The organism is Syntrophales bacterium (assembly GCA_030018935.1).
Lineage (GTDB): Bacteria > Desulfobacterota > Syntrophia > Syntrophales > CG2-30-49-12 > CG2-30-49-12.
Genome location: JASEGZ010000010.1, coordinates 1 through 44,932, shown reverse-complemented (window position 1 = coordinate 44,932; position 44,932 = coordinate 1). Strand labels below are relative to the sequence as shown.

General features: G+C 47.8%; 42 protein-coding genes. 7 read left to right on the top strand and 35 right to left on the bottom strand.

Annotation, left to right across the window (positions count from 1 at the left end):
• The 9 genes from QMD03_03605 to QMD03_03565 all read right to left on the bottom strand — a co-directional run.
• Positions 1–729: TonB-dependent receptor plug domain-containing protein (locus QMD03_03605; GenBank protein ID MDI6776317.1), on the bottom strand; the 729-nt coding region annotated here is incomplete at its 3' end.
• A gap of 248 nt (positions 730–977) precedes the next feature.
• Positions 978–2,012 carry a class I SAM-dependent methyltransferase gene (locus QMD03_03600; GenBank protein ID MDI6776316.1) on the bottom strand — a complete coding sequence of 345 codons (1,035 nt, stop codon included), beginning with the start codon at positions 2,010–2,012 and terminating at the stop codon, positions 978–980.
• A 72-nt stretch (positions 2,013–2,084) separates the two neighbouring features.
• Positions 2,085–3,056, bottom strand: coding sequence for an FmdE family protein (locus QMD03_03595; protein ID MDI6776315.1), 972 nt, complete (start codon positions 3,054–3,056; stop codon positions 2,085–2,087).
• Positions 3,057–3,092: 36 nt separating this feature from the next.
• A complete protein-coding gene (locus tag QMD03_03590) occupies positions 3,093–3,866 on the bottom strand; it encodes an ABC transporter ATP-binding protein (protein MDI6776314.1) in 774 nt (257 codons plus the stop codon).
• A complete protein-coding gene (locus QMD03_03585; GenBank protein MDI6776313.1) occupies positions 3,857–4,864 on the bottom strand; it encodes an iron ABC transporter permease in 1,008 nt (335 codons plus the stop codon). The genes QMD03_03590 and QMD03_03585 overlap by 10 nt, the downstream gene beginning before the upstream one ends.
• Positions 4,848–5,831, bottom strand: a complete 984-nt coding sequence (locus QMD03_03580) for an ABC transporter substrate-binding protein (protein ID MDI6776312.1) — start codon at positions 5,829–5,831, stop codon at positions 4,848–4,850. Before QMD03_03580 ends, QMD03_03585 begins: the two co-directional genes overlap by 17 nt.
• A 127-nt stretch (positions 5,832–5,958) precedes the next feature.
• The gene (locus tag QMD03_03575; GenBank protein ID MDI6776311.1) at positions 5,959–8,160 is read right to left on the bottom strand and encodes a TonB-dependent receptor; all 2,202 of its coding nucleotides are present in this window, start codon (positions 8,158–8,160) and stop codon (positions 5,959–5,961) included.
• 91 nt (positions 8,161–8,251) lie between these two features.
• Positions 8,252–8,746, bottom strand: a complete 495-nt coding sequence (locus tag QMD03_03570) for a hypothetical protein (GenBank protein ID MDI6776310.1) — start codon at positions 8,744–8,746, stop codon at positions 8,252–8,254.
• A 72-nt stretch (positions 8,747–8,818) separates the two neighbouring features.
• A complete protein-coding gene (locus tag QMD03_03565) occupies positions 8,819–9,217 on the bottom strand; it encodes a biopolymer transporter ExbD (GenBank protein ID MDI6776309.1) in 399 nt (132 codons plus the stop codon).
• A gap of 73 nt (positions 9,218–9,290) precedes the next feature.
• On the opposite strand from QMD03_03565, the gene QMD03_03560 reads away from it, so the two are divergent.
• Positions 9,291–9,542, top strand: coding sequence for a hypothetical protein (locus QMD03_03560; GenBank protein MDI6776308.1), 252 nt, complete (start codon positions 9,291–9,293; stop codon positions 9,540–9,542).
• Positions 9,543–9,803: 261 nt separating this feature from the next.
• Here QMD03_03560 and QMD03_03555 read toward each other — a convergent pair whose 3' ends face one another.
• From QMD03_03555 to QMD03_03470, 18 genes are all read right to left on the bottom strand, one after another.
• Entirely contained in the window at positions 9,804–10,340 is a 537-nt protein-coding gene (locus QMD03_03555) for a MotA/TolQ/ExbB proton channel family protein (GenBank protein ID MDI6776307.1), read from the bottom strand.
• Positions 10,340–11,026: a TonB family protein gene (locus QMD03_03550; GenBank protein ID MDI6776306.1), complete on the bottom strand. Its 687-nt coding sequence runs from the start codon at positions 11,024–11,026 to the stop codon at positions 10,340–10,342. The genes QMD03_03555 and QMD03_03550 overlap by 1 nt, the downstream gene beginning before the upstream one ends.
• A 109-nt stretch (positions 11,027–11,135) precedes the next feature.
• Positions 11,136–11,555 carry a nickel-responsive transcriptional regulator NikR gene (gene nikR / locus QMD03_03545; GenBank protein ID MDI6776305.1) on the bottom strand — a complete coding sequence of 140 codons (420 nt, stop codon included), beginning with the start codon at positions 11,553–11,555 and terminating at the stop codon, positions 11,136–11,138.
• A 180-nt stretch (positions 11,556–11,735) separates the two neighbouring features.
• Entirely contained in the window at positions 11,736–12,830 is a 1,095-nt protein-coding gene (locus QMD03_03540) for an SPFH domain-containing protein (protein ID MDI6776304.1), read from the bottom strand.
• Positions 12,831–13,004: 174 nt separating this feature from the next.
• Positions 13,005–14,078: a selenium-binding protein SBP56-related protein gene (locus QMD03_03535; protein MDI6776303.1), complete on the bottom strand. Its 1,074-nt coding sequence runs from the start codon at positions 14,076–14,078 to the stop codon at positions 13,005–13,007.
• 236 nt (positions 14,079–14,314) lie between these two features.
• The gene (locus tag QMD03_03530) at positions 14,315–16,051 is read right to left on the bottom strand and encodes a methylmalonyl-CoA mutase family protein (GenBank protein MDI6776302.1); all 1,737 of its coding nucleotides are present in this window, start codon (positions 16,049–16,051) and stop codon (positions 14,315–14,317) included.
• Positions 16,052–16,301: 250 nt separating this feature from the next.
• Positions 16,302–17,873 (bottom strand): acyl-CoA carboxylase subunit beta, encoded by a 1,572-nt coding sequence (locus QMD03_03525; protein ID MDI6776301.1) that lies wholly within the window; start codon positions 17,871–17,873, stop codon positions 16,302–16,304.
• A gap of 59 nt (positions 17,874–17,932) precedes the next feature.
• Positions 17,933–19,057: an amidohydrolase family protein gene (locus QMD03_03520; protein ID MDI6776300.1), complete on the bottom strand. Its 1,125-nt coding sequence runs from the start codon at positions 19,055–19,057 to the stop codon at positions 17,933–17,935.
• A 69-nt stretch (positions 19,058–19,126) separates the two neighbouring features.
• Positions 19,127–19,660, bottom strand: a complete 534-nt coding sequence (locus QMD03_03515) for a PHP domain-containing protein (GenBank protein ID MDI6776299.1) — start codon at positions 19,658–19,660, stop codon at positions 19,127–19,129.
• Positions 19,661–19,700: 40 nt separating this feature from the next.
• Positions 19,701–20,831: an acyl-CoA dehydrogenase family protein gene (locus tag QMD03_03510; GenBank protein ID MDI6776298.1), complete on the bottom strand. Its 1,131-nt coding sequence runs from the start codon at positions 20,829–20,831 to the stop codon at positions 19,701–19,703.
• A gap of 240 nt (positions 20,832–21,071) precedes the next feature.
• Positions 21,072–22,250 carry an acyl-CoA dehydrogenase family protein gene (locus tag QMD03_03505; protein ID MDI6776297.1) on the bottom strand — a complete coding sequence of 393 codons (1,179 nt, stop codon included), beginning with the start codon at positions 22,248–22,250 and terminating at the stop codon, positions 21,072–21,074.
• 477 nt (positions 22,251–22,727) lie between these two features.
• Complete coding sequence (locus tag QMD03_03500) at positions 22,728–23,492, bottom strand: enoyl-CoA hydratase/isomerase family protein (protein MDI6776296.1); 765 nt, start codon at positions 23,490–23,492, stop codon at positions 22,728–22,730.
• A 64-nt stretch (positions 23,493–23,556) separates the two neighbouring features.
• Positions 23,557–24,348 carry an SDR family oxidoreductase gene (locus tag QMD03_03495; protein MDI6776295.1) on the bottom strand — a complete coding sequence of 264 codons (792 nt, stop codon included), beginning with the start codon at positions 24,346–24,348 and terminating at the stop codon, positions 23,557–23,559.
• 232 nt (positions 24,349–24,580) lie between these two features.
• Entirely contained in the window at positions 24,581–25,765 is a 1,185-nt protein-coding gene (locus QMD03_03490; GenBank protein ID MDI6776294.1) for an acyl-CoA dehydrogenase family protein, read from the bottom strand.
• An 18-nt stretch (positions 25,766–25,783) separates the two neighbouring features.
• A complete protein-coding gene (locus tag QMD03_03485; GenBank protein ID MDI6776293.1) occupies positions 25,784–26,920 on the bottom strand; it encodes an acyl-CoA dehydrogenase family protein in 1,137 nt (378 codons plus the stop codon).
• Between the two features lie 88 nt (positions 26,921–27,008).
• On the bottom strand, positions 27,009–27,938 hold the full coding sequence (locus tag QMD03_03480) for an amidohydrolase family protein (GenBank protein ID MDI6776292.1): 930 nt from the start codon (positions 27,936–27,938) through the stop codon (positions 27,009–27,011).
• Positions 27,939–27,958: 20 nt separating this feature from the next.
• Positions 27,959–28,837: an enoyl-CoA hydratase-related protein gene (locus QMD03_03475; protein ID MDI6776291.1), complete on the bottom strand. Its 879-nt coding sequence runs from the start codon at positions 28,835–28,837 to the stop codon at positions 27,959–27,961.
• Positions 28,838–28,950: 113 nt separating this feature from the next.
• Entirely contained in the window at positions 28,951–29,661 is a 711-nt protein-coding gene (locus QMD03_03470) for a TetR/AcrR family transcriptional regulator (protein ID MDI6776290.1), read from the bottom strand.
• Between the two features lie 240 nt (positions 29,662–29,901).
• Between QMD03_03470 and gltX the strand changes: the two genes are divergently transcribed.
• The 3 genes from gltX (at position 29,902) to QMD03_03455 (ending at position 32,829) form a co-directional block, all read left to right on the top strand.
• Positions 29,902–31,311: a glutamate--tRNA ligase gene (gene gltX / locus QMD03_03465; GenBank protein MDI6776289.1), complete on the top strand. Its 1,410-nt coding sequence runs from the start codon at positions 29,902–29,904 to the stop codon at positions 31,309–31,311.
• Positions 31,312–31,456: 145 nt separating this feature from the next.
• Positions 31,457–32,578 carry a cyclic dehypoxanthinyl futalosine synthase gene (gene mqnC, locus QMD03_03460; GenBank protein MDI6776288.1) on the top strand — a complete coding sequence of 374 codons (1,122 nt, stop codon included), beginning with the start codon at positions 31,457–31,459 and terminating at the stop codon, positions 32,576–32,578.
• A gap of 38 nt (positions 32,579–32,616) precedes the next feature.
• Entirely contained in the window at positions 32,617–32,829 is a 213-nt protein-coding gene (locus QMD03_03455) for a hypothetical protein (GenBank protein MDI6776287.1), read from the top strand.
• Between the two features lie 231 nt (positions 32,830–33,060).
• Here the strand turns inward: QMD03_03455 and nrfD are convergent, their stop codons facing one another.
• The 4 genes from nrfD to QMD03_03435 form a co-directional block, all read right to left on the bottom strand.
• Complete coding sequence (nrfD, locus tag QMD03_03450) at positions 33,061–34,287, bottom strand: polysulfide reductase NrfD (GenBank protein ID MDI6776286.1); 1,227 nt, start codon at positions 34,285–34,287, stop codon at positions 33,061–33,063.
• Between the two features lie 23 nt (positions 34,288–34,310).
• Positions 34,311–35,165 (bottom strand): 4Fe-4S dicluster domain-containing protein, encoded by an 855-nt coding sequence (locus QMD03_03445; protein MDI6776285.1) that lies wholly within the window; start codon positions 35,163–35,165, stop codon positions 34,311–34,313.
• A 32-nt stretch (positions 35,166–35,197) separates the two neighbouring features.
• Positions 35,198–36,580 (bottom strand): sigma 54-interacting transcriptional regulator, encoded by a 1,383-nt coding sequence (locus QMD03_03440; GenBank protein MDI6776284.1) that lies wholly within the window; start codon positions 36,578–36,580, stop codon positions 35,198–35,200.
• A gap of 150 nt (positions 36,581–36,730) precedes the next feature.
• The gene (locus QMD03_03435) at positions 36,731–37,186 is read right to left on the bottom strand and encodes an NAD(P)H-dependent oxidoreductase (protein MDI6776283.1); all 456 of its coding nucleotides are present in this window, start codon (positions 37,184–37,186) and stop codon (positions 36,731–36,733) included.
• A gap of 298 nt (positions 37,187–37,484) precedes the next feature.
• Here QMD03_03435 and tsaA point away from each other — a divergent pair, with 298 nt between their 5' ends.
• Together tsaA and QMD03_03425 are read left to right on the top strand one after the other, a co-directional pair.
• Entirely contained in the window at positions 37,485–37,970 is a 486-nt protein-coding gene (gene tsaA / locus QMD03_03430; GenBank protein MDI6776282.1) for a tRNA (N6-threonylcarbamoyladenosine(37)-N6)-methyltransferase TrmO, read from the top strand.
• Positions 37,967–38,287 carry a hypothetical protein gene (locus QMD03_03425; protein MDI6776281.1) on the top strand — a complete coding sequence of 107 codons (321 nt, stop codon included), beginning with the start codon at positions 37,967–37,969 and terminating at the stop codon, positions 38,285–38,287. Before tsaA ends, QMD03_03425 begins: the two co-directional genes overlap by 4 nt.
• Positions 38,288–38,401: 114 nt before the next feature.
• Here QMD03_03425 and QMD03_03420 read toward each other — a convergent pair whose 3' ends face one another.
• The 4 genes from QMD03_03420 to QMD03_03405 are packed head-to-tail and all read right to left on the bottom strand — an operon-like array spanning position 38,402 to position 42,865.
• A complete protein-coding gene (locus QMD03_03420; GenBank protein MDI6776280.1) occupies positions 38,402–39,421 on the bottom strand; it encodes a deoxyhypusine synthase in 1,020 nt (339 codons plus the stop codon).
• Between the two features lie 27 nt (positions 39,422–39,448).
• Positions 39,449–41,341: a menaquinone biosynthesis decarboxylase gene (locus tag QMD03_03415; protein ID MDI6776279.1), complete on the bottom strand. Its 1,893-nt coding sequence runs from the start codon at positions 41,339–41,341 to the stop codon at positions 39,449–39,451.
• Complete coding sequence (locus tag QMD03_03410; GenBank protein ID MDI6776278.1) at positions 41,334–41,939, bottom strand: flavin prenyltransferase UbiX; 606 nt, start codon at positions 41,937–41,939, stop codon at positions 41,334–41,336. Before QMD03_03410 ends, QMD03_03415 begins: the two co-directional genes overlap by 8 nt.
• A complete protein-coding gene (locus QMD03_03405; protein MDI6776277.1) occupies positions 41,936–42,865 on the bottom strand; it encodes a UbiA-like polyprenyltransferase in 930 nt (309 codons plus the stop codon). Before QMD03_03405 ends, QMD03_03410 begins: the two co-directional genes overlap by 4 nt.
• Positions 42,866–42,962: 97 nt before the next feature.
• Here QMD03_03405 and mqnE point away from each other — a divergent pair, with 97 nt between their 5' ends.
• A complete protein-coding gene (gene mqnE / locus QMD03_03400; protein ID MDI6776276.1) occupies positions 42,963–44,837 on the top strand; it encodes an aminofutalosine synthase MqnE in 1,875 nt (624 codons plus the stop codon).
• Positions 44,838–44,932: the final 95 nt, after the last annotated feature.

Genomic DNA, 44,932 nt, shown 5'->3' with positions numbered 1-44,932 from the left:
TACTGGATTACCTACAGGGGCGGCGCCATCCTTTTTTAATTTCGCAAAGAACGAGATCGGCTGTGACTCATTTTCCAATCTATCGAATAGGCCAAAGATTCGGAATTTGCCAAACTTGTCACCGTAAGAGAGGTGTGTCGTATAACCGTCAAGATCATAGTCGCTCTTATACGCTTTGAAATTATGATACATGTATGATGTGTTGGCTGAAATTTCCCTTTTTTCAGGAAGCCTGGTTGTGATGAATACTACACCTCCGAAGGCATTGCCGCTATATAATGCGGAATAAGGTCCATAAATCACATCAACCCGTTCGATCTCCTCGAGCGCCACCAGGCTCCATTTGGGCCCGGCCGCCACGCTTAAATAATTGCTCAGCCTCATCTCATCTGCCAAAACTAAAGTTCTTCCTGACGTCTGGTTGTGAGTTCCTCTGATGGAAAGATTGCTGCTACTGCCGGGTATGAGTTTTCTCACATGCAATCCTGGCTGGTATCTAAGAATGTCGTCGGTACCCACTACATTTCTCTTTTCAAAATCCTCCTTAGTGATCGATTCCACTACTGCCGGGACCCTGGCGGCAGGCGGCACTGCTTCTGTCGGTGGGGCCGTCACCACAATCTCCTCCAGCTTTGTGACTTCTTTCTCTTTCTCCTCTGCCCAGCCCACCTGCGAGAAGACAAGACTCATGATACTCACTAAAACAACAACTGACTTTACCCTCTTCATTCCAAAACCTCCTCTTCTTCATTCTCGAATAACTTTAAGCACTTAACCTGAAGACAGAGGAAACTACCATTGACAATACCCCCTTTTTCTGCTATAAAAGGAAAGGGCTCGGTAGAATCCTCTGCCGTTCTCCGGGGAAGGCAGCCTGTTCCATTACCCGTGGCGGCTGCCTTCCCTTTCTCTTTTCGCTCTGTTCTCTCCTACTTACCCCCTGTCACCCCCTTCCATCGCTACTGTAATGATTTAGTTCACTCCTTCTCTCCTCCATCCTTCCTCGCTACAATAATTTCTGCTGGACTCGATGAAGTGGTGGGATGAAGAATATCTTTTTCCACAAATCCACATCTTCTCAGCAAATCAAGATATTCTTCTTTTGAATAGAGGTAATGGGGACTGCCGAGAAGGGTCAACCGAAGATCCCAGAGAGAAGAAATAAGAGAATTCCTGTCCTTCTGGCGAACCCAATGATTGATAACAAGCGCTCCTTTCTCCTTTAATGCACGGTATATCTTCCTCAGAGGAGTTTCAAGGATCTCTCGAGGTTGGTAGAAGAGTGAATGGGATATGAAAATGAGATCGTATCCACTTCCCAGATCATCATTAAGATAATCTCCTGCCATTACACTGACCCGTCCCTCCATTTCATAATCTTTAATGAACCTCCGGCTTATTTCCAGTACTGGAGGCAGATCAAAGACAACAGCCTGAAGCGAGAGATTTCTCTGAGCAAATGCAATGGAATAAAGTCCATGCCCACCTCCCAAATCCAGAAGCCGTTTAGCATCTTTGAATTCGGAAAGCCCTGCTATCACTTCAACAATATCCTGCAACGCCCCCCTTATACTCGCTTCGGCTGAGGCCATGATAAACCTTCTATCGAAGGTATCTTTCATTTTACCTTTCACCGAATTGCGTAAATGTCCATCCCTCAGGGCCTGGTCAAGTTGAGACCACAACGGGTAGCTATCTACCACGAAATCTATCAGATCTCCCTGATAGAAGATGCTGTCTTTCACAAAGAAGGATCGAACTAAGTCAGTATTAACATATCCCCCATCTGCCTTTGAAATCAGATCGAGAGAGACCAGGACTTCAAGGAGTTTCTCCGTTATTGCCGGCTCTGTAGATATCTCCTCTGCCAGTATAGATGCACTCTTTGGCTTATCAAGCCTGGAGAATATCCCATATCTCATCGCAGTGGACAATACCTGTGTGAGGATGTATCCTCTGATTATCTGATTTATTGGCTCAAAGCCAGTCTGAGGATTTGGGATCTTCTTCAACTCGGTCCTCCTGTATCAGATGATGTTATGCCTTTAGTCCGATCCCCCAGGCTTTTGCTCTCCTCTCTTACCTCAATGATGGGTACCATCAGTAGAAGACCGAATCAAACAAGAAGAACATTGCCTGCAAAGAAAAAGCCCATCAATGTTTACAAGTTTTGACTTCAGCACCAGATCCCCGCAGTGGTGACATTGGGCAAAGTCAGTAAATGTCTCGGTCCGGGGTGGTTTCCTCGTTGTCATCACAGCCTCAAAGAGTTCGTCGTATTTGAGAGAAAACAGCCTCTTTACCCTATCATCGAGCAGGCTCTGAAGGTAGGTAACATCCTCCACCGTTGCCTCCCCCTTCTTAGCCTTCTCCTCCAACTCAATATGCTGTGGTTCATCCCTGAAACTCTGCTCTCTTAAGGATAGCCTTACCCCTAGCCCTGTTCGGCTATTGAGGAATGTGTACTTGTGTTTGCCGAAGTCATGGATTTTCAGCCTCTGATTTCCAAGAGTACATCCTGAAAGGCACTGGATGGCATCAATGGCGCTCGTTGTGTTCTCGGCGATAACGATGAGCCCGCCATCTAAGTTCTCCTTCCGAGATAGTATCTCAAAAGCCACTTCATAGGCCTTGCACCCGATCACAAGATCAGGGCAGAGATGCCCGTGGAAATCAGCTACCCTTTTTAATTCCATATTAACCAGCATCTTCCTCTCCTCCCTAAAAAAGAACATCAGTTCCTCATCCCTCAACACCCGAAAGCCCAATATCCAATGGCATGGAGACAGAAGACTCTGGGGCGAAGAATCATGGAAATGGAGATAAAGCAGGTATACATTCTTATCCTGGGTCTTCACAAGATAGGTAATATCCCTGGATGACAAATCACCTTTAAAGGTGCCCAAGAGACCTGTCACCTTGTGCTCCCTGTTCTGGTAAGTAAAGCTCAAAGGGATCTGGAGTCTATTGTCATAATCCACCCTTACCCTCCGTTGAATAAACTCCACCTCCTTTTTATTGATAGACCGTAGTATCTCTTCGTTTTTTATAGGCATTTTGCTGCACTCCTTTTTATAGCCCCTGAGTTAACCTTATGTTTCCGGGTATATAAACACCATATCCTGATATGCAAAGGTCAGGACTTCGCAATCATATATCCTCTTTATGTTATCACGTGTGATGATCTCTTTCGGGTTTCCTTCATTCAATAGTTCCCCGTCCCTTAACAGCATCACTCTGTTTGCAATGAGTGTGGCAAGATTCGGGTCATGAAGGGTCATAAGCACTGTCGTTCCTCTGTCACGGACCATGGTCTTGATTACCCTTAAGACCTCTGCCTGATGTTTTATGTCGAGGTGAGCGGTTGGCTCATCGAGAAGGAGAATTTCGGGAGATGCAGACAATGCCCTTGCTATCATGACTAATTTTCTTTCCCCGCCGCTTATTTCAGTATACAGGCTATCAGACAAGTTGTGTATTTCTAGAGAATCCAATACCTCATTACACCTCTCAATATCTTTTCTGCCCGGTACTGAAAATATCCCGATATAAGGCGCCCTCCCCAAAAGGATAAACTCAAGTACGGTATAGGGGAAAGACGTCTTGTGGTCCTGAGGCACATAGGATATCCGTTGTGCAATTTCATGTCTCTTCATGCAACTCATGTCTGTGCCGTTTACATAGATATGTCCGGAAGTCGGTTTCACGATTGCGTTGATGCATTTCAGGAGGGTTGTTTTACCGCTCCCGTTCGGCCCCAAAAGCACAATAATCCTTCCCTTCCCGATAGAAAGGTTTATATGTTTCAGTACGTCTTTACTATGGTCATAGGAAAAACAGAGGTCTTTGATCCGAATCATTCCCATACACCACCCCTGCTCTTTCTGATAAGATAGGCAAAGAAGGGCGCACCGATTATAGTCGTGAGCACGCCAACCGGCAGTTCAACGCCCTTAGCCATCCTTACTGCATCGTCCGCAATAAGCATCAGCGCCGCACCGAACGTTGCTGAAGCAGGCAAGACCCTGCGGTTATCGCTGCCTATGAGCAACCTCACAATATGGGGCACCATCAGGCCGATCCAGCCGATTATGCCCACCACGCTGATTGCCGCCGCTGTCACAAGGGTTGCAGTACCGAGCAGCACCAGCTTCATCTTTTCCGTGTTCACGCCGAATGCCTTTGCCTCCTCATCGCCCATTGACAGGAGATTCAATCGCCATCGCAATAAGTATAAAAGGAATGTTCCGACTATAACAAACGGCCCTGAATACGATACGTCTTTCCATGAGGCAGCCGAAAAACTGCCCATAAGCCAGACGATAAGTACGTGCAACTGTTCCGGTTCGGCAAAGTACCTGATGATGTAGTTTCCTCCGGTAAAAACGGCATTTGTTATAATCCCTGCCAGGACGAGAGAAAGAACCTGAGTCTCTCCTCTGATCCTCGCCATACCGTAGGTCAATAGAACAGCGGCGATGCCCCCTGCAAAGGCCATCAATTGAACCGGGAGTTTGTCACCCAGGGTAGCAATGGAGAGGCTTGCGCCAAATGCTGCTCCGGCGGATATCCCCAGGATATACTCGCTTACCAGGGGATTTCTGAAGGTCGCCTGAAAGCATGCACTCGATGCTGAGAGCGCACACCCTGTGAGAAGGGCAAGAATAATCCTCGGCAATCTGATGTCAAACAGGATAGCCTGCTCTGCAACAGATTGGCCGGAGCAGATGATCCTCTTCCCTATCAGACCTACTATTTCTGAAGGGGTGAGAGAATACGGACCGAAAAAGACAGAGGGGATACAGAAAAATAGAGGAGACGCATAGAGCAAAAACAACACGATACTTTTAGTCTTTCGGGTCATGATACGAGACTCCGTAAAATTTCTTAAAAAATTTATCTGTAATATCGGCCCAGTCGATCATGAGTTCGGGATAAAACTTCGCCGTATGCCATGCAAGCAGAAGAGGAACACGTGGGGTGAAAAGTCCGGCTATCTCACGGGGATGTTTGTATACCCTCTTTTGTCCGACTGCATTTATATGCCTAAGATGTGGGTTATTCATCACATCCGCTGCCGTGTATTTTGCAGAGGCGGATATGGTAATCACATCAGGATTCCATATACTGATCTGCTCGAAGGATACTGTTGTCATGAATAGTTTTATATCCTCCGCAACGTTGTGAGCGCCTGCAAGAACCCTTATGTCCTGTTTACCCCAGTAGCCGCCTGCAATATAATTCGGTCCGGCTCCGGAGATGTACAATGCCTTGATCCTGCGAGTATCGTCTATCTTTTTCAATTTACATTGAATACCCCCTATGATGCCTTTCATATGGTTTATCAGCTCTGCCGCACGCCTTTCGTTTCCAAAGATCTTTCCCATGAGTTCAATCGAATAATAGTTTTCATCCAGACTCTCCAGATTCAGCAGGACGACGGGTATGCCGAATTCCTCCAACCTCTTTATCGTCTTTCTGTCCATACCTAGCGGATGTTCCGGCCCTATGGTGACAAGGATATCCGGCTTCAGCGCAAGAACCCTTTCTATATTTATATTGCGTACCGATTGGGCTATTACGGGGATTCTTTTCAGAGCCGGTATGAACTTACACAAAGCGCTGTCGACTATGCTTTTGCTGATGCCCGCCACCCTGTCCAGAGCCCCCAAAATATATATCGTTTCGATACAGGTCCCGCTCAAAATTACCGCTTTATTAATCTTCTCCGGTATAACCACCCTTCTCCCCTCGGTATCAACAATCTCTCTGCACTTAGCATATGAACTTCCTGCAGACGAGACAACAGCAAGAAAGATTAAAGGTATCACTTTACAGAACTGTAGCGAGATTTTGAATTTCGGGAACCTGATCATAGTATTGCGCTGACATTATCTTCTGTCCTGGAAACCGCCTGATTGAACGTAACAGGGTACGACTTTTCAACTACGGAAGATATTAGAAAGTAAACTTCACCTCTCCGAAGAATACCCTGCCCGGGTCCTCGTACACATAGAAGGTTCTATATTTCTCATCGAATACGTTATCCACGCTCAATGAAAGATCGATATTTCTCAGACAACCCCATCTAACAGGCAAATGCTTTACGGCTTTTAAATCTACTACAAATGAACTGTCCATAAACATCTCTTCTCCTGCAGCGGTATATTTTTTATTATCATCATTGGTATGCTGAAGGCTCAGATAACGTGCAAACCCGCTGACGGTAAAATTATTTTCCATAGCATAAGTTACACCCAGATTAGCCTTATGCTTCGGGCTAAAGGGCAGCCAGTTGCCTTCCTGTGCCGGTTTGGAAGGGTTTTCATCGATCTTGGCCTTATTCCAGGTATAGTTTGCCGTCACCAGCAAGTGCTCAAGAGGATGTAATGCAATCTCAAATTCAGTTCCATAAGACTGCGTACGCCCAATATTCTTATTCATCCAGACGTTATCCGCACTAAACCATGAGAGTATCTTGTCATCGGTGTAATTGTAAAAACCAACGAGCCTGGCCTGTACGGATTCGCCAAACCATTTCTCCATACCAAGCTCCCAGGAATGGGTCTTCTCAGGCTTGAGATCCGGGTTAGGCTGCCTCGGATTCCCCCCGGACGTTCGATCATCATACAGTTGTTCAGGAGTGGGAGGCATGTAGCCCATACCGTAGTTTGTCCAGATAGAAGTCTGCGCTGTAAAGTTATACCTTAACCCGACCTTGGGGCTCCAATTATCATGGGAACTGTCCTCAGGGTTTCTAGTCTTAAAGGTGGTAAAGGTATTGTCATAGTTCTTCCATTTGTCATATCGAACTCCTGCTGTGACGATCGATGACTCTGTCGGTTTCCACACATCCTGCAGATAGCCCGCAATAGTCCTTATCTTGTACCTATTTTGCTGTGTGGAAGCGCCGGTAGTAGAACTGATAAAATCCTGGTCGGTCGTCTGTTTATTATAAAAGAAACCGGCAGTCAGGGTATTTCTCAAACCAATGTCACCGGTGAGCTGTAATTCTAAGGGGGTTTCATCATAATCGGTATAGCGTCTTTGCCTTTCGGCATACTTGGTTCCTCCGTAATCATAGCGGTGCAAGAGGTCATCATAACGGTATCCCAATGAACCTTTGAAGGCAAAGCTCTCGCCCAGCTTCTGGTCATAGATGAGACTGGCAAAGTGCCGGTCCCAGTCACCTCCCACATTGGGACGGCCTCTGGTATAGTCATCATTGAAGAAGTTATAGAGAAACGACAACCTGGAACTGCCATTGAATCTATAGTTTGTATTGAGGGAAACACTCTTTTTATCATATCTGCATTTTTCGACCATCGTTATGCCGGGAACGACATTATTGGTTACTATGTTCTCTCCGTCCGATTCTTCTTGTGCAACTGCAAGGGAGTAATATAACTTGTCTAAACCTCCACTTGCAGTAGCGCTAAGACGATAGGTATCGAAGGTGCCGTATCCCCCGCTGAAGGTGCTCTTAAACTCCTTCTTGCCCTCTTTGGTTATTATATTTATTACCCCGCCGCTGGCATTGGCCCCGTAAAGGGCAGAGGCGGGTCCGCGAACAATTTCGATTCGTTCAATATTCTCCGGCGGTATAGCCTGAGTGATTTCCCAGTTAGTGGGGATACCGTTGACCAGAATGACCGTCAGGTCGCTACCCACCCCGCGGATATTGGGATAGGCGGGAAAAGGAGCATATGCGCGGCGGAGGGTAATACCTGGAATCGAACGTAAAACATCCCCTATATCACCGTTGGGCAGATGCTGGTTTTTTATCTCTTCTGAGGTAATGACTGTAACCGAACCAGGTATATCCTTTATCGGAGTCTCGTATTTTGTGGCTGTCACCACAATCTCCTCCAGTTTGTTGACCCCTTTCTCCTCCGCCCAACTCACCTGGGAGAAAAAAAGACCCATAATCGCTACTAAAACAAAAACCAACTTCAAAGACCTCATCTTAAACCTCCTCTTTTTCATTCTCAAATCGTAAGCGCTCATTGTAGAATTGATGTGAGCCTTCACTAACTTCTGCTCCCCAAAGATACTCTGTAGATAGACTCCATCCTTGTCGGGCCGAAGTATATTTACCCCCTCCATAAGAAGCTCTTCCTTTCCTTCTTCCGTGTTCAGATAAGCATTTGCTTCACACACAATACCTCCTCCTTTCCTCTTTGATAAGGATTAATAAAAACCTCTTCTTAAGTCAATTCAAAGACAATGGTGATCTCCAGGGAAAGAAGTATCAATCCTCAAGCTCAACTATCAATTCACAGTACTCATCTTCTGGTCTGATCTTACCCAACTTCACCCGGAGTTTTGGGTTTAAAACCTGAACTATTGGGGTAAGACCTTCCTCGTGCGGGATGGGGCAGAAGTCCTTTGGGGATATCCCCAGCATCTGGCAGGCAGCCAAGGTAGCACACCATCCCTTGTGCCTGGATACAACCCTTTTGGGAGTACTTTCAGTCCGCTCCCGTTCCATCAACTCACTAAATCCAGGGTAGTGCTCTTCCATTATGGCATCTATAACAGCCATACCCGCCCTGGCATCATCCCCGGTTATACCCAATTTTGAGAGGTTCTGTTTTACCATTTCGGCCATCCCTGCGTGGAGCCTGGCATTAATCCTTATGGCCTCTTCTCTACCGATCTTCTCTGCCACAGCCATAATATAGCCTATATGCCCTGCAAAGCTTGTAGTATAGATCTTCTTCAATGTGTCTTTGGAAACTTCCATCTCTCTACCTCCTTTTTGTCGTTGTCAAAGCCTTCTTTTCCTGTGTTTTTCACCACTATAAAATAAAATTCTTCACCTCCTTTCAGTCGCAATACTGAAATTCTTGATCCCTGAATGCCTTACCTCATCAATCACACTTACTAAAATGCCAACACTTACATCCCTGTCCGCCTTTATCCGCAAAAAGTCTCTTTCCCTATCGGTTAATCCTTCTTTAATCGCCATTTGAAGGTTCCTTAGTTCCACCCTTTTATCCATAAAATAGATCTTGCCATCCTTCGTAATAAATACTGTTTTAATCGCTTTATTCTTTGCCTCTGCTGTCTTTGATTCGGGAAGCTTGATCCTGATTGCCGGTTCCTGTATCAGATGAGATGTAAGCATGAAGAATAAAAGCAGGAGAAATACCACATCCACCAATGGAGCAATATCCATATGAGCATGATTATGTCGTCTGCGTTCAAATTCCATCTTTATATTCCCCTATGGTTGACATAAAGCATATCCCGTGTTAATATTTACCGAACAAAAGAGGAGGTAAAAAATGGGTAAAAAAGTCGTTTTAGAATTACCAAATAGCATGTTTGATAAAGTGATGAAGTTTAAAGAGGAATCGCACCTTCCAAATGAAGAGTCTGCAATATATGAACTTATCAGGTATGCATTAACACTTCCCCTGTATTTCAGGGATTTTGACTGGAAAATGGCAGAAACAGAAGCAGACTCGGATATAGCATCAGGAAGGGTTAAGGAATTTTTATCGGTAGATGAACTCATCACTGATCTAAATGCATGAAAATAGTCAGAACAGACTCTTTTAAGAAGGACTACAAGAAACTCCCACATCATGTCCAGAAAGCCTTTGATAAAAAGATCAGGCTTTTTATGGAAAACATTCAGCATCCATCTTTGAGGGTTAAAAAACTGGGAGGGTACGAAAACAAATGGGAAGCAAGTATTACGATGTTTTATCGTTTTACCTTTGAAATTCACAAAGGATATTATCTCCTCAGAAGGATTGGTCCCCACGATACACTCAAAAAACCTTAAAGGTCTTTTAGCCCGCATTTTGTTTCCTCATATAGAGACTCATGGTTATCTCCTTCATCATAAAGGCGATATCGTCGGCCTGCTTTTCAAGGTAGTGATGCCCAATATGTACCGGTATCGCTACGAGTAATCCTGCTGCCGTCGTAATGAGGGCTTCCCAGATGCCTCCGGCGAGCATCGAAGGACTCACACTCGAACTGTTTGAGATCACCATAAATGCCTTAATCATGCCTGTAACAGTACCTGTAAGACCAAGGAGCGGTGCTATCGTCGCAATGAGTCCAAGCCAGCTCAGTCCTTTTTCCATCTCCCTTACCTGCCGGGTGCCGATGACCGATAATTCTTTTTCGTTCCCACCATTCTCCAGCGCCGTTAATAGAGGAACTAATATGGCCGGTTTCACTTTCAGGATATCTGGTCTGCCTATCTCTTTCAAGATTCTTCTGTACTGCAAAAATTTATTGATTAAGAGTGCAACTCCTGCAAGAGAACAGAGCATGATTGGATACATCAGGAATCCGCCCTTCAGGAAAAACTCAATCATCAATCCCTCCTGAGCATAAATCTTATGGGCAATAGGGCATGTGAAATAATGGGTTGCCCGTCTCTCTTTGCCGGGAGAAATGTTGATCTTTTCACAGCCTCAATCGCCGCCTCTGTAAAGCCGTAACCGGCTCTTTCTGTAACTTCAACATTTAAAAGATTACCCCTGTGGTCAATGGCAAGTCGCAAAACAACCACTCCCTCTTTGCCGAGTTTTCTTGCCATCAAAGGGTAAACAGGTATTCTCCTGTGCAGAAATTTAGGCCCTGTTGCCGTCCCGAATTCCACATCACGAGGCCCTGAAGTTCCGGTTGAGGCAAAAGACTGAGGTGCGGGAGAAGCCTTCTCCAGAGGGTCAGCAATCGCCAGGGGTAAAGCAATATCTTTTCTCTTATCCGTAATTAATATAGGTTCTATTACTTTTTCTTCTGTAATTTCAGGATGTTCCTCAATTTTCAGGGGTTCTTCCATGTTCTTCGTCTTCTGTGACAATACTCTGCTAACTTTTAGTGTCTTTTCCGGTATCTCTTGCTTTCGAACAGAAGACATCTCTTCGGTTATTACAAAAAGCTCTATCTCACCAAATTTCTGGACAACGGCAAAAGAGACAGGAATAGCCATAATAAGGATATGAATAATTCCTGAAATAAAAAGCCCGGGGTTATGCCGTATGTTCAATATGTTCAATACCTTTCCTCCACCAGAAGACACCAGCTTGAACAACAGGGGGGTAATTTCCATAATACGATAATTAAATTCGTGTTACTCAGGGATAAAAAAATTTTGGGGGTAATTTTTATGTCAGTTCTTTTCCCGTAGTCGTGAGAGATAGTTTTCCATGTTTCACTCCCCTGGCGCCGATAAGTCGATCACTGATCTCTTTAATTTCTTCACCCTTCCCCCTAACAATCAAGACCTCCAGACAGTTATGCTCATCCAGGTGTATATGCGTGGTAGAGACGATAGACCTGTAATAACGATGCTGCAGATGAGCAAGGGTATCGGAAATCTCTCTCGTATGATGGTTATAAACAATGGTAATTGTCCCTATCGTCTCGCCTGTACCGACCTCCCACTCCGCCTGCACCAGGCTGTCACGGATCAGGTCTCGAATGGCTTCCGAGCGGTTGGTGTAACCCTTGCGGGCAATGAGCTGATCAAATTTTCCCAGCAGACTCTCATCTAACGAAACGCCGAAACGTACAACCTCTCCCATCTTTTTCCTCCCCTTGTGTGGCACATTTTAAAAAATAATAATACCCATGTCAAGTATTTTTTGGGGGGCTGTCACCGAAAATTTTTCGCTTCACTGGTGGGAAGAAGGGATGTTGCAAATACCTCACGTCTGATAGGAAGGATGTAAATCTCCGGCATGTTGAGCCGTGGGAAACCGCTGCTACAAACCTATCCCGTAAGTGAGGGCCTTTTTATCAATGCTCAAATGCATCTGTGTATGGATAAGTTCATGGTGGCTTACGGTAAACGGGTGGTAAACGAGATGAGACTCCTCTAATCTGAGCTGGATTTTAGAGAGAAGGGGGAAAATTGCCCTTTTATCCGCGGTGATGCTTGCGATGATAATCTTTGCACTTTCTAACGCTTCTTGAACGGGAAGGGTAACCGGATAAAGCCCGTTGGGAAGTGTATCATCTGTCTTGCCTTCCGGTTGAAAGACAGTCATCTGTCTTGCCCATCTTAAGAAGAGGGCAGGATTAACTTTGAAGGCAGGGAACCAGAAATAGAGTGTTTTTTCCTCGCAGACGTCCGTAATGGCTCTGGGTAAGTTTCCCACCCTGATCAGGTCTGCGTAGGAGGCGAGTTTGATACCCTCGATGGTGACTTTCAACCTCCAGAAAGGAAGATAGTATAATGGGCCATCGGCACCTGGCGCCATCACGATAAATGAGACGGGGTCAAATACCGTTCCGGGACAGCTCCACAGAATTGCAGTTCTTGCAGATGAGTACCAGGGAAGCTTTCTCCCCCTCCAGGTCCCAACCACACCGGGGGCAAAGGGTAGGAATAAATTGTATTTGACCGTCCTGTCCAGGAGGTAAGATGGGAGGAGCTTTTTCAATTCCTCCGAGAGTTCATTGTAGCGGGCGGGAAGATTGAAAATGGTGTCAATGCTTTCTCCCACGAAATCGTTAAAACGTGAGACGATAACACGGTTCAGGTATTCCTCAATCTCCTCGGTGGTAAACATTCCCTGGGTTCCTACGAGGCTGTTGATGAAGAAAACCGGCTGTATGACACGAAGATTAAAAACACCAAAAGCCCGGAGACGGATCAGGCCCAGTTCCGCATCCCTGAAGGCGACGGGATCTCGTGTCCCCCATTTCAGATTGGGGAAAACCTTCATGTTGGTAAAATAAACTTCTGCACGGAGAGGGCTGGTCGTCCCCCACGGCAGACTGAGTATCTTCGTCAGTATAGGGATATTGGCGGTTTTCAGGGTATGCCTGCCCAGGCCGATATTATTCGTTCCCATCTCATCCTTCCTCGCAGAATGCCCTCTTATTGTGGAGTGTTATCCTCCTTACCAGTTTGTGAAATTTTACTCTGTAAGCACTTAATACATTATTGACCATTGACCATCGGGCTGGTGGATGAGCAAAGTGCCCCGCAGGGGCATTTGGACTTCAGCCGATTATCTGTTTGACAATTACTCAGCAAATTTATAGATACAAACAGTATTACTATAATAGTTTGTAACCCATAGCTCCTTTCTGTCTTTAGAGAAGCATAAACCGCAAGGGCGCAATTGATCAGAAAAAGTCTTTATCACTGACATCGCTTCAGTATTCACGATTGTAATGCTGTTGTCGCCATAGTTGGCAACAAAAAGATACCGACCATCATTTGAAAGATCAATAGTTCTATGCATTTTCCCCACTGCTGTAGTCGCAATTAACATTCCCCTCTGTACATCAAATTTCTTTATAAGTCCTGGCATATTCAGTGAGATATAAAGATACTTTCCATCACCGCTGATAACGAGATGGCGGGGATTAAACCCTACCACTTTATTTTCAATTACATTGTGAGTGACAACATCAATCTTTGACAGGTAATTTGAACCCATATTTGCAACAAAGGCATATTCCCCATCAGGGGTAAATATAATACCACGGGGGATTCGGATGACCTTCATATTTTTCAGTTTTTCGAATGTGCGGGCATTGATTACCGAAACATCATTAGAATGCCAGTTGGTAACATATACCCAATTATCGTCTGGAGAAACAGCTATCACCTTAGGTGTTACGCCAGTTTTTATAAATGGGAGTTTCATTATTTTTGTAGTGTCATTTGACGTATCATATATCCATGCCTTTTTATAAGATGACTTCCCCTCCAGCTTCTCTTTTCTATCATAGATTACCACCCCCCCTGCATTATGAAGCGATATCCAGATGTATCTGTCTCCATTTGAAAAGGCGCTTTCTATAGGTTTTTCTTGAAACGAAGGAATTTTTATCCTCTTTTGATAGTTAAAACCAGTACCGGGAGTTTTTTTAAATTTTATTTTTTTCAATACCTTTTTTGTAACTGTATCTATAAGCCATACACTTCCACCTTCAAGATTACTCACTACAGCAATATCGCCCCGAGGACTAATAGCTATTGATTTTGGTGCCCCGTCAGCCTTAAAGCATTTTATCTTTTCAAGATTGACAGGATAGGCATTATTGCCGAGAAATAGTATGTAGAATAATATTAATACCAGAAGTTTCATTAACTACTAACAGTAGCGGATAATGGGTCGAATCTTTTCTTCAACTTTGCTTAGCGTTTCAACCTCATCCACAACCTCTTCCTGGCTTGACTAACTGCACTGTAATCTATAACCTCCTACCGATTTCCCAATTTCAGGTTGGGTGATCTAACACCACCTCTCCTTAGGACGTTTGTCAAGAGGAAAGATTCGATGATCCCACCTCCTTATCTTCTCATTGTCCTTCAATTCCTGATCTATATGCCCGCCTCCTGATACTCCCCAAAAACGTTCCTCAATACTCCGCATATCTCACCGAGTGTGACCTGTGCCTTGACCGCACCAACGAAATAGGGTATCAGATTTTCGTCTTCCTTTTTGGCCGCATCCTCTATCTTTTTGAGTTCGGAATGCACCAGGTTATTGTCTCTCTCGGCCTTGATTTTCTTCAGTTTGGCAATCTGCAATTCTTCCGCCTCTGCCCTCTTCTTGGCATCGTAAGGATGGGCTACAATCATCTGGGGAAGCACGTCGAGTTCGTTTTCGCCCGTGAATTTATTAACTCCCACGATTATCGTCTCACCTCGTTCTATCTGAGATTGATGCTCCCAAGCCTGACGTGCCATCAGACGTTGAGACCAACCACTCTTTATGGCCTCCACAGCCCCACCCAATGAATCAATTTCGTGGATGAATTTCCATGCCTCTTCCTCGATCTGGTCGGTCAAAGATTCTACATAGTAGGAACCCGCCAGTGGATCAATAACTTCCTCCAGACGAGATTCATACCTCATTATCCTGGTGGCGTCATCTCTAAGCTGTCGCGCCTCGTAACTCCAGCCGAGCCCCAGGGGCTCATCAAAAGGTATACCTCCTGAGGCTTGACCACCGGCAAAGCATCCAGCAATGCCCCCGATAACGCCACGAATCAAATTGTTTAAGGGCCGCTGTTTTGTGCACCAGTCGGCGTCATGTCTTGCAAAATATGCAGACCGCAACGTCATTATTCTCTGGCTGGTAGCGCCAAAGCGTTCTTTCATGATCTTCGCCCACATCCTTCTGGCTGCCCGCCACATAGCTATCTCACGAAAAAACTCGGGGCCGCCTCCTAAACCGAGAAAGGTGAAACGCGGCACAAACTCATCTATACTTAGCCCCGTGGACAGCCCTAATCTAATGTAGGCGATGGCATTGGAAAATGTGAAGGCTATTATCTGTGGTTGTGTCAGCGCCCCGGCCTGTCGCATGTGGTCCCCGGAAATGCTGATGGTGTTGAAGAGAGGCAGATATTTTGTGCAGAACGTTATAGTATCGCGTATCATCCTCATGGAAGGATCCACAGGAAATATGTGGGTACCCCTCCCCAGTATTTCCTTTAGAATATCATTCTGGGGGGTTCCCCTGAGTTTGGCTATGGGAACGCCTTGCTTTTCTGCCAAAGCAATGTACATAGCCAGGATTATGTTCACCGGTGCATTTATGGTCCAGTTGGATGCCATCTGGTCGAGGGTTACCACCCCTTCAAACGCGTCGTACAGCGTGGCGAAGTCCTCTAAAGTATCTATTGCCACGCCGGTGCCCCCCACTTCTCCCTCAACAAGAGGATTATCGGAATCGTAGCCGCACTGCGTCGGCAGGTCAAAGGCGATGTTGGCTCCTCTTCGGCCTTCACTGCGCCAGAGGTCGCGAGTATCCTCGGCCCTGCCGAACCCACTGTACTCTCCCGCTCTTGACCTGACACCACTGGATACCATGGCGCCGGAGTCTATGCCTCTGTCCAAAGGGGGGTTGAAAGTCGCGAAACCCGACCGGGTAAAGGGGTATTCACCGGGGAAACCTAGGTCATCCAAGAAATTCCAGTCCTCCCTAAGATCAAGAGGGGTATGAATCCGAGTATACGGTTTGTCCCTTTTTAGTTTCTCAAGGTTTGTCTTGAGCGTGGTTTCCTTCCATCGCTTTTCTCTCTCCTCTATTGCCTTCCGATCATCTTTCATAATATCATCTCCTGTTTTTGATGATGATTGATTAACGATAAGCCGTTTTGGGTGGGCGAGCGATAAAAAATATAGATGAGTGTGAAGTTTGGAGTGAGCTAAAATGCCTGAAGTTGAGACCTTAGATTTTTGAGCGCGGATGAATCCAAATTTCAAAGCTCTCAAAGTTACAGAAAAATCAGAAAATTTAGGCGCTTCACACTTTAATTCACTTTAGTCACTTTTCCGCTTTATGCGGGTTAGGTATGTATTAGAGATTGATGTTTGAGTATTTCCTGAAGGGTCGAGTGTCCGTTTTATTTTTCAGTATATCCAGAGAACGGACGATAAACTTTCTCGTATCGTGGGGCATAATGATGTCATCTATATACCCACGCTCTGCCCCTTTGTAGGGGTTTTCATAGATACTTCGATACCCTTCGATCCTTTCGCTCCTTACCCTGGCCGGATCATCGGCCTCTTTTATCTCTCTGGCAAAGATGACGCTGGCCGCTGTCTCCGCCCCTACGATAGATATGCGGGCATTGGGCCAGGCATAAACTAAATCAGCTCCCGTATCCTTGCAGCACATGGCAAGATAGGCCCCGGCAAAGGACTTTCTCAGGATAACGCTAATCTTTGGCACGGTAGCATCAATATAGCAATAGAGCATCTTTGCCCCATGCCTTAAAATCCCCTTGTGTTCTTCCCTGGAACCGATCATAAAAGCAGGGGTATCGTGGAGGTTTACGAGGGGAATATTAAAGAGGTCACAGAATCTAACGAATCTGGCAACTTTATCAGCGGCGTCACAATTGATAACCCCCCCTAACCAGTTGGGCTGACTGGCCACAATACCCGTTGGACGGCCATGAAAACGGGCAAAACCTATGATTACATTCCGGGCAAAGTCCGGGAAAAGTTCAAAGAAATCCCCATTATCTACGATCCTTTCGATAACCTTATGCATATCAAAAGGGGTGGATGGTTGGACGGGGAGCATCTCATCAAGTTCATAGGCGACCCTTTCCGGGTCGTCATCCGCATCTGTTACCGGAGGCGTCTCTCTATTGTTGGAGGGAAGAAAGCTCAGGATTTTTTTAGCCTTATCCAGGGCGTCCCTATCATCTTCTGCCACTACGTGTGTCTGACCACTGATGATGGCATGGGCAGGCACCCCGCAGAGTTTCTCCAAGCTGATCTCCTCGCCTAACTGGGTTTTGACAAAGGCCGGTCCTGCTATTCCCATAAAACCTGTCTTTTTACACTGAATGAGGAAATCCTGCATGATGGGGTGATATGCCTGCCCCCCCAGGCATGGTCCCATGATGATAGCAATCTGGGGGATAATGCCCGAGGCAAGTATCTGCTCCCTGAACAGCCAGCCATAGGACTCCAGGGTATCCATCCCCTCCTGAAGCCGGGCGCCCCCTGAATCGTTCAATCCCACGAAGGGGACCCCCTTTTCCTTTGCCATCCTGATAGCTTCCGAAAATTTTTTCCCATGGTATTCGCCAAAAGTGCCGGCCATGGTGGTATAATCCTCGGCGGCAGCCATGACATACCTTCCGTTGACCTTTCCAAAACCAACGACAACTCCCTCCGCGGGGATCTCTTTTTCCCCTAGCCCGAAGGCGGTGGTACGATGTTCCACAAAGAGACCGATTTCTGTAAAGGTCCCCTGATCAAAGAAATAGTCCAATCTTTCCCGGGCGGTTAACTTCGATCCCTCATGCTGTTTCTGGACAGCCTTGTCTCCGCCCATTTTTTCTATCTTTTCTCTTCTCCCTCGGTATTCTTGATAGATCTCTTCATAACTTCTCTCTGTTTTTCTTGCGCTCATTATCTCTATCTACCTCCTGCGATATTTCTCGTAAATCGGATATTCAACGGCTGTTATTACTATCTCTTGGCGCCGGGAGGAACATCAACACCCTCCTTTCTTAAGATATCGAGGGGCGAAACGGGTTCCGATTCATGTAAATGTATACAATTCTCCCTCAATACCTTTCTCTGGGTCTCCTCACTCCAGCCGAACCCTTTAAGTTGTTTGAAGGCCTTAAACCATGATTGCATGCCCACAAAGGGATAATCTGTTCCGAAAAGAATCTTTCCCTGATAGAAGGGGGTATTGGCAGACACAATAAGACTTTGCGGATATATCCTGGGAGAAGAGCCTGATATATCAAGATAGACATTGGGATGCCTGAAGGCCAGAGACATGGCCTGGTCATGCCATCCTCCAACGCCGTAGTGGAGGAGCACCAGTTTTAAAGTGGGAAAATCCACGGCCACATCGTCATAAAGGAGAGGCATCATATACTTGATTTTTGTAAAATACATCCCTGTTGTCCCACAGTGGCTCTGCACGGGGACGTTAAATTCCACACACTTTTCATAAATGGGATAGAAGAGCTTTTCGTCATTGGGATAGGTACTCACAGCGGCGGGATGGAATTTCATCCCCTTGAGCTTCAATTCCTTGATACATCTCTCCGTCTCCTCCACCGCATCTTTTCTCCGTGGATCTACCGAGCCATAACCGATGAATCTGTCCGGATAACGGGAGACCAGTTTTGCCACTTCATCGTTACTCAACATGGATTTTTTCAATGCCCAGTGCTCAGAGGCGGAGCTATCCAGGCTCATTATTACCGCCTTTTCCACGTTGGCCTTATCCATGTCCTCCAACATATCATCGAGACCCTTCGGGATAAGCTCATCCTTCAGCCTGAAGTGTTTGGCAGCCATGAAAAGTCCCGGATTCTTCCTCAGGTCATCCCGGAACATGGGGTGGGCATGATAATCTATGGCCGGAACAGGTGAGCAGGCGGCGCTTTCCTTCTGGACATCTTCAATCTCTTTTTCACATGCGGAGGCCTTGCTCTCATCTTTAGCCTCTTTCAGCAATTCCAAAGCCTGCTTAAAAAACATTTCCGCATCCATGTAGTATCTTGCAGACAATGCAGACCTTGCCTCCTCATACAGCTTTTCGACCTTCTCTTGATCTTTTAACTCTTCTCCCATAATGAAACTCCTTTCAGTACCAGTTCACAGAGATCTGTTATTGATGTCCTTTGACTTACGACTTACGACTTATGACTTGCCTTTACCACAACGGTAGAGATCTTCGAGATCTATCTCGTTGTAATGAAAACTTATATCTTTTAGTGAATGGGCATCGCTATTCTCCAGAAGGAGGAGATTGTACCTTCCGGCCACTTCCCTTACTCTATCCTCTTGAAGCTGCCAGGAGGCGTTCTTTAATTCGATCCCATGGATATTTCCTCCCTCTTTAGCGAGGAAATCATCAAAACCGTTCCCGAAGAAAGGGTGCGCACAGAACCTGAAGACCCTATCCCGCAGGAATAATTCCACCACGTGTTCGCTATGGAGGCGAATCTCCTGGCCCGGAATGATTATAATTCCCTCATGGGGGAAATATCGGTCGGCTATCTCTTTTACCCTGAATCCATAATCCTTATTGCAATGTTCGGTAACCGCAATCCCGGACAGACCCTGTTTCTTTATCTGTTCGATAATCTTTTTTACCGTTTCCATCCGGGGAATGGAATCGCCCGTCGCTTCCAGAGGGTGCGTATGCAGATCAATCTTTACCTTCACACCCATTAACCCTTCTTACAACCTTCTATTTTGTTTTCCGTGGCAACTACAGTCCAACACTGCCTGCCACTACATTCCTATGAAAGGCCCCATCCCCGAACAACAATTCCAGTTTTTTTGCGTTCCTGGTGTAGAGATGGAGGTCAAATTCTTCGGTGAAACCAATACCGCCGGTAAGCTGATGGGCAATTTTTGTCAAATCCTTGAAGGCCTCGCCACACCATGACTTGGCAATAGCGGCTTCTTTCTCACACTCAAGCCCTTCGCTGATGAGCCAGGCCGCATGGTACGCGGCATGTCTCGATGTTTCCGACTTTATGAACATTTCCGCACACATATGCTGGACAATTTGGAGTGCAGCCAGGGGCTTTCCAAATTGCACCCTCCCATTGACATGGGCGATGGTCAGCTCCATCACCTTCTTCATCCCTCCCACACACTCACAACTGAGTGCGACAGCGATTTTGGGCCATAACCTTTCGATACATTCCCATCCCTTCCCCGGTTCTCCAACAATCTGTTCTATGGTTACTTTTACGTCTCTCATGTTCACCACACAGTCAACACCTTCTCCTGAAATGGTCTTTAAGGGAATTATCTCGAGACCTTCGGCTTTACCATCTACCACGAAAAGTGTTACCCCTTCGCCGCTTGCCAATGGTGTCCTTGCCGCACAGATGATGTTGTCTGCCACATGGGCATAGGGCACGAAAGATGCCGTTCCGTTGATGTGATAATGATCTCCCACCGGCTTGGCTTCCAGACCTACCTCGCCCTTGCTATAGATTCCTGCCTTCCCGACCAGTGCGAGGGTAGAGATACAATCCCCTTTCGCTATCTTCGTTAGATACTTTCGCTTAAGTTCCGCTGAGCCGGAATCTTGAAGTAAAAGACCACTGAGAACTACCGTGGAGAAAAGGGGAGTTGGAACTCCTGCCCTTCCCGTCTCTTCAAAGATGATGGCAACCTCCAGGAAGCTACCCCCGTAACCGCCATATTCCTCATCAAAGGCAAGTCCCATCCATCCAAGTTCGCCCATCTTCTGCCACAACTCAGGAGAATAACCTTTGCTATCATGTAGCAACTCCCTCACCAGAGATTTGGGGGCTTCTTTCTCAAAAAACTTTCTTGCCATATCTGTTAAGATCCTCTGGTCCTCATTAAAATTAAAGTCCATGGAACTCCTCCTGTTGTTAATCTTTCCCCAATGTAACTATTCAGGCACAAAGAGACAAAGGCACATAGGCACAAAGTTGTAGGAATACGATCGGAATGCAGGACACAACCTGTCCAAATACCGCTTTGTAAACATCTTATAGGAACTTAAGCAACTCATTCTCTTCAGATCTCTCGACTTTGTGCCTTTGGTGCTCTGTGCCTTTGTGCCTACCTGAGTAGTTACTAATTTATACCGGAACTATTTACCACCTATTTTCAGCCCCCGTTGGGCAATGATATTCTTCAGCACCTCCACTGTACCTCCCTGCAAGGTATACGAAGGGCTCCAGAGATACGACTCGCATACCACACCGCCGAAAAGCGCCTCCGGTGAACCCGGCATAAGCAGACCGGGCAGGCCCATTAGCGTTGTTGCCACGTCGGCCAATTTGGCCTCAAAGAGGGTGCATATCGTTTTACCCATTGCCGCCTCGAAAGACGGTATCTTCCCCTGATCCAGGAGAGAGGCCACATAATAGACAAATAATCTTGACACCTCATACTCGACCTCGAGCTTTGCCACCGTATCCCTGATCAGGGTATCCCGGGAAAGAGGCTGACCGTTTCTTTTGTTGGTCTTTACATACTCCAACAGGGCCTCCTTGACCTGGTAGTTTTGCATGAGCCGGTCAATGCCTGCCCTTTCATAATCCAGGTTAGTCATGATCTGGCGGAATCCATTATCCTTTTTACCTACCAGGTACTCCTCCCCGATCTTGACGTTATCAAAAAAGACCTCGTTAAAAGAGTGGGCACCTACCATGTTTATAATAGGACGGATAGTGATCCCGGGCATCTTCATGTCCACGATAATTTCACTGAAGGAATTATATCTCGAGACGCTGGGATCGAAGTTGGTTCTTGCAAGCACCCAGCCGTATTCGGCGTAATGTCCACCTGATGTCCATATCTTTTGCCCGTTGATGATAAAATGATCCCCCTCCTCTACGGCCGTTGTCTTGCAATTGGCCAGATCTGATCCCGCTTCAGGTTCGCTGAAGAGAAGGGCAAAACAAGCATCGGCGTTGAGGATCTTTGGTAAAAACTCCCTCTTCAAATAATCGGACCCAAAGTGTATGAGTCCGGGACCGACCTGACGATCTCCCATATAGTGATACGCCATCGGGGCAGCCACCCGGAACATCTCTTCCAGCATGATTATCCGGTCGGTGTATCCCAATCCCTGCCCCCCGTGCTCTTTAGGCCAGGCAAGTCCTATCCAACCTTTCCTGGCTACCTCCTTTGAGAATTCCCTCGAAAGACCCCCCGCCAGGTGTATGCTTCCAAAGGGGTAAACTCCCCTGGCCATTTCTACTTTCAGGAAATCCCGTACCTCTTCTCGAAATTGCTGCTGCTTTTCTGTTAACTTAAAATCCATGGGAAAATTCCTCCTGAATCAGAATTTAACTCGAGAGCTTTGCAAAACTGAAAATTGGCTTCGTGAAGGGCGAAGCAAAGATTTTTTCGGGGAGGGGGGCTCTGCCATCGCAGCGAAGCGCCCGCCAGGGCAACTGTTTGAAGGCGAAGCCTGAGTTTTGCCCTGGCAGCGAAACTAAATGATGCATGGTCGAAAAAAGATTTTGAAGCCCTGATGAAGGCAATTTTCAAAGCTCTCAACGCAATAATCTTTGCAAGCGTTCAGCTGTCAGCGATCAGTAAGACAGGTCAAAACAAAAACTTCAGTATGAGAACTTTTCTTGGGGGTAGGGGCTTATTGCAACACGCCCCTACCCCTTGTATCTTCCTGTTTTCGCTGAAAGCTGAGGGCTGATAGCTCTGAACGCTTACTGTTACGATTGTGTCCCGTGACCCCGCCTGCAGGGCGAGACCGATGGGAAAAGCACTCCGGTCAAAGTTACAACCCCTTGTAGACCGGTTTCCTCTTATTCAGGAATGCATCCATACCCTCTCTTGCGTCTTCCGACTTAAACAGGAAACCCAGGGCCTCTTGCGCGTAAGCCAGTTCTTCTCCATGGAGTTCCCTGTTGACGGCTAACTTTATCAGCTCTATGGCCAGAGGACCCTTAGACAGTATTTTCTGGGCCATTTCCATCGAGGCATCCATAAGGCTTTCATGAGGTACCACCTTGTTTATCAACCCTATCCTCAATGCCTCTTCGGCGGAGATCTGGTCGCAGGTCATGGCTAACTCCTTTGACTTTGCCCTTCCCACGATCTGATGTAACCGGAGAATGGCAAAGCCGGGAACCAGACCTATGGCCGCCTCCGGTACCCCAAACTTTGCCTTGTCAGAGGCGACGATCATATCACAGGAAATGGCAAGTTCTAACCCGCCGCCCAAGGCGAGACCGTTTACCGCAGCAATAACCGGCTTGGGGAATTTCTCCAGCATCGCTAAGAAAAGTATAACATCCCGCATAAACCTGCGAACACTCGATATATCGAATTTGAAACCACTTATATCTGCTCCGGCACAGAAAGCCCTTCCCGCTCCTGTGAGGATAACAACTCCTACCTCCCGATCATTCAGCGCCTCCTCATACGCCGTTCTCAGGTCGGCACGGATTTGATCACTGAGTGCATTCAACCTCTCCTGATAGTTCATGGTGATGATGGCGACACGATCTTTCTTCTCATACAGAACAACTTTTAAGTCCATAAAACAAACCCTCCTTCTTAAGAAGTAATCAGCCTGCTGACTCGCTTTCCTGTTTTTTGCAACGCTACATCATGGTATACCCGCCGCTGACACTGAGTGTCTGGCCGGTTATATGGCCTGCCCGGTCGGATGCCATAAAGACAACGGCGTTGGCAACATCCTCCGCCTTTCCAAGTTTGCGCAGCGGGTATGCCTTTGCCGCCTTCTCCTGTGCCTCGGGGGTAAAGACATTCATCATTTCGCCAGACCACAAACTTTTCTCGCCAACCGCATCTTTACTCTCGGGAACAGTCAAGCCAGGGCAGACAACGTTTAATCTTATGCCGAATCTACCCACTTCTCTCGCCAATGCCTTGGTGAGGGCAATAACGCCCCCCTTGCATCCGGCATAGACAGCTTCTCGGTATTCGCCCATCCTTCCTGCATCCGACCCGAGACTGACGATGGCCCCTTTCTTTCGCTCTACCATCTGATCAAGGACTGCTCGGGTGCAGTTTATCACCCCCCAGAAATCTATGGCGATCATCTTTTCCCACTTCTCTCTCGTCTCTTCCATGAAGAGCTGATCAACGGCCCATCCTACGTTATTGACCAGAATATCAACCTGTCCGAACTTGGCCGTTGCCTTCTTGACCATCTCTACCACTTCGTTGTTATTGGTCACATCGGTCTTTATAAAGAGAGATGCGGCGCCCAAATTTTTGACCTCCTCGGCAACCTTATTGCCCTGTGATTCATCCCACTCCGCGATCACCACATTGGCCTTTTCTTCGGCAAAGCGATGACAGATCGCACGACCGATATTTGATCCTCCACCTGTAACAATAACCGTCTTTCCTGCTAAATTTAAATCCATTTTTTCCTCCCTTTTGTCAAATTTTATCGGAACTTTCCTATGTTCACCGTCCTTTTTCACCGCCCGCTTCGCTCCAGACGCAGAGGTCGCACCTGAGTTTGTTGTTTTCCGTCCCTCTCAACAGAAAACAACAAATAATCTCTGCGCTCTCAGCGGCTCTGCGGTGAATACAGTCTTCTTTAAACATATATGGCCCTTGTCTAACCTCACAGCTCTAAAGATCTTACCCCTCTCATTTACGGGGGAGATTCAGGATACGTGTGGCGATGATCGTCCGTTGGATCTCCGAAGAACCACCCCAGGTAGTCAGGCTTCTCGAGTTGATCCAGCCCATAGTCGCCTGGTGTACAGAATTCCCCAATCCCTCTATATTATACCAGGATTGAGCATAGGGACCTATTGCCTCAAGATTAAGATCCAGCACACGCTGATAAAGTTCACCGCCATAAACCTTGAGAAAGGAGGAGCCCGGTCCAGGCGCCGCGCCGATTTTTAATTGTGATAATATCCTGAAAAAGGCGTAAAGAAGGGAATCACAGTCTACCTCCAGGGCCGCCAACTTCTTTCGGAAAACCTCGTCCTGGAGGAGGGGCTTTCCCCTGAAGATGGTTTTTGCGGCATTTTTGCGGACCGTTTCTATGGCATAGACCAGTTCCCCCATGGCGGAGGCGTCCAATCGCTCGTGTTCCAGGAGGGTCCCGGTAATCTTCCATCCTTCGTTGATTTTCCCCACCAGATTTTCCCTGGGAACCCGGACATTATCGAAAAATACCTCACAGAACGGTGCATGATCCGTCAAGGCCTCGATCGGACGGATGGTAATACCTGGAGATTTCATATCTACCAGTAAAAAGCTGATGCCTTCCTGCTTTTTCCCTGATGAATCTGTACGCACCAGCATAAACATCCAGTCCGCATGATCGGCCATGCTGGTCCATGTCTTCTGGCCATTGACAATAAACTCATTCCCCTCCAGAGAGGCTTTCGTCTTCAAACTGGCCAGATCCGATCCCGCCTCAGTTTCAGAAAACCCCTGGCACCATACAGTCTTACCGGAAATCATGTCCGGGATAAAACGTTCCTGCTGTTCCTTTGTACCAAACTGGAGCAGTATAGGCGCCAGCATGCCAAGAGATATAAATTTGGTCTTCGGCCTGGGGGCGCCGGAGAGACTGTATTCGTAATGGAAGATAAACTGCTCCGTCTCGCTGAAACCAGCGCCACCCATCTCCCTGGGAAATTCAGGGGCGGCCCACCCCTTCTCAAAGAGGGTCTTATGCCACTTTATCTGTAAATCAGGATCAAGGGTGCTCCCCCCGAGGGTCTGGTCTATGATCTCGGCAGGAGCATTTTCCCGGAACCATTTCCTGACTTCCTCCTGAAATCTCTGTTCGTCTTGAGAATATGAAACATTCATTTTTCAAACTCCTTAAAATCAATAACCCTTCATGGTCGCCACGCGCGCGAGATGATAATCGGCATCTCCAAAGAGGACTTCTGTCACCTTTGCCCGCTTCAGGAAAAAACCGATATCCGCTTCATTGGTGAAACCCATGGCCCCGAACAACTGCATGGCCGTTTTTGTCACCTCCAGATAGGCAGAGGAGCATTTGGTCTTGGCCGTGGATACGGCAAGGGACCTCTCCTCGGTCTTCTCATCTATGGAGGCAACGGCATAGTACGTGGCAGAGGCGGCCAGTTCCTTCTGGATGAACATATCGGCAGCCTTGTGCTGTAAGGTCTGAAAGGAACCGATGGGTCTGCCGAACTGTACCCTTTCGGAGAGATGGCGAACCGTCATTTCGAGAGAGGCATCCATCCCGCCAACCATTTCCGCACAGACACCCGCCGTGGCCTGATCAATAATATCCGCGAGTAGAGGATAACCGTCATCCTGCTTACCGATAATATCGCTTTCAGACACGGACGCATCCTTAAGGTCGAGGATACAGGCATTTCGCCCATCCATCGTTTTCAGAGGAGTTATCTCCACCCCGCTGGCCCCGCGGGAAATGATAAAGAGGGTGAGGCCATCAGCATCAGAGATGTCCCCCGATGTGCGGGCGGTAACGATAAATCTGTCCGCAGAGCAGCCATCGAGGACAAATATCTTTCTGCCGGAAAGGGAAAATCCGCCATTTTTTTGCCGGGCAGAGGTAGCACAGAAGTTAAGGTCATATCGGCCGCCATCCTCCAGGTATGCTACGGTGACAAATAGGTCACCGGCAACGATGGCAGGAATTATCTCCTCTTTTTGTGCTTCCGTACCGCCTGCGAGGACAAGATTCCCTCCTAACAAGACTGTAGAAATCCAGGGCTCAGGCAACAACCCCCTGCCAAATTCCTCCAGCAATACCATCACAAAGGTAAAATCCAATCCGAGGCCGCCGTACTCCTCGGGGTAGATGAGCCCCATCCACCCCAGTTCGGCCATCTTCTTCCAAACGTCTCTCGAGTAACCCCAGGGATCACCCTTTAATGCTCTCAAGCGGTTGAAAGAGTGTTCTTTTTTGACAAAGGAGGCAACACTCTCCCTGAAAAGAAGATGTTCACTTGTAAGTTCAAAATCCATCGCATATCCCCTTACATACCATTTATACTGAAAAAGGTTTTTTCCCTAAAAAGCACCAATCGTTAAAAACGGGATTTGGTCCAGCCACCTAACCTAACTTAAACAACTTTATCGCGTTATCTCTGAGGACCTTTATCTTAGTATCTTCACGAATGGGCAACCCCAAAAACTCTTGCTTCCAGCGCGTGATCCCAAATGCATGAGAACCCCAAAGCACTTTATCTCGACCCCTCGGGCTGTCCACAAATCTAATTGTGGCGGGCTCAAGGCCCGATGGCATATAGGCGTTTAGCATCCCATAGACATTGGGATGCCTCCAGATCATGGAGCACCACTCCTCAATCCACGGATAGCCAGTGTGGGTAAGGATTATGGCGAGATCGGGGAAATCTATGGCGACAACATCTGCATACATGGGGTGCCCTGGCTCGCTGGTAAGTGGTTCTGCCGAGTGACCAACCTGCATGCCTACCGGTATTCCCAGTTCTAGGCATTTGGCATAAAGGGGATAGTTCCTCCTGTCATCCGGCCTCAACCCAAAGCTGATGGGGTGGAACCATACATATTTAAAACCATACTCTTTGACTGCTCTCTCTATCTCCTCAAGGCTTTCCTTAATCCGGAAAGGATTGTAGGCGGCACCTCCGATTATCCTCCCATTAGACTTTTTACATATCTCGGCTACTTCTTCAAGGCTATAACCCATCATCATCGCATGGTCACGCTGGGACCACACAGGGACCATTGGGCATATCGCATAGTCTATCCCTACCTCATCCATTTCAGCCACCGCTTCTTCTACGGAGGACTTACAGGCAGCGCCTAAAACCTTCCATTCCTCCCCCGGCTTCGGTTGCACTTTCCTGAATACCCCGGCAAAGGTGGTAATAGCCATGATCTGGAACTCCCAATATTTGAAGGTATCTTGTAACCTTTGGGGCATACCACAATAATGTGGTAACAGACTGCAATCAACTGCCTTAATCTCCTTGAGGTCAATCTTCTTCTCCTCTGCCATCTTCTTCCCTCCTTTTACCCTTACTTAATATGTACTACTCTCCTCTTCTTTAAATATTCTTCGTACTCTTTTTCCCCGAATTTTAAGAACTCAGGTTGCCTCTTCTCAAAGAAGGCATTCTGCGCCTCTTTTTGTTCCTCGCTGTTCTGAAAGTCCGGGAACATCAGTTTTTGCATGTCAAAAGTATCCTCATGTCTCAGATGGCTGGATTCTGCATCAAAGGTAGCCTTTAGTATCTGAATACAAGTTGGGCTTTTTTCGAGGATCTCATTGCACCACTTATCCACCTCCTCATCAATCTTGTCGAGAGGGACAACGGAATTAACCAACCCCATCTCTAGCGCCTCCTGCGCGCTGTATCTACGGCAAAGCATCCACATTTCCCTTGCCTTTTTTGCACCAACTACTCTTACCGCGTATTGAATGGGCCAGCCACAGGCAGGGCTTCCCACACGGGGGCCATTTTGGGCAAATCTGGCGTTGTCGGCGGCAATGGTAAAATCACAGCAGTAAGCCATGTGGTTCCCCCCCCCAACGCTCCACCCTTTCACGACAGCGATGATCGGCTTTCTGCAGGCCACGATCATTTTATTGCAATTCAGGAAGACCGTATCTTCGAATTCGCCTTCCGCTTCCGCTTCCACATCCCCGCCGGTGCAAAACGCCTTATCCCCAGCGCCGGTCATAATTGCCACCCCGATGGAAGGATCGCTGTTGATATCAAAAACGCATTCCCACATATGACGGATGGTCGCCCCGGTAAATGAGTTCAACTTTGCAGGACGATTGATCGTCATTCTGGCAACTCCCCCTGTCTTCAGATATTTCTTCTCATAAATCAAATCATCAAAATCATATCCTTCTACTTTTCTCCATTCTTCATGAGCTGGTATCGCCATTTCCTTTCCTCCTCATTTATGTATTTAAATTATTTGGAGGCATTCAGCTATCAGCCGTCAGCTTTCAGTTTTCAGTAAAAACAAAAGCTTATCCTCCTTAAGATATTTACTATCTATAAGCGGCCATCCTTCACTGTCCGGTTTTTTCCTGACCGCTGATTGCTGACTGCTGACTGCTGAACGCTTAAAATCTTTCCCGCCATGGAATCCGCAAAGGCAGGAATCAGGATAAATTTTAACGTTTCCTTGACAAGAGCGATGTACTCGTCCCTCTTTATCCCGAGACTTGCCCGGAAGAATTCTTCTCCCGAAACAAAGGCATAAATGGCGTTCATGATAGTCAACACTTGCATTTTATGCCTTATAGAAACCTTTTTTTTGTCTCTACTGAGACCCATGGAAAAAGCGATGTTAGAGATGTACTCCGGCACACGGATATTCTGGCTTGACTCGTGACGGATCTTCACGAAACAACGGGAGAGGATTACCTTTGTTATCTCAGGGTGTTCAAAAAGATAATCGGTGATCGCTTCGATGGCAATTTTCATATGTTGGGCGAGGGGAAGACCGTGGATTACCCCTTCGAGATCAATAAGTTTTTTCCTCAGATCGTCGTTTATGTCAAGGACGACAGCTTCATACAGATTTCCCTTTTCCCCCCAGTGATAATACAGGGTAGAAACATCAATTCCCACCTCCCGGGCAATCATACGGGTGGTAGTGCCATGAAAGCCGTACTTCCCGAAAAGCCGTCGGGCAGCAATCAGGATTTTTACCCTCACAGTTTCGAGGTTCCGGGGTTTTTTCGCTGGAGAGTTTACCACCGTCTTTTCCCCATCATTTGTTTGATTTTCCCCATCATTTGTAGGATTCATTTTTAAGGAACAAAAATATAAAAGTCAAGTATTTTTTTACAATATAATTCCTTGAGAGGGTGGTCGTTTGGGCATTGAAAAGCAGAGTCATTGTGGTGGGACGAAAACTATCAGGAATCGGTCTTGACAAAAGGAGGGCGGGAACCCTATAAGAGAGTTCATCATAAAGAAGAAGCAGGGTTTAAAAAAATGTCAGAAAAAATCAGGACACGATTTGCCCCCTCTCCTACAGGTTTCCTGCATATCGGCGGGGCAAGAACGGCCCTCTTTAACTGGCTCTATGCCAGGCACAACAACGGGCAGTTTATTCTGAGGATCGAGGATACCGATCAGGTCCGCTCTACCGCTGAATCAACGGCGGCGATCCTGGATGCCCTGTTATGGCTCGGACTTAACTGGGATGAAGGTCCGTTCTTCCAGACAGAACGAGTGGAAATTTACAGAGAAATGGTAAAAAGGCTTGTTGATGAAGGAACGGCCTATTGCTGCATCTGTACCCCCGAGGAGCTGGAAGAAAAGAGGAAACGAGCGCTGGCCGAGGAGAGAAAACCAAGGTATGATGGCACATGCCGTGACAGAGGACTTGTTAGAACGGCAAGCTCAGCCGTGAGATTCCGCTGCCCCCGGGCTGGTATCACAATCGTGAACGACCTCATCAGGGGGTCCATCTCTTTTAATAATGAAGAACTGGATGATCTTGTCATCGAGCGGAGTGACGGCTGGCCAACCTATAATTTTGCCGTTGTGGTTGATGACGTGGAGATGAGCATCACTCATGTGATCCGGGGTGATGACCATCTGAACAACACGCCGCGTCAGATTCTCCTCTATGAAGCGATGGGAGCGGCAGTTCCCAAATTCGGTCATGTCCCGATGATCCTCGGCTCTGATAAAGCGAGATTGAGCAAGCGTCACGGCGCCACCTCCGTCATGGCTTACAGGGAAATGGGTTATCTGCCGGAGGCCCTGGTCAATTATCTTGTCAGGCTCGGCTGGTCTCATGGAGACCAGGAGATATTCTCCATGGAGGAACTGATCCGTCTGTTTACCCTCGAGGCAGTGGGAAAATCTGCCGCTGTCTTTAATCCGGAAAAACTCCTGTGGTTGAATCAGCGCTATATTAAAACGTATCCCGAAGAGAAACTGGTGGATACAATGAAACCCTTCTGGGAAAGGCGGGGACTGGATACCTCCGATCGAGAACTTACAGGAAGGATCGTTGCTGATTTCAGGGGGAGGGTAAAAACTCTCGTGGAGATGGCAGATGCGGGGGCTTTCTACTTCAAGGATGGCCTTGCTTATGACAACGAGGCGGCAGGAAAATTCCTCAAACCGGAGTTTGCAAGACATCTCCGGGCTGTTATGGAAAAGGTTTCCTCGTTGTCGGATTATACAAAAGATGGGATAGAGGGTTTTCTGCGGGCCGTGGCCGAGGAAAGGGGCACAAAACTCAAATCCGTTGCCCAGACACTGAGAGTTGCTCTGACGGGAAAAACGGTAAGCCCCGGTATTGATGAGGTCATGATCACCTTAGGGAAGGAACGGGTAGTCAAAAGGTTAAAGAGAGCCATTGAATATATAGAAAGTCGTAAGTCATAAGTCATAAGTCGTAAGTCGTAAGTCGTAAGTCGTAAGTCGTAAGTCGTAAGTCGTAAGTCATAAGTCGTAAGTCGTAAGTCAAAAACGAGGACGTATGACGTAAGACTGATGACGTAAGACTGATGACTGACGAAAGAGGGGGGAGATGTTAGCGGCAATCTATGTGAAAACTCGTAATAGGGAAAGGATCTCTCGGGAAGAAGGTCTGCTCCTTCTCAGCCGTGCGGACTTACTCGACCTTGCAGAGACGGCAAACGAAATCCGTTTCGAGAAGAATCCCGAACCGCAGGTAACGTTTGTGGTGGACTCAAATCCAAACTATACAAACATCTGTGAGAACAATTGTGTCTTCTGTGCATTCCACCGTCATCCGGGTGAAGAGGGCGCCTATACCTATACGGTTGATCAGATGATTCAGCATTTCAAAGATGCGGCGGCGAGGAGAGCCACCACAATCCTGTTGCAGGGTGGGGTAAATCCTGCCATCACCTTTGACTACTACCTGGAAATGGTAAAAAGGACAATTGCCGAAGTTCCTGAGGTCCATCCCCACTTCTATTCACCCCCGGAGATCATCGGCATGAGCCGTATCTCCGGTCTTTCGATTCCGGAGGTATTAGAAAAACTCTGGGATGCCGGTATGCGGACCATCCCCGGTGGTGGAGCTGAGGTTTTATCCGACAGGGTAAAGGAAAAAATCAGCAAAAAGAAAGGAATATCGGCGGATTGGCTTCAGGTGATGCGTGAAGCGCACAGGATCGGCTATAAATCAACGGCCACGATGATGTACGGGCATCTGGAGATAGATGAAGATATCCTGAGTCATCTGGAAAGTATCCGGCAGTTGCAGGATGAGTATTATGGCTTTACCGCCTTTATCCCCTGGAGTTTCAAGCCGGGGAACACGCCCCTTGCGAAAACCATTACTCAGCAGGTAACTGTGACCCGCTACCTGCAGATAATCGCCTTTTCAAGGATCTATCTGGACAACTTCCCCCATATACAGGCCTCGTGGTTTTCAGAAGGCAAAAAGACGGGACAGATCGCCCTCCATTTCGGGGCCGATGATTTCGGCGGGACATTGTTGGAAGAGAATGTCCATGCGGCGGCAGATTTTATAAACAGGACGGACACAAAAGAGTGCATACAGATGATACACGATGCAGGCTTTGATGCTGCCCAGAGGTCAACACTGTATGAAATTATAGAGGTGTTTCCCAGATCCGAAACGGCATTTTTAACCGCAATTCCTTTCAGCAGCACGTAGAGTCTCTATCGCGGGGCCGTTTGCATTCCTGATGAGCCATGATACCTTCCGGGTCAGAGGAAGTTTCCACGAAGGTCCTTACTCCGATTTCCCGGGGGGACATCAGGCTCATCATCAATGACCATTATCTTCTTGCCCATTGTGTCCTCCTTCTAATTATTTCCCTGATTCGCATCTTATACAAAATACCTGGAAAACTCCCCTTCCTTCCTGCTGATGACTTTGAAGCATTTCTCGCACGCTACACATAATTGATCTTGAATCCGCTTGCACCCAATAATGGCGATCTTTGTCATCTTCTTTTTCCTCCATTCCCCGAATTTCAGCGGTAGACCTATCTATTCAGGAACATCCAGAATGGAATGATAATTAGGAGAAAAACAATTACAACCAAATATTCAATGCCCTTTGTCACAAAGATGTCTACATACGTGAAGCCCTCCATTGTGTCATCTCCTCTTCTTATTTTTTGGTCTTACACCCTATTCTTCTCTTGCCCATTCAGGTGATTCCTTCAGGACTGGCATCCTATTTACAATCCACCTGAATACCCATATCTCTGCAAATACGATGGCGAGCGTTATGACAATCTCGATCCAGGTGGGAAAGTACCTTTCGCTCATAGGTACATACCATTTATACGCAATAAAAACGTAGTTTAACCTATTGATAATAATACCGGCCATCGTAAGGATGGCGGCAACACGGATGGAAAGGAGATTTCTATCCTTTACACCCTGGACGAAGATGAAGCAGGGGATAAGTACAAATCCAATCAATTCCAAGAGATACCAGTACCCCATAGGGGTATTTATGAGCGACCAATGCCTGCCGTGGATGAAGACGAGAACCTTCAAGAAGAAATAACCAAACATGGCAACTGCACATATCTTCCCAAGGCCTACTAATATATCGTCATAGGATCTGTGATGCTCTTCGTCTATCTGTTGGCTGAATACCTTATGGCTTATCGTTCCCTCGAATATTACCATCGAAAGTCCTGCAAAGATACTGGATATAAAGAATAGTACAGGGATAAATTCGGTGTACCATAGGGGATGAATCTTCCATTTTGCCATCATAACTAAGGCCCCGAGGCCTGATTGGTGGAGAGTGGAGAGTGTGATTCCGAATATCACTGCCCCCAGGGTCAGTGAGCCGAGGATTTTTCTAATCTTCTTCCAACCAAGCCATTCTGCAATTGCTGGAGAGAATTCAACCAGCGCTGTTAACATGTAAAGCAGGAAGTGCCAGGCAACGAGAAACAGGACAGAGTTTACTCCGAATTTATTTCCAATTATCGGGTTGACTATGTTCCACCAACGGCCACAATCCAGGAAGATCGCACCCGTATAAAAGACATAGGCAAGGAAGCCATTAAGAACCGTTGCCCTTATTATTGGATGATACTTTTTCGCTCCAAGGACATAGACTACGAAGGTAAGGACATATGCTCCCCCTGCAAACGCAACACCTGTCATGACATCAAATCCTATCCATATCCCCCATGGAAAGTCCTGGGAAAGGTTGGTGACAGGGTAGCCCAATCCCTTTGCAAGACGATAGACAATGAGAATTGCGCCGAGAAGGATTATAGGGGCAGAAATTACATTGAAAATCGTGAATATCCTTCCCTTTGGCTTCAACTCAGCGCGTATAAAGGTCACAAAATCTTTGAAGCTCTCTATTGTTGCCGTTTTTCCGTTCATCTGGTCATCCCCATTTAATTATATTAATCTTCCTCTCGTCTTGTCGCACGGTTCATTCCCAGCAAAATTAGAGGCCAAAGGACGAACACGAAGGGAACAGCGTAAAGAAAACCGGTGGTAAACTCCGGATAGGGGGTTGTTCCAAGGTCTCCCCGGAAACCTATCTGTTCAAAGGGAACTGCTGAGAGATAGATATATGATGTGCCACCCACTTCATGCCCACCATACACGCGGTGGACATAATTATGGGGATTTTGAAAGATCCGGCTATTGGCTTCATCCAAAATGTCCCTCCTCGCGCCAAATTTCAATGCTTCCACTGGACACGCTTCAACACAGGCAGGAAGTTTTCCTTCCTGGAACCTATCCCAGCAGAGATTGCACTTCTGAATTTTGGGAAAAGGACTATTGTATTCAAACTTTGGCATGTCAAAAGGACAAGAGACCATACATAACCTGCAACCTATACAATTTGTATCCCAGGTGACATGAGCTTCCTTTCTCTTTTTCATGGCCTTTACAAGGCATGCCGCAACACAGGCAGGCTGATTGCAGTGCATGCACTGCTGTTTTACAAAAATCTTTCCCTTCTCAGTTTCATAGCGGTTGACAACGGTCCACCGGGTCTCTGTCGTATTCCGTTTCTTTTCAAATACAGAATCATTGGAGATATCAGGCAGGGGCAAGTTATGCGCCTCGGCGCACGCCATCTCGCACCGCATGCAGCCAATACATCGGGTTGTATCAACAAGAACACCGAAGAATTCGTTGACCTCAAAAGCATTTTGGGCCTTGACAATAGAAGGTGTCAGAATATCTCCACAGGCAACCCCTCCTATCCCTATTCCTATCGTCTTCAGGAATTCCCTCCTGTCCATCGCACTTCTCCTTATCGTGTTAACAATACGAACTACCTCACTTCAATAGTCCGGTTTTTCTGAGATAACGATTTATCCACAAGCCTCTTGGCATGACAATCAGTGCATTTTAAAGGTTTTAGTTTCATCCTCTTGTGACAGTTTATACACTGGAGATGATACGCTGCAACAAGTCTCGGTTTTTTCAAATCCTGGAGGTCAAAGGAGACGTTATGGCAGTCTCTACAGAGTGGAGGAGGGCTTTTAGGTTCAATTGGAGTGTAATGGTGACACCCCGCACAGATAGTGGCTTTATCGGCATGGAAATAGTTGGCTAACCTGTTTCTATTCGAAATCTCAGATAACTTCTTGACATGGGCAAGATGAGGAAACCGAGCCGGCATATATTTCTTTTTTAAGACACCGATATCTATCACTTCGGGCGCCATTTCCGGCAGAGAGCCATCTAACGTCTCAAGCCTTCGCACGGCTCGATCTTCCCTGGAAGGCCCGCTATGGCAAACGATCTTGACTACATTAAGACGATAGAAGAGGTCCTCCCGAAAGCCCTCGGTCCGTACCAGATCGGGTAGGTTCTTATTAGTAGCTGCCACGATCCGTACATCGGCCTTAATAGAGGTTACCCCTCCGAGTGGTTCATACTCTTTCTCCTGTAAGATCCGAAGGAGCTTTACCTGGAGGGCGTGGGACATATCCCCTACCTCGTCGAGAAGAATGGTGCCTCCCTCTGCCAAGGCAAATCGGCCCGGTTTATCTTTCTTCGCATCGGTAAATGCCCCTTTAACATAGCCAAAAAGTTCGGACTCGAGAAGGGTATCGGGGAGGGCTCCGCAATGCACCTTGACATAAGGGTGATTCTTTCGGTGGCTCAGGTTATGGATAGCCCTGGCGAAAAGCTCTTTACCGGAACCGCTCGGCCCCTGGATAAGAACGGTAGCGTCGCTTTCGGCAATATCTGGAAGGATGTGAAAGATATCCTGAATTTGGTGATTCTTACCTATGATGTCTTCGAGGGCGTATCGCTTGGATAACTCCTTCCTCAATTCCTCTACCACCGAGAGGTCTCTGAAGGTTTCCACCGCCCCGATCACCTTTTCTTGTTCGTCCCTGAGCACAGCCGTGCTGATACTGACCGGCGCCTCTTTCCCGTTTTTCCTGAGGATGTTCACGGGCATGTTGATAATAGGTTTGCCTGTCCGTACAGTCTGCCTGAGGGCACAGTTTGTCTGGCAGATATTGGTTCTGAATATATCGAAACAATGCTGCCCAACGGCCTCTTCCCTGCTAAAACCTGTGATCTCTTGTGCTGCCCGATTGAAGGAGGTGATCTCTTCCTCGTCATTGATTGTGAAGACGCCATCAGCTATGCTATCGAGGATGATATTGAAAAAGGTTGTCGGCTCGTCTCTTCTCATAGCCCATTTATCAAACGTTCACAGCCTTCCCTATTTGGTTTGAGGCGTCATACGCCCCTTCGCCGCATTGATGAAGTCAGCCACAAGGGTTATAATTCATAATCTCCACATCGAGTTCCTCTGTGCTGCTCGCATTGGTGTTCAATGCGCTCAGTAAATTCCCATCTGACAGCCGGCGGCAAGAACCCCTCCCATGTTGCGACATTTCTCCAGGGTATCTTCGGTCAAGGCGCCTGTAGAAATCACAGGGTCATAGACCTTTTTGAACTTATAGCCCTGGGCAATCCGTTCGATACTCCTCAGGGCACCAGTACCGTCATTACCAGCGCTGATAAAGACCACGTAGGGTTTTCTCAAGACCTTATCCTGGGCGAGGTAAAAAGTCCTGTCAAAAAAATCCTTGACCATGCCTGACATATAGCCAAAGTTCTCCGGTGTACCAATCGCCAGACCGTCCGCCTCTAAAAGATCATCGAGGGTGGCGTCTTGCGCTTTTTTTATCATAACTTCGGTATTTTCAATGCCGCGGCTCCCTTCTGCAACGGCTAAGGCCATCTTTTCTGTATTCCCCGTCTGTGAGTGATAGATAATTAATATTCTGGACATGTCTCCCATCGTCTCCTACGTGTAAACAAATACTATAAAAGTTGGACTGTCAAATCAAACAAAAATAAGACCTTTGAAAAAAAGTTAAAATCTGTTAAGAACTCGATGGTTAAGTATAATCTGAAAAGAGTTGCATTTATGCAACTATAACCCTCTTCCAGAGTCGCTAAGATGCAACTTACTCCGGCTCACTTTTCTTCCAGACGTATTCAAGTAGTTGAAATACAAAATGTTCAAGATATACACCTTTTTGGCGTTATTTTTGTTTTATCTTATCACATCACAGGAGTGGGAAAATATGAGGGGTCTTGTCTGCCCCCTAACTGTAATGCGGCAATGGTACACGGGAGGGGGGGAAATGTCGCCACTGGAGGAGACACCTTACCAGGGGTATAGATCCCATGAGGTGGGTGAGGTAGAGGTCTTTGAGGAGTTTGAGGAGGGCCTTGCCGATCTTGATGGCTTTTCCCATATTATCCTCCTGTATCTCTTCCATAAATCTGACAGCTACTCTCTTAAAGTAAAACCGTTTCTGGATGATAGTCTCCGGGGCCTTTTTGCCACCCGGCATCCCGGAAGGCCCAATCCCATTGGATTATCTGTGGTAAAGCTCCTTTCAAGGAGAAAGAATATATTGCGGATCGCAGAAATAGACGCCCTGGATGGCACCCCTCTTCTCGATATCAAGCCCTATGTCCCTCAATTTGATCAGAGGGAGAAGGTAAAGGTTGGCTGGCTTGAGGGTAAAAGAATTAACTCCCCGGAGAGGAGTTGCAGGCATTGATAAAAGAGAAATACTTTTTAAGAATTATTTTCGTGATGATCGTTCTTCTGGGCGTCTATCTCTATAACGATCACATTGCCACGAATTACCAAAACTCGAGAGATACGCAAATGCGGATGGCGCTGCTGGGGACTCTGGGGGGACCGGCCATTCCAATCATTGCCCAGTGTTGTACTTCGAGGAACCTGGCCGAAGGGATATATGCCCGCCGGAGCGACTTGCCGGGAGGGTTCTGTTTCCACTCCGATTGCGATGTGGTTGTTACGCCGGGTGTTCTCTCTGAGAAGGTCTATACCCTCAAGGTGATAAAGAAATGAAGAATATGGCCAGGCACATAAACCTCTGGTTGATGGCCTCTCAAAACCTGCGCCGCTACAGGGGAAAATCTCTTGCCGCTGAACGCTTATCTTTTTTGCAAGGGCAAGCACCGATCAAGCTTCAAATATCTTTGCGCATCGCCATTTCTTCCTAATTTTCCAATTTCCCCTGTGGTAGGCGTAACTTGCCAGCAAGGGTAAGGCGGAGGTTGCCTCGGCATAAACCATCTGTTCACAGGCCATATCCACCTTCCCCCACGAGGTCGCTTCCCTCAGCGTAGAACTGGAGCATGCTCCGTCCCTCACATCGGCAACGGTGATCTGCACGGCATACTTATGCGGGGGGACCTGCTTGCCTAATATCTCGGCACAGATCACCGTATCCTGGGCAAAATTTTTCGGGACTCCTCCCCCGATAACGAGGAGTCCCGTCGTTTCAGCCCCTATCTTGATCATGGTTAACTCTCTAAAATCCTTCACGGAATCAATGGAGCAATGTTCTTCAGGGTGCTGATACTGATGCAGGACAAGACCAAAACCGGCGCTGCTGTCGGAAAAGGCGGGACAGAAGATCGGCACATCATGTTCGTAGGCCACCTGAACGAGGGAATCCTTCTTTCTCGCGTGGACCGTCAGGTATCGCCCCATCTCTTGGATAAACTCCCGGGAAGAATAGGGTCGGGGGGGCAGGGCATCGGCGATTGCACTGATCGTTCTGTCACAAACCTGGAGTTCTTCTTCATCAATGAAGGTATCGTAGATCCTGTCTATATATAATCTTCTCAATAGCCTGTCATCCACAAAGGGGGTACCCTGGTAATGTCTGAATCCGAGGGCCTCGAAAAAATCCGTATCTACAATCGTAGCGCCGGTGGCAACGATCACATCCACCATATTGTACTTTACGAGATCAGAATAGATCTGCATGCAACCAGCGGCGCTTGTACTGCCGGCTACAGTCAGTATGATGGCACAATCCGGGTCCATAAGCATTCTGTCGTATATGTCCGAGGCCACGGCAAGATCCCTTGCCGTGAAGGACATCCCCCTCATGGCCCGAATGATATCCACAGCATTGATGGATGTTATATCAATGTGCTCAACCGGTGTCTTCAAGTAATCCTTCTTTTCCATAACACCTTACACCTTCAAGGTTAAAAGTTAAAAAAGCTGAAAGCTGATTAGAAGGATAACTAAAGTAAGGAGATGGGAGATCCCCAGTTCCTCTCTCCTTGTCGTAACCCTTTCCTTGACCTCCTGACTCATCACAACATCATCCGGCCAGGGCCGTGGATGACCATCCTCCCGTCCCTTTCGCGTGGCATCAATAACCGCCTGGTTACCCCTGACGACAATATCCCTCAGGGGATCCACATTATTGAATCCTTTCCATAACAGGAGAGAATTATCAGAGAGATCAATATCTGCATCGTAAAGGACAGCGATACTTTGCGGTGGTATTGTCTTCGCAAGGAAAAGCAATTTCGTAAAAAAGCGCCCCCTTTTCCCAAGCCCCTTATCCACCTGTAAAAGGATAAGTGGATGCACTACAGAGGTAAACGGCATCCGGCAGGAGAGAAAGCCTTCATCCAGCGCCTTGAGTTCTCTGAGGATTTCCCCTGCCGCCGGCAATTCCACACCATCACGATGCAGACTTCCGGTCTCCCTGGGAACCTCTCCCCTGATCCTCTCCGTGGCGTCAATCCCTATCTTTCCTCCAAAGAGGGGATTAGGCGCCGCGTGATCGAGAACGTCCAGTATCCCCTCGGTGATGACAAGATCGCTCTTTAAGTCAACTGTATCGAGAATCTTTGTAAAAAGCCCCTTGAGATCGCGAAGGTCGGCAGCGCCATCCACCACGACGATCATCTTACAGAAACTCATCTGGCCGGCTCCCCAAAGGCCGTGGATCGCCTTCCTCGGATGGCCGGGATATTCCTTATCAAGGGCAACAATGGTAATATTGTGAAAAACACCTTCCCAGGGCATGACATAATCCGCGATTTCCGGCATGGTGGCCTGCAGCAGGGGAAGAAAGAGCCTTTCTGTTGCCTTTGCCAGATAGCAGTCTTCCATCGGGGGCCGGCCAACGACCGTGGCGCTGTAAACGGCATTTTTCCGGTGGGTTATGGCGGTTACATGAAAGACAGGATAATCATCCTGGAGGGAGTAGTACCCCGTGTGATCACCGAATGGTCCTTCCAGTCTCCTCTCCTCCGGGACGATGTAACCTTCGAGGACAATCTCCGCCTCCGCAGGAACCTCCATATCCACGGTGATCCCCTTTACCATCTCCACCGGTTTGCCCCGGATGAATCCGGCCAGGATCATCTCGTCAATACCACGGGGCAGGGGAGCGGTTGCCGCATAGGTAACGGCGGGATCTGTGCCGATGGCTACCGCCACTTCCATCCTTTTACCGGCTCTGCGGTACTCATTAAAATAATGCGAACCGTCCTTGTGGATATGCCAGTGCATCCCCGTAGTATTCTTATCAAAGACCTGAAGACGGTACATACCGGCATTTCTCTTTCCGGTGGTGAGACTTTTAGTGAATACAACGGGTAGGGTGATAAAAGGACCGCCGTCACCGGGCCAGCAATGGAGGACCGGCAATTTGCTCAGGCCAACCTGATCACCCCTCAAAACAACCTCCTGACAGGGGGGATGGGCCATCCTGACAACCTTGGGGAGGTACCACCCCCAGCTCAGGACCCTGGTCAGGAACTGGAGTTTCTCCCTCAAGGTCTTCGGCGGGGCCTGTTCCAGTATCTCCTTTACCCTTCTCTCCAGATCGTCCAGATTCCTCACCCCCAAGGCGAGGGCAATCCTCTTTGCACTGCCAAAGGCATTGGTAATCACGGGAAAGGAAGAACCGTCCACTTGCTCAAAGAGCAACGCCTTGCCGCCGGATGGGCCCTTGGAGACCCTGTCCGTTATCTCGGTGATCTCAAGGAAAGAAGAGACGGGGGCCTTGATCCTCACCAGTTCTCCCTCCGCTTCGAGGACCCGAACGAAGTCAGTCAGATTCCTGTAATTCTTCTTCTCAGGCATGTCTCTCCCCCCACCTCGGGATCAGGTGGTGTTCCAGATGAAGGTGATCGAGTATCCTCCCCACCATAAAGTTCACCAGATCGGCGATTCCTTGCGGCCGGTGATAAAAGGGAGGACTCGCCGGCATGATCACGGCGCCGGCCTCCGTTGCCGCGACCATATTTCGCAGATGGATCAGGCTTACCGGGGTCTCCCTGGGAACCAGGACGAGGGGACGCCTCTCCTTCAGGGTAACGTCGGCGGCCCTTTCGATCAGATTGCCGGCGTGGCCTGCGGCAATAGTAGAAAGAGTCCTCATGGAACAGGGAACGACCACCATCCCGGAGGACTGAAAGGAACCACTGGCTGGTGGGGCGAACATATCGCCGATGGGGTGCAGGATTAAATCGCCTGCCGCTGTTTTGGGTCTCAGTTTCCGGGCGATGAAGTCATCCAGAGTTTCATCATGCCAGTCCTGCTCATAACGCATGATATCCCAACCCATGGCGGATACGATGAGATGGATCTCAAGAGGCATCGTCAGCAGGATCTCGAGAAGCCTCACCGCATAAACGGTACCGGAAGCGCCGGTTGTCCCCACAATAATCCGTTTTTTCAAAACATCCTCCCCACCATCTCCTCGGTCAGCAAAGCGGCAAATAAGAGGAGAGAAATGACGCTGTTTACGTGATAAAAGGCGATGTTGACTCTTGAGAGATCATCCGGTTTGACAAGTCTGTGCTCTACGATCAGAAGAATACCGATGACAGAGACAAAGGTGAGATAATAGGGGCTGAGGGCAAAGATCCGCCAGAGAGATAAAAGTGACAGGAAGGCGATCAAATGGAGGAGCGAGGAAAAACGCATGGCTCTCGCCAGGCCGAACCTTGCCGGCATGGAGTAGAGCCTCTGCCGGCGGTCAAACTCCATATCCTGGCAGGCGTAGAGAATATCGAACCCGGCGATGTAGGTGCAAAGGGTCAGGGACAGGGCCAATATCTTGGCAGAAAATGTTCCCGTTACGGCAACCCAGACCGCTATGGGTACCAACCCCTGGACCAATCCCAGGACAATGTGTGATAACCAGGTAAACCTCTTCGTGTAGGAATAACCGAAGAGGGCAAGCAAAACGGGGAAGGAAAACCAGAAGCAGATTTCAGAGATGGCCGCTGCCGCAAGGATAAAAAGGATACTTGAACCTGTGATGAAGATCGCCGTTTCCCGGAGAGAAATACGGCCGGCGGGAATCTCCCTTTCCGCGGTCCGCGGATTTTCCGCATCGTCCTTTGCATCGGCAAAACGGTTGAACCCCATGGCGGCGGATCTGGCTCCTACCATCGCCACAATAACCAAAAAGACGAGACGGGAGGTAATAGGATGCTCTCTGTGCGCCAGAAGGAGAGCAGCGAGAGCAAAGGGCAGGGCAAAGACGGTATGGGAAAATTTAATCATCCGCCCGTAGGTGACAACCCTGGAATACCATCTGAAAATCTCTTCTGCAAACAGGGCTTTTCTTATCATCTCCTCCTCTGTTATGAGTCCCATTTCTCTGCCTGCTGGATTTTTTAACACAAAAATTAAGAAATAACAAGACGGCATCACTCAGGGATTGCTTATTGACAATATTTTAGAGAAGGATAAAATGCGGCGGAAGATGGACATCAATTTTCGTGACCAACAACTCATTCCCGCATGGGAGAAGTTTCAGAAGGGCGAGAGACTTTCCCTGCAAGACGGTCTGGTGATGTTCCGTACAGGCGACATCATCTCCCTCGGTAAGATGGCGCATGCCGCTCAGCAACAGAAGAGTGGAGACGCCGCCTACTTCGCCCTCAACCAGAAGATCGAACCAACAAACATCTGTGTACTCTCCTGCAGGTTTTGCGCCTTTGCCGCCAAGCGGGGCAGGCCCGGCGCTTACGAGATGACCATCGAGGATATCCTGGGCAGGCTGACACCCCATGTCCAAGAAGTACACATCACCGGCGCCCTCCACCCGGATTGGGAGTGGCAGCACTACCTCCAGATGATCTCCGCGATCAGGAAGAACTTCTCGAACATCAACATCAAGGCCTTCACCGCCGTGGAAGCCGATTTCTTCCGCAGGAAATTCAAACTTCCCCTCGCAGAGATCCTTCTCCAGTTGAAGGAGGCAGGACTGGACACAATGCCGGGGGGTGGGGCGGAGGTCTTTTCGGAACGTATCCGCAAACTACTCTTTCCTCAGAAGATCGGCGCGGAGACCTGGCTCGAGGTGCACAAAACCGCACACCGGCTTGGCATCCCCACGAATGCAACGCTCCTTTACGGCCATCTCGAGACATACGAAGAACGGCTGATTCACATGATCAAGCTCCGGGAGGCACAGGATGAAACGGGCGGTTTTTTTGCGTTTATCCCCCTTGCCTTCCAGGCCGGCAGTACGGGGATTAGACCCCAAAGCGGTTTCTCCTCCGCCATTGACGACTTAAAAACAATCGCCGTTTCACGCCTGATGCTGGATAACTTTCCCCATATCAAGGCGTACTGGGTCATGCTGACGGAGGAGATCGCCTCCGTGGCCCTGAACTTCGGGGCTGATGACATGGATGGAACCGTGGGAGGGGAGAGAATCGCACACGATGCCGGGGCAACAAGCCCGACAGCGCTGGCAAAAGAGCGGATCATCAGGATCATCAAAGATGCCCGAAAGATACCGGTGGAACGCGATGCCTATTATAACCCACTGAACATCTATGCCGAAGATGTCATCGGGAAGATTCCCTACCTTAATTCCGTCCCCTTCTACGAATATTTTGAGAAGGGAGAATTCAAAATTTTACCGGTTACACCGCGGCAGATGGGAGCCTTGTCGAGGAAGGGACAGATTGATGCCGCCCCCTTCTCGCTGATGGATTATCTCGCCCAGGAAGACAGTCTTGAGACGATGAGCTGCTGCATTGCCGGACGTGATCAGATTAAGAGTATCATGCTCTTTGCGAGGGAAGACTGGGCCGGCCTCGCGGAGAAAAACATCGGCATCACGGACGAAACGGCGACGTCGGTAAAACTGCTCCATGTCCTCCTCGAGAAAAAATACGGGTTGAGAGCGAACTTCATACGCATGCATCTCGGGGTCAATGATTACCATGCGTTTGCCGCGGTGCTGCTCATCGGTGATGAGGCATTAAAACGTAAAAAATACGGTCTTCCCGGGTTTGAACTCGTGTACGACCTTGCCAGGGAATGGCACGATTGGCAAAAACTCCCCTTTGTCTTTGCCGTGTGGGCGCAGAAAAAATCTCTACCGGCCGCTAAAAAGCTGGAACTGCAACAGGCGCTGCAAAAATCCCTCGAGAGGGCAGAGGATGAACTCGATTCTATCGGTTGCCTGCATGGAAAAAGGATCGGCCTGTCTCCCCCAGAGACTAAAGAATACCTTGAAGGATTTATTTACCGCCTTGGAGAGCGTGAGATGAAGGCCATATCAGTCTTTCGGAAGTTGCTGGAAGAGGTTGAAGAGGCAGGGAAAAGTTAAAAGTTGGAAGTGCCTAAAGTTGGAAATTAAAAAACTTTAGCTGATCTTTAACAGTTGCCAAAAAATAGTTTAGCTATTCTGTATAGATAAGTGTC

What these genes read in the sequence shown, in the direction of transcription:
- QMD03_03440 (MDI6776284.1), bottom strand. Translation starts at nt 36,580, where the DNA reads ATGAGAAGAGACGAGCCGACAACCTTTTTCAATATCATCCTCGATAGC.
- QMD03_03555 (MDI6776307.1), bottom strand. Translation starts at nt 10,340, where the DNA reads ATGATTGAGTTTTTCCTGAAGGGCGGATTCCTGATGTATCCAATCATG.
- QMD03_03595 (MDI6776315.1), bottom strand. Translation starts at nt 3,056, where the DNA reads ATGCCTATAAAAAACGAAGAGATACTACGGTCTATCAATAAAAAGGAG.
- QMD03_03485 (MDI6776293.1), bottom strand. Translation starts at nt 26,920, where the DNA reads ATGGATTTTGAACTTACAAGTGAACATCTTCTTTTCAGGGAGAGTGTT.
- QMD03_03490 (MDI6776294.1), bottom strand. Translation starts at nt 25,765, where the DNA reads ATGAATGTTTCATATTCTCAAGACGAACAGAGATTTCAGGAGGAAGTC.
- tsaA (MDI6776282.1), top strand. Translation starts at nt 37,485, where the DNA reads ATGAGGGGTCTTGTCTGCCCCCTAACTGTAATGCGGCAATGGTACACG.
- nikR (MDI6776305.1), bottom strand. Translation starts at nt 11,555, where the DNA reads ATGGGAGAGGTTGTACGTTTCGGCGTTTCGTTAGATGAGAGTCTGCTG.
- QMD03_03500 (MDI6776296.1), bottom strand. Translation starts at nt 23,492, where the DNA reads ATGGACTTAAAAGTTGTTCTGTATGAGAAGAAAGATCGTGTCGCCATC.
- QMD03_03530 (MDI6776302.1), bottom strand. Translation starts at nt 16,051, where the DNA reads ATGAAAGATGATCGGAAGGCAATAGAGGAGAGAGAAAAGCGATGGAAG.
- QMD03_03510 (MDI6776298.1), bottom strand. Translation starts at nt 20,831, where the DNA reads ATGGACTTTAATTTTAATGAGGACCAGAGGATCTTAACAGATATGGCA.
- QMD03_03480 (MDI6776292.1), bottom strand. Translation starts at nt 27,938, where the DNA reads ATGGCAGAGGAGAAGAAGATTGACCTCAAGGAGATTAAGGCAGTTGAT.
- mqnC (MDI6776288.1), top strand. Translation starts at nt 31,457, where the DNA reads ATGTTAGCGGCAATCTATGTGAAAACTCGTAATAGGGAAAGGATCTCT.
- QMD03_03505 (MDI6776297.1), bottom strand. Translation starts at nt 22,250, where the DNA reads ATGGATTTTAAGTTAACAGAAAAGCAGCAGCAATTTCGAGAAGAGGTA.
- gltX (MDI6776289.1), top strand. Translation starts at nt 29,902, where the DNA reads ATGTCAGAAAAAATCAGGACACGATTTGCCCCCTCTCCTACAGGTTTC.
- QMD03_03565 (MDI6776309.1), bottom strand. Translation starts at nt 9,217, where the DNA reads ATGGAATTTGAACGCAGACGACATAATCATGCTCATATGGATATTGCT.
- QMD03_03520 (MDI6776300.1), bottom strand. Translation starts at nt 19,057, where the DNA reads ATGGGAGAAGAGTTAAAAGATCAAGAGAAGGTCGAAAAGCTGTATGAG.
- QMD03_03405 (MDI6776277.1), bottom strand. Translation starts at nt 42,865, where the DNA reads ATGGGACTCATAACAGAGGAGGAGATGATAAGAAAAGCCCTGTTTGCA.
- QMD03_03435 (MDI6776283.1), bottom strand. Translation starts at nt 37,186, where the DNA reads ATGTCCAGAATATTAATTATCTATCACTCACAGACGGGGAATACAGAA.
- mqnE (MDI6776276.1), top strand. Translation starts at nt 42,963, where the DNA reads ATGCGGCGGAAGATGGACATCAATTTTCGTGACCAACAACTCATTCCC.
- QMD03_03585 (MDI6776313.1), bottom strand. Translation starts at nt 4,864, where the DNA reads ATGACCCGAAAGACTAAAAGTATCGTGTTGTTTTTGCTCTATGCGTCT.
- QMD03_03420 (MDI6776280.1), bottom strand. Translation starts at nt 39,421, where the DNA reads ATGGAAAAGAAGGATTACTTGAAGACACCGGTTGAGCACATTGATATA.
- QMD03_03475 (MDI6776291.1), bottom strand. Translation starts at nt 28,837, where the DNA reads ATGGCGATACCAGCTCATGAAGAATGGAGAAAAGTAGAAGGATATGAT.
- QMD03_03525 (MDI6776301.1), bottom strand. Translation starts at nt 17,873, where the DNA reads ATGAGCGCAAGAAAAACAGAGAGAAGTTATGAAGAGATCTATCAAGAA.
- QMD03_03540 (MDI6776304.1), bottom strand. Translation starts at nt 12,830, where the DNA reads ATGGGAACGAATAATATCGGCCTGGGCAGGCATACCCTGAAAACCGCC.
- QMD03_03515 (MDI6776299.1), bottom strand. Translation starts at nt 19,660, where the DNA reads ATGGGTGTGAAGGTAAAGATTGATCTGCATACGCACCCTCTGGAAGCG.
- QMD03_03455 (MDI6776287.1), top strand. Translation starts at nt 32,617, where the DNA reads ATGATACCTTCCGGGTCAGAGGAAGTTTCCACGAAGGTCCTTACTCCG.
- QMD03_03590 (MDI6776314.1), bottom strand. Translation starts at nt 3,866, where the DNA reads ATGGGAATGATTCGGATCAAAGACCTCTGTTTTTCCTATGACCATAGT.
- QMD03_03535 (MDI6776303.1), bottom strand. Translation starts at nt 14,078, where the DNA reads ATGAAACTTCTGGTATTAATATTATTCTACATACTATTTCTCGGCAAT.
- QMD03_03445 (MDI6776285.1), bottom strand. Translation starts at nt 35,165, where the DNA reads ATGGACAGGAGGGAATTCCTGAAGACGATAGGAATAGGGATAGGAGGG.
- QMD03_03415 (MDI6776279.1), bottom strand. Translation starts at nt 41,341, where the DNA reads ATGCCTGAGAAGAAGAATTACAGGAATCTGACTGACTTCGTTCGGGTC.
- nrfD (MDI6776286.1), bottom strand. Translation starts at nt 34,287, where the DNA reads ATGAACGGAAAAACGGCAACAATAGAGAGCTTCAAAGATTTTGTGACC.
- QMD03_03570 (MDI6776310.1), bottom strand. Translation starts at nt 8,746, where the DNA reads ATGGAAGTTTCCAAAGACACATTGAAGAAGATCTATACTACAAGCTTT.
- QMD03_03495 (MDI6776295.1), bottom strand. Translation starts at nt 24,348, where the DNA reads ATGGATTTAAATTTAGCAGGAAAGACGGTTATTGTTACAGGTGGAGGA.
- QMD03_03560 (MDI6776308.1), top strand. Translation starts at nt 9,291, where the DNA reads ATGGGTAAAAAAGTCGTTTTAGAATTACCAAATAGCATGTTTGATAAA.